49 protein-coding genes (1 of these 49 running past the window's edge) are annotated in these 57,671 nt (G+C 49.8%); 24 read left to right on the top strand and 25 right to left on the bottom strand.

What is annotated here, in order from left to right:
- The 5 genes from B5X72_RS18925 to B5X72_RS18905 all read left to right on the top strand — a co-directional run.
- Nucleotides 1-488, top strand: partial view of a GLPGLI family protein gene (locus tag B5X72_RS18925; RefSeq protein ID WP_079718498.1) — the 3' portion only. It extends 424 nt beyond the left edge of the window; only the last 488 of its 912 coding nucleotides appear in the window; the start codon falls outside the window, past its left edge; it ends in the stop codon at nucleotides 486-488.
- Between the two features lie 41 nt (nucleotides 489-529).
- The gene (locus tag B5X72_RS18920; RefSeq protein ID WP_079718497.1) at nucleotides 530-3,208 is read left to right on the top strand and encodes a carboxypeptidase-like regulatory domain-containing protein; all 2,679 of its coding nucleotides are present in this window, start codon (nucleotides 530-532) and stop codon (nucleotides 3,206-3,208) included.
- A 65-nt stretch (nucleotides 3,209-3,273) separates the two neighbouring features.
- Nucleotides 3,274-4,512 carry a beta-ketoacyl-ACP synthase II gene (fabF, locus tag B5X72_RS18915; RefSeq protein ID WP_079718496.1) on the top strand — a complete coding sequence of 413 codons (1,239 nt, stop codon included), beginning with the start codon at nucleotides 3,274-3,276 and terminating at the stop codon, nucleotides 4,510-4,512.
- Nucleotides 4,513-4,885: 373 nt separating this feature from the next.
- Entirely contained in the window at nucleotides 4,886-6,049 is a 1,164-nt protein-coding gene (locus B5X72_RS18910) for a pyridoxal phosphate-dependent aminotransferase (RefSeq protein WP_200122039.1), read from the top strand.
- Nucleotides 6,050-6,144: 95 nt separating this feature from the next.
- On the top strand, nucleotides 6,145-7,296 hold the full coding sequence (locus B5X72_RS18905; RefSeq protein ID WP_176146265.1) for an AEC family transporter: 1,152 nt from the start codon (nucleotides 6,145-6,147) through the stop codon (nucleotides 7,294-7,296).
- On the opposite strand, the gene rmuC is transcribed toward B5X72_RS18905, so the two are convergent.
- Together rmuC and B5X72_RS18895 are read right to left on the bottom strand one after the other, a co-directional pair.
- The gene (rmuC, locus tag B5X72_RS18900) at nucleotides 7,293-8,657 is read right to left on the bottom strand and encodes a DNA recombination protein RmuC (RefSeq protein WP_079718494.1); all 1,365 of its coding nucleotides are present in this window, start codon (nucleotides 8,655-8,657) and stop codon (nucleotides 7,293-7,295) included. The two genes, B5X72_RS18905 and rmuC, sit on opposite strands and share 4 nt — an antisense overlap.
- Before the next feature lie 55 nt (nucleotides 8,658-8,712).
- The gene (locus B5X72_RS18895; RefSeq protein ID WP_079718493.1) at nucleotides 8,713-9,894 is read right to left on the bottom strand and encodes a formimidoylglutamase; all 1,182 of its coding nucleotides are present in this window, start codon (nucleotides 9,892-9,894) and stop codon (nucleotides 8,713-8,715) included.
- 196 nt (nucleotides 9,895-10,090) lie between these two features.
- On the opposite strand from B5X72_RS18895, the gene B5X72_RS18890 reads away from it, so the two are divergent.
- Nucleotides 10,091-11,140: an NAD-dependent epimerase/dehydratase family protein gene (locus B5X72_RS18890; RefSeq protein WP_245827024.1), complete on the top strand. Its 1,050-nt coding sequence runs from the start codon at nucleotides 10,091-10,093 to the stop codon at nucleotides 11,138-11,140.
- Nucleotides 11,137-12,429: an HAD-IB family phosphatase gene (locus B5X72_RS18885; RefSeq protein ID WP_079718492.1), complete on the top strand. Its 1,293-nt coding sequence runs from the start codon at nucleotides 11,137-11,139 to the stop codon at nucleotides 12,427-12,429. Before B5X72_RS18890 ends, B5X72_RS18885 begins: the two co-directional genes overlap by 4 nt.
- Before the next feature lie 362 nt (nucleotides 12,430-12,791).
- Here B5X72_RS18885 and B5X72_RS18880 read toward each other — a convergent pair whose 3' ends face one another.
- From B5X72_RS18880 to B5X72_RS18850, 7 genes are all read right to left on the bottom strand, one after another.
- Nucleotides 12,792-13,376 carry a 5-formyltetrahydrofolate cyclo-ligase gene (locus tag B5X72_RS18880; protein WP_079718491.1) on the bottom strand — a complete coding sequence of 195 codons (585 nt, stop codon included), beginning with the start codon at nucleotides 13,374-13,376 and terminating at the stop codon, nucleotides 12,792-12,794.
- Nucleotides 13,377-13,479: 103 nt separating this feature from the next.
- A complete protein-coding gene (gene efp, locus B5X72_RS18875; protein ID WP_079718490.1) occupies nucleotides 13,480-14,040 on the bottom strand; it encodes an elongation factor P in 561 nt (186 codons plus the stop codon).
- Nucleotides 14,041-14,127: 87 nt separating this feature from the next.
- Complete coding sequence (locus B5X72_RS18870) at nucleotides 14,128-14,748, bottom strand: ABC transporter ATP-binding protein (protein WP_079718489.1); 621 nt, start codon at nucleotides 14,746-14,748, stop codon at nucleotides 14,128-14,130.
- A gap of 3 nt (nucleotides 14,749-14,751) precedes the next feature.
- Nucleotides 14,752-15,546: an acyl-ACP--UDP-N-acetylglucosamine O-acyltransferase gene (lpxA, locus tag B5X72_RS18865; protein ID WP_079718488.1), complete on the bottom strand. Its 795-nt coding sequence runs from the start codon at nucleotides 15,544-15,546 to the stop codon at nucleotides 14,752-14,754.
- Complete coding sequence (locus B5X72_RS18860) at nucleotides 15,543-16,952, bottom strand: bifunctional UDP-3-O-[3-hydroxymyristoyl] N-acetylglucosamine deacetylase/3-hydroxyacyl-ACP dehydratase (RefSeq protein WP_176146270.1); 1,410 nt, start codon at nucleotides 16,950-16,952, stop codon at nucleotides 15,543-15,545. The genes lpxA and B5X72_RS18860 overlap by 4 nt, the downstream gene beginning before the upstream one ends.
- 45 nt (nucleotides 16,953-16,997) lie before the next feature.
- Nucleotides 16,998-18,038 (bottom strand): UDP-3-O-(3-hydroxymyristoyl)glucosamine N-acyltransferase, encoded by a 1,041-nt coding sequence (gene lpxD / locus B5X72_RS18855; protein WP_079718486.1) that lies wholly within the window; start codon nucleotides 18,036-18,038, stop codon nucleotides 16,998-17,000.
- Nucleotides 18,039-18,087: 49 nt separating this feature from the next.
- Entirely contained in the window at nucleotides 18,088-19,335 is a 1,248-nt protein-coding gene (locus B5X72_RS18850) for an HD domain-containing protein (RefSeq protein ID WP_079718485.1), read from the bottom strand.
- A gap of 171 nt (nucleotides 19,336-19,506) precedes the next feature.
- On the opposite strand from B5X72_RS18850, the gene porX reads away from it, so the two are divergent.
- The 7 genes from porX (at nucleotide 19,507) to B5X72_RS18815 (ending at nucleotide 27,479) form a co-directional block, all read left to right on the top strand.
- Complete coding sequence (gene porX / locus B5X72_RS18845; protein ID WP_079718484.1) at nucleotides 19,507-21,060, top strand: T9SS response regulator signal transducer PorX; 1,554 nt, start codon at nucleotides 19,507-19,509, stop codon at nucleotides 21,058-21,060.
- Between the two features lie 22 nt (nucleotides 21,061-21,082).
- Nucleotides 21,083-21,502 carry a tRNA (adenosine(37)-N6)-threonylcarbamoyltransferase complex ATPase subunit type 1 TsaE gene (gene tsaE / locus B5X72_RS18840; RefSeq protein ID WP_079718483.1) on the top strand — a complete coding sequence of 140 codons (420 nt, stop codon included), beginning with the start codon at nucleotides 21,083-21,085 and terminating at the stop codon, nucleotides 21,500-21,502.
- Nucleotides 21,503-21,541: 39 nt separating this feature from the next.
- Nucleotides 21,542-22,180 (top strand): RNA polymerase sigma factor, encoded by a 639-nt coding sequence (locus B5X72_RS18835; protein ID WP_079718482.1) that lies wholly within the window; start codon nucleotides 21,542-21,544, stop codon nucleotides 22,178-22,180.
- The gene (locus tag B5X72_RS18830; protein WP_079718481.1) at nucleotides 22,167-23,003 is read left to right on the top strand and encodes a hypothetical protein; all 837 of its coding nucleotides are present in this window, start codon (nucleotides 22,167-22,169) and stop codon (nucleotides 23,001-23,003) included. The genes B5X72_RS18835 and B5X72_RS18830 overlap by 14 nt, the downstream gene beginning before the upstream one ends.
- A gap of 32 nt (nucleotides 23,004-23,035) precedes the next feature.
- Nucleotides 23,036-23,941, top strand: a complete 906-nt coding sequence (locus B5X72_RS18825) for an outer membrane beta-barrel protein (RefSeq protein ID WP_079718480.1) — start codon at nucleotides 23,036-23,038, stop codon at nucleotides 23,939-23,941.
- Nucleotides 23,942-24,140: 199 nt separating this feature from the next.
- The gene (locus B5X72_RS18820; RefSeq protein WP_079718479.1) at nucleotides 24,141-25,202 is read left to right on the top strand and encodes an ABC transporter ATP-binding protein; all 1,062 of its coding nucleotides are present in this window, start codon (nucleotides 24,141-24,143) and stop codon (nucleotides 25,200-25,202) included.
- Between the two features lie 93 nt (nucleotides 25,203-25,295).
- Complete coding sequence (locus B5X72_RS18815; protein ID WP_079718478.1) at nucleotides 25,296-27,479, top strand: S9 family peptidase; 2,184 nt, start codon at nucleotides 25,296-25,298, stop codon at nucleotides 27,477-27,479.
- On the opposite strand, the gene B5X72_RS18810 is transcribed toward B5X72_RS18815, so the two are convergent.
- The 11 genes from B5X72_RS18810 to B5X72_RS18760 all read right to left on the bottom strand — a co-directional run bounded on the left by B5X72_RS18810 (nucleotide 27,473) and on the right by B5X72_RS18760 (nucleotide 41,050).
- Entirely contained in the window at nucleotides 27,473-28,798 is a 1,326-nt protein-coding gene (locus tag B5X72_RS18810; RefSeq protein ID WP_079718477.1) for a TolC family protein, read from the bottom strand. The genes B5X72_RS18815 and B5X72_RS18810 overlap by 7 nt on opposite strands.
- A 142-nt stretch (nucleotides 28,799-28,940) precedes the next feature.
- Nucleotides 28,941-29,627, bottom strand: coding sequence for a LytR/AlgR family response regulator transcription factor (locus B5X72_RS18805; RefSeq protein ID WP_079718476.1), 687 nt, complete (start codon nucleotides 29,625-29,627; stop codon nucleotides 28,941-28,943).
- Complete coding sequence (locus tag B5X72_RS18800; RefSeq protein WP_079718475.1) at nucleotides 29,624-31,114, bottom strand: TlpA family protein disulfide reductase; 1,491 nt, start codon at nucleotides 31,112-31,114, stop codon at nucleotides 29,624-29,626. The genes B5X72_RS18805 and B5X72_RS18800 overlap by 4 nt, the downstream gene beginning before the upstream one ends.
- A gap of 6 nt (nucleotides 31,115-31,120) precedes the next feature.
- Nucleotides 31,121-32,530 (bottom strand): sensor histidine kinase, encoded by a 1,410-nt coding sequence (locus B5X72_RS18795; protein WP_079718474.1) that lies wholly within the window; start codon nucleotides 32,528-32,530, stop codon nucleotides 31,121-31,123.
- 94 nt (nucleotides 32,531-32,624) lie between these two features.
- Nucleotides 32,625-33,719 (bottom strand): DUF4407 domain-containing protein, encoded by a 1,095-nt coding sequence (locus B5X72_RS18790; protein ID WP_079718473.1) that lies wholly within the window; start codon nucleotides 33,717-33,719, stop codon nucleotides 32,625-32,627.
- A 258-nt stretch (nucleotides 33,720-33,977) separates the two neighbouring features.
- The gene (locus B5X72_RS18785) at nucleotides 33,978-34,793 is read right to left on the bottom strand and encodes a GLPGLI family protein (protein WP_079718472.1); all 816 of its coding nucleotides are present in this window, start codon (nucleotides 34,791-34,793) and stop codon (nucleotides 33,978-33,980) included.
- Between the two features lie 567 nt (nucleotides 34,794-35,360).
- Nucleotides 35,361-36,116 carry a LytR/AlgR family response regulator transcription factor gene (locus tag B5X72_RS18780; RefSeq protein WP_079718471.1) on the bottom strand — a complete coding sequence of 252 codons (756 nt, stop codon included), beginning with the start codon at nucleotides 36,114-36,116 and terminating at the stop codon, nucleotides 35,361-35,363.
- On the bottom strand, nucleotides 36,113-37,183 hold the full coding sequence (locus B5X72_RS18775; protein ID WP_079718470.1) for a sensor histidine kinase: 1,071 nt from the start codon (nucleotides 37,181-37,183) through the stop codon (nucleotides 36,113-36,115). Before B5X72_RS18775 ends, B5X72_RS18780 begins: the two co-directional genes overlap by 4 nt.
- Nucleotides 37,184-37,381: 198 nt before the next feature.
- Complete coding sequence (locus tag B5X72_RS18770; protein WP_079718469.1) at nucleotides 37,382-38,041, bottom strand: tetratricopeptide repeat protein; 660 nt, start codon at nucleotides 38,039-38,041, stop codon at nucleotides 37,382-37,384.
- Nucleotides 38,042-38,060: 19 nt separating this feature from the next.
- Nucleotides 38,061-40,187, bottom strand: a complete 2,127-nt coding sequence (locus B5X72_RS18765) for a TonB-dependent receptor (RefSeq protein WP_079718468.1) — start codon at nucleotides 40,185-40,187, stop codon at nucleotides 38,061-38,063.
- 86 nt (nucleotides 40,188-40,273) lie between these two features.
- Nucleotides 40,274-41,050: an NIPSNAP family protein gene (locus tag B5X72_RS18760; protein WP_079718467.1), complete on the bottom strand. Its 777-nt coding sequence runs from the start codon at nucleotides 41,048-41,050 to the stop codon at nucleotides 40,274-40,276.
- A 200-nt stretch (nucleotides 41,051-41,250) separates the two neighbouring features.
- Here B5X72_RS18760 and B5X72_RS18755 point away from each other — a divergent pair, with 200 nt between their 5' ends.
- Both B5X72_RS18755 and B5X72_RS18750 read left to right on the top strand, forming a co-directional pair.
- On the top strand, nucleotides 41,251-42,531 hold the full coding sequence (locus B5X72_RS18755) for a PQQ-dependent sugar dehydrogenase (RefSeq protein ID WP_079718466.1): 1,281 nt from the start codon (nucleotides 41,251-41,253) through the stop codon (nucleotides 42,529-42,531).
- Entirely contained in the window at nucleotides 42,482-43,018 is a 537-nt protein-coding gene (locus tag B5X72_RS18750; RefSeq protein ID WP_217698166.1) for a c-type cytochrome, read from the top strand. The genes B5X72_RS18755 and B5X72_RS18750 overlap by 50 nt, the downstream gene beginning before the upstream one ends.
- A gap of 5 nt (nucleotides 43,019-43,023) precedes the next feature.
- On the opposite strand, the gene B5X72_RS18745 is transcribed toward B5X72_RS18750, so the two are convergent.
- Entirely contained in the window at nucleotides 43,024-43,380 is a 357-nt protein-coding gene (locus tag B5X72_RS18745) for a winged helix-turn-helix transcriptional regulator (RefSeq protein WP_079718464.1), read from the bottom strand.
- A gap of 147 nt (nucleotides 43,381-43,527) precedes the next feature.
- On the opposite strand from B5X72_RS18745, the gene B5X72_RS18740 reads away from it, so the two are divergent.
- A complete protein-coding gene (locus B5X72_RS18740) occupies nucleotides 43,528-44,526 on the top strand; it encodes an aldo/keto reductase (protein ID WP_079718463.1) in 999 nt (332 codons plus the stop codon).
- A 260-nt stretch (nucleotides 44,527-44,786) separates the two neighbouring features.
- The gene (locus B5X72_RS18735; RefSeq protein WP_079718462.1) at nucleotides 44,787-46,898 is read left to right on the top strand and encodes a M3 family metallopeptidase; all 2,112 of its coding nucleotides are present in this window, start codon (nucleotides 44,787-44,789) and stop codon (nucleotides 46,896-46,898) included.
- 142 nt (nucleotides 46,899-47,040) lie between these two features.
- Here B5X72_RS18735 and B5X72_RS18730 read toward each other — a convergent pair whose 3' ends face one another.
- The 3 genes from B5X72_RS18730 to truA all read right to left on the bottom strand — a co-directional run bounded on the left by B5X72_RS18730 (nucleotide 47,041) and on the right by truA (nucleotide 50,889).
- On the bottom strand, nucleotides 47,041-48,804 hold the full coding sequence (locus B5X72_RS18730; protein WP_079718461.1) for an ABC transporter ATP-binding protein: 1,764 nt from the start codon (nucleotides 48,802-48,804) through the stop codon (nucleotides 47,041-47,043).
- A gap of 74 nt (nucleotides 48,805-48,878) precedes the next feature.
- Nucleotides 48,879-50,093, bottom strand: a complete 1,215-nt coding sequence (locus tag B5X72_RS18725; protein WP_139378783.1) for a thioredoxin domain-containing protein — start codon at nucleotides 50,091-50,093, stop codon at nucleotides 48,879-48,881.
- Between the two features lie 34 nt (nucleotides 50,094-50,127).
- Nucleotides 50,128-50,889, bottom strand: a complete 762-nt coding sequence (gene truA, locus B5X72_RS18715) for a tRNA pseudouridine(38-40) synthase TruA (protein WP_079718458.1) — start codon at nucleotides 50,887-50,889, stop codon at nucleotides 50,128-50,130.
- Nucleotides 50,890-51,029: 140 nt separating this feature from the next.
- On the opposite strand from truA, the gene B5X72_RS18710 reads away from it, so the two are divergent.
- Together B5X72_RS18710 and folE are read left to right on the top strand one after the other, a co-directional pair.
- Nucleotides 51,030-51,443: a 6-pyruvoyl trahydropterin synthase family protein gene (locus B5X72_RS18710; protein ID WP_079718457.1), complete on the top strand. Its 414-nt coding sequence runs from the start codon at nucleotides 51,030-51,032 to the stop codon at nucleotides 51,441-51,443.
- Nucleotides 51,444-51,473: 30 nt separating this feature from the next.
- The gene (gene folE / locus B5X72_RS18705) at nucleotides 51,474-52,106 is read left to right on the top strand and encodes a GTP cyclohydrolase I FolE (protein WP_079718523.1); all 633 of its coding nucleotides are present in this window, start codon (nucleotides 51,474-51,476) and stop codon (nucleotides 52,104-52,106) included.
- Nucleotides 52,107-52,119: 13 nt separating this feature from the next.
- Here folE and B5X72_RS18700 read toward each other — a convergent pair whose 3' ends face one another.
- Nucleotides 52,120-54,603, bottom strand: coding sequence for a DUF5686 and carboxypeptidase regulatory-like domain-containing protein (locus B5X72_RS18700; protein ID WP_079718456.1), 2,484 nt, complete (start codon nucleotides 54,601-54,603; stop codon nucleotides 52,120-52,122).
- Nucleotides 54,604-54,699: 96 nt separating this feature from the next.
- Here B5X72_RS18700 and B5X72_RS18695 point away from each other — a divergent pair, with 96 nt between their 5' ends.
- The 4 genes from B5X72_RS18695 to B5X72_RS18680 all read left to right on the top strand — a co-directional run.
- The gene (locus tag B5X72_RS18695) at nucleotides 54,700-55,335 is read left to right on the top strand and encodes an O-methyltransferase (RefSeq protein WP_079717488.1); all 636 of its coding nucleotides are present in this window, start codon (nucleotides 54,700-54,702) and stop codon (nucleotides 55,333-55,335) included.
- A 22-nt stretch (nucleotides 55,336-55,357) separates the two neighbouring features.
- Nucleotides 55,358-56,035 carry a glucosaminidase domain and LysM peptidoglycan-binding domain-containing protein gene (locus tag B5X72_RS18690; protein WP_079717487.1) on the top strand — a complete coding sequence of 226 codons (678 nt, stop codon included), beginning with the start codon at nucleotides 55,358-55,360 and terminating at the stop codon, nucleotides 56,033-56,035.
- The gene (locus tag B5X72_RS18685; protein ID WP_079717486.1) at nucleotides 56,036-56,893 is read left to right on the top strand and encodes a glucosaminidase domain-containing protein; all 858 of its coding nucleotides are present in this window, start codon (nucleotides 56,036-56,038) and stop codon (nucleotides 56,891-56,893) included.
- Between the two features lie 68 nt (nucleotides 56,894-56,961).
- On the top strand, nucleotides 56,962-57,671 hold a 710-nt coding region (locus B5X72_RS18680; RefSeq protein ID WP_079718522.1), incomplete at its 3' end, for a peptidase associated/transthyretin-like domain-containing protein.

The following is a 57,671-nucleotide window of genomic DNA, read 5'->3' as shown; positions in this document are numbered from 1 at the left end:
AGATTGGCGGCTATACGGCACAGAGAGCCACCGGCCGGTTCAAAGGCCGGGAATACACGGCATGGTTTACCACGGAAGTGCCCTTTCAGGCCGGTCCCTGGAAGCTGCAGGGACTTCCGGGCCTGATTCTCGAAGCCGTGGACAGCCGGGAAGACGTGGTTTTCCGCTACGCGGGTTTCGAGACCTTTGAGGAAAGCGAAGCCGCGGTATTGCTTCCCGACAACGCAATCCCGACCACGCAAAAAGCGCTGGATAAGCTGGTGGAAGCGTATAAAAGAAACCCCCAGGCAGCACATAACGCCCGCTCGCAAGGCACAGCAACGGCGGGGGGAGGCAGCGGACGTCCCGTGGTACGCGTGGGAGCAGGCGGAGGAAACGCGATGGCTTCTATCGACCCTTCCCGCATCAAAAGCGTCAATGTGAAAAAGGACAATACGCAGATATCTCCCGTGGACAATAACCCCCTTGAACTGGAAGATAACCGTTGATTGTACCCTTCGGACTGTCGGAAAAATAGCAGACTGTATATATGACAAGATGTTTGGTTACCTTATTCATCCTCTGCTTGGGTCCGGGTGTGCTCGCTCAACAGCAAACCATCCAGGGTTCGCTCAAAACTACTGACGGTAAACCGGTACCCCATGCCAGTGTGACCGTGCGCAATCCGCAGGACCGCATTGTGGTCTTTAAAACCAGTGATGCGAGCGGCAATTTCAGCATTGTCCTGCCTGCCGCAGTGCCCTTAGACAGCCTCCACCTGCTGGTCAATCACCTCGGCTACGCGGGTGTAAACCTGCCGATTTCGCGCGAACGCAGCTACTATGACATTACTCTCCAGGAAAAACCCATCGACCTCTCAGAGGTGAAGGTAAAAAGCCGCCCCCGCATCGATACGCGCGGCGACACACTCCGCTATGACGTAGGCTCCTTTGCCAAGGCAGAAGACCGCAGCATCGGGGATGTACTAAAACGTATGCCGGGCATGGAGGTGAGTGAAAGCGGACAGATCAAATACAACGGGCAGAACATCTCCAACTTTTACATCGACGGCGATGACCTGCTCGACGACAAATATGCCATCGGCACGAAAACCATCCCCCATGCCATGGTGCAGAAGCTGGAGGTGCTGCAGAACCACCAGCCGCTGAAAGTGCTCAAAAACAAAACCCTCAGCGACCGTGTGGCACTCAACCTCGTCATCAAAGATGAGGCACGTCTCAAACTCACCGGGCAAGTCAAAGCAGGCGCCGGCCTGCCCCACCAATATGACAGCGAGCTGAATTCCATCCTCTTCAACAAGAAGTACAAGATGCTCAACGTGGTCAAGGGCAACAACGTGGGCGAAGACCTTGCGTCCGACTTCACGGCATTCGGCCTGTCCGATATGCTGACAGGCGCCGGCAACTCCCGCCCGCAGGCGCTGCTCTCGTCGGGCACCGCGGGTAACCCGCCACTGCCCAAGCAGCGTTATTACTTCAATAACTCCGGGTCGCTCAACCTCAACAACCTCGTGAACCTGAAAAATGGGCTTCAGCTAAAGGCAAACATCAACGGCCTGCTGGATGGCAACGACATGGCTTACAACAGTTGGAGCGAACTCTACCTAGGCAATGATACCATTCGCTACAGCGAATGGCAGGACATTGGCCGCGATCCCTTTCTCACCGGTGTTAGCCTCACCGCCATGGCCAATGAAGAAGGGCATTATTTCAACAACGTATTCAAGCTGAGCTATTCAGGCGATATGGGTTCGTCTGCCTTACTGAGCAACGACATGGACATGCGCCAGGGCCTGCACAACCGCTTACGCGACTTTGCCAACACGCTGGAGTACACGCCGGCGCTGAAAAACGGCAACGTGATCAACCTGTATTGGTATGTCAATCACTTCAATCAGCCCCAGACGCTTATCATTACACCCGGCATCAACGAAGAAGTGCTGAACGCTGGCGTGCCGTTCGCCGGTATCCGCCAATTCGGTGAAATCCCTTCTTGGTTCAGCCGGGCATCGGCCGCCTACCGGCTCACCAAAGGGTTGATCCGCCAGCGCTACCGGACCGGCGTGATCAACGAATGGCAACGGCTGCATTCGGCCCTGCACCTCACCCAAACGGACGGCCGGGAGACACCTTATGCCGGCAGTGAGGACAATAACCTGCACTGGCAGCGGCATCAATTTTTTTTAGACGGCACATATGAATACAGGCAGGGACCGTGGGAAGCCACCGCAACGCTTCCGCTCGCCGTGCAGCGCATCGCCTATCACGACGATGCGTTTGCCCTAGACGAATCGAAAATCCGCCTGCTGTTCAATCCGTCGATGCGTTTGAAACGCATGATGACCAGGGAAGACTACCTTTCGCTTGACTATCGCTATACCAACCACATGGGCAATATCAACGGGGTATTCCGGGGTACGGTACTAACCAATTACCGGAGCATGGAGGCGAATGACGCCGGCTTGCAGGAGCGCGACAGCCATAATATAGGGCTGCGGTACCATTTCCAACGTGCGATCAGCATGCTTTTCATGAATGCGGGGGTCACCTATGCCAGGTCAACTGCCAATACCATCGCCGCGAGCGTCGTCACGGACAACATTGCCCGTACGGTGCTCCTGCCAATCGATAACGACGTGAGCAGCGTCAACCTCAACGCGGGCGTGAGCAAGTTTATCTTTGCCCTCGGGGCGACAGCCAGCCTGAGAGCATCCTGGGGCACCAGCCGCTTCAACCAGGTGCTCAACGGTGAAACGCTCCCCTTCAATAACCGCTCGCTGACGGTAAATCCGGCCTTTGAAGCCCGGCTTTTAAACAAAGTGAGCTTCAATTACAACGGCGTGGCTACCTGGACGACCAGCCGACTGATATCAGGAGAAGCCTCCACCCATATGCCCGACCGCCAAATTAGGCTATTCGACCAGACAGTCAGCGTTTCTTACTCACCTTTCAAAAGCACTTTCCTCCGGGTGAACGGCCGCCACCAATATACCAGTCAGGCGCAGCTCAATGACATCTCCTATTTCTTCGCCGACGCAAATATCCGCTATACCCTAGCCAAATGGCGTACCGATATCGAACTCAACCTAACTAACCTGGCTGATGTCACCGCTTACGAAACCTATTCGCTGTCGGCCAATCGACTGGGATACAGCCACTATCAGCTACGCGGCAGCATGGCTGTATTAAAAGTCATCTTCAGCTTGTAATACGTCGGAGAAATAGATTATACCGTTCGGTATATTTTTGTTACTTTTGCCGAAATTGTAAAATCATGACAAGAGTGGTCATTACCGGCATGGGGGCCGTCACTCCCCTTGGCAACGATGTCAATACGTTTTGGCAGAATATTCTCGGCGGTGTAAGTGGTGCCGGATCAATCACCCGGTTTGATGCCGAACGGTTTCGTACCCGTATTGCCTGTGAGGTAAAGGATTTTTCACCCGAAAAATACCTGGATCGGAATGAAATCAAGCGAAGTGACTTGTTTACTCAATATGCGCTATATGCAGCATCGCAGGCGCTGGAAGATGCAGGGTTGGATCTACCTGCAATGGATCCGTTTGATATTGGCGTGATCTGGGGTGTAGGCCAGGGGGGCATGGAAACTTTCGAACAGGAGGTGACAAACTATGTGACCGGAAGTTATGTGCCTCGGTTTAGCCCATTTTTCGTCCCTAGGCTTATTGTTAACCTTGCTTCAGGGATGATATCGATGAAATTCGGTTTACAGGGCATCAATTACACAGCGGTATCGGCATGTGCGACCTCCAATACGGCGCTCATGGACGCATTTAACTACATCAAAATGGGCAAGGCGAAAGTATTTGTTTCGGGCGGTTCGGAAGCGCCTATTACCCCGGCTTCCATCGGCGGATTTTCCGCAATGAAGGCCATGTCGGCCCGCAATGACGACCCATTGCATGCCTGCAGACCGTACGATCAAGATCGAGACGGTTTTGTCATGGGGGAAGGTGCTGGTGCGCTGGTGCTCGAGGAGTATGAGCATGCTAAAAAGCGGGGAGCCCACATTTATGCAGAGCTTGTTGGTGCGGCCATGACAGCTGATGCCTACCATATGACCGCGCCGCATCCAGAGGGAATCGGAGCATCAAAGGCTATGACACTGGCCTTGGAAGAGGCTAAAATTGCTCCGGAAGATCTGGATTACCTCAATCCGCACGCTACGTCGACGCCAATAGGTGACATCAGCGAACTAAAAGCCGTGGTCGCTGCTTTAGGTGACACCAGCAACCTGCATATAAGCGCGACCAAGTCAATGACCGGGCATTTATTGGGTGCAGCCGGGGCCATCGAGGCAATAATCGCGATAAAAGCCATCAATGACCAAGTAGTACCCCCTACCATCAATGTAGACAACCTGGATAATGCCATTCCCAAAGGCATCCACATCGTCACCAACGAACCGCTACCGCGAACGATCAATGCGGCTATGAGCAATGCATTTGGTTTTGGTGGACATAATGCCAGTGTTGTCTTTAAAAAAGTCTAACATTTATATTTCAGGGTCTTTCAGTTGATTAACAAATGCCTTGCCGGTAGTAAATAAATCGGTAAAGCATTTGTTAAGATGTTGTAATATCTTGTTTCACTTTGCTTGGAAGTATTGGTGGTGGTTTTTGGTGAACTGGGTGTTGCTTTTGTGTTTTTGTTTTATGTTTAGGTTATTATTCGGTTGTTTTGTTTGATTTTTATGTGGTATCGGTAAGGTTTTTAAAAAAAAATAACATATTTATTGGTATTTTGTCTGTATAAATCCGTAATATTGCATTAGCTATTCCATTTTGGGAGACCTTTATTAAGTTTTGGTGGTATTTTTTTGTTGGAAGACAATTGACGGTAATATTTAGGCCATGACCAAAACAATGACAAACAGAAGAACCTGGATTAAGTCCAGCTTGCTAGCCGCTGGTGGTTTAGCATTAGCGCCGTCCCTCTCATTGGGGAAGAACAAGGTGGCTGCAGCCACCGCATCGCCGCAAGGTATACTGCGAGACATCACGTTGCCGTGGGACGATACTGCGCCGGCAATGCAAGCTCGCTTATCTGCTAATGAGAACCCATATGGGCCATCGGAATCAGTTCGCAAGGCAGTGGCCGATGCCGTGGGGTTCGGTAATCGGTACGGGCATGAAGATGCGGCACGGCTGATTGATATGATTGCCGAAAAAGAAGGTGTGACGCGCGATTACATTATGCTGGGGCCGGGGTCTACGGATTTGTTGGAGAAAACTGCGATATCGCTTTTCCTGAAAGGCGGCAACATTGTTTCGGCCGATCCTTCGTACATGTCCATGATGAATACGACACGGGCTATCGGCGGAACTTGGAAACCGGTGCCCCTGACGGCTGATTACGCGCATGACCTGGACGCCATGGCCGCTGCTGTAGACAGCGAAACCAGGCTAATCTATGTCTGCAATCCCAATAATCCATTGGGGTCAATTACGTCGGCGGCCGCACTGAAGCAGTTTTGCTCAACGGTCTCAGCCAAAGTGCCGGTGTTTATTGATGAGGCTTATTTGGAATTTTTACCGGATCCAGCGGCAAATACGATGGTGGGACTTGTGGCGCAGGGCAAAGATGTCATCGTGGCACGAACGTTTTCAAAAATCCATTCGATGGCCGGGCTGCGTATCGGATACATTGTCGCTCAGCCAGAGCGAATCAAGTCGCTGAACTCGATTGTAAGGGGTACGATGGGTTTGTGTGTCACCTCATTGAGTGGGGCTATCGCCAGCATGCAAGACAAGGCTTTTCAAGAGAACAGCCGTAAACTCAATTTAGAATGCCGGGAATATTTGTGTAACGAACTGAAAACGCTGGGCTACCCGTATATTCCTTCACTCACCAATTTTGTTATTTTTCCCATAAAAAGCGATGCTCAAGCCTTTCAGGGAAAATTGCGCGAAGGCGGAGTAAGTGTACGCATGTTCGAAATCGACGAAAAACCATGGTGCAGGGTCAGCATGGGTACGATGCCCGAAATGGAATTGTTTACCAACGTGTTGAAGAAAATCACCGTGTAATTCCCGGTTTCAACATTCCCTGCGGTTTGTATGTTTACCCTGCTATGGCAGGCGGACATACAAGCCGAGTAAAGCCCTAAGACACACTATCTCGAATGAATCCGGCTATAGCTAAGACCATATCACTTTTACTGCTTATCGTTGTGGGGCTCTTGCTCCGCAAGGCTTTGCACAAGGCCGAACATCATCAGGCCCTTAAAATACTGATCCTGAACATTGCATTGCCTGCGATTATTTTTGTGGCATTGATGAATACGCAGATGAACGCCGACCTGATTTGGCTGCCGCTTTTGGCTGTCGCATTTAACTTTGCGATGCTCGGTGCCACCTGGCTGGTATTGCCACGATTGTATGGTATCCGAAGTAATGGAGCGGATATGCGTACGCTGTTGTTGCTTATCCCATCTTTGGCGCCGGGCATGTCATGTTTTCCCTTCTTGCTTGAATATGTGGGCAAAGAAGCCGTGGCGCTTGGGGGCATCGCCGATTTGGGCAACAAGGTATATGTGCTCATATTCTGTTACCTATTGGCTATGCACTGGTATTTTAAGCAGGCAACCGCTCCCAAAGTACGCGGGCGCCAGCGCCTGAAAGCCTTGTTGGCTACGCTGATGAAAGAGCCGGTAAATTTGGCGATTTTTGTGGCGCTTATTTTGTTGGGCTTTGGTTTGCATTTTCAAGATCTACCAGCGTTTATGAGCAATCCCATAACCATGCTGAGTGCTTTGATGACGCCCGTTATCTTACTGTTCATCGGCATCACGGTCAAATTTAAATGGACGCAATTTCGAGTAATTATCAGTTTACTCTTGTTCAGGGCCGGAATTACCTTTCTGTTGAGTGGCGTGTGCTTGCTGTGGATGCCGGGTCTCTCGGCTACCCTGGCAATCGTCGCTATTGTGTTTCCCCAAAGTGCTGTAAGCTTTTGGCCTTTGGCTCATATTTCCACCGTGTCAGCCATGGAAAAACACGGGCGAATTGGTTCATCGCCTACGTTTAACCCTCAATTGGCGCTCAACGTGCTGGCTTTGTCGCTGCCCTTCTCGGCGACGATCGCACTGGCGGTGTTCAGCACTAATGGTTTCTTTTTGGAAATTCCGAATCTCTTTACAACGGGAGGGCTCTTGCTGGTCATGGCCATCACGCCGGTTTTGCTCCACCGTATGCATATGGCAAAGTGGCGTCCGGCACGACGGAAAGAAACGCTTGATGCACCGCAGAGCCAAGAAGAGCGGGTGGCGCTTTAGTCGCCTTCGTCCAGCAGATTATTGTCAATCTGCTTGCTTGCCCTCGCACCCAGCTTTTTGAGGTTTTCTACTTTTCGAATGACATTTCCGGGGCCGGTACCAAGCTTCTTGGTGGCCTCTTCATGCGAACGTACAGCCCGGTTCAACTGCTCACCCACCCGGTCCATGTCCTGCAAAAAGCCCACAAATTTATCGTAGAGTGCCCCCGCCTCTTTCGCGATTTCAAGCACGTTGCGTGTCTGTCGCTCCTGTTTCCACATGCTGGCTATCGTGCGCAGCGTGGCTAGTAAGGTAGAAGGGCTTACAATGACCACTCTGCGGTCCCAAGCATCGCTAAACAAGTCGGCTTTGTATGTGATAGACATGCTGAACGCCGATTCTATGGGCATGAATAAAAGTACAAAATCAGGTGAATTAATGTGGTAAAGGTCGTGATAGTTCTTCGCGGAGAGGCTTTTGACATGGTTTTCTACCGATTGGATGTGCTGTTTGGCAAAAATCTCCCGTTCTTCATCGGTCTCCGCATTTACCCAGCGTTCATAAGCCAGCAGTGATACCTTGGAGTCAACCACCAGGTGCTTTTCATCGGGCAGGTCGATGATGGCGTCGGGCTGAAGTCGGCGGCCGTCCTCATCGGCCATGGATGCTTGTAGCCGGTATTCGCTATCTTTTACCAACCCAGAGCGCTCCAATACCCGCTCAAGAATGACTTCTCCCCAATTGCCCTGTTTTTTACTGTCGCCCCGGAGCGCCCTTGTCAGGTTGTTGGCCTCATCTTTAATGCGGAGGCTCTGCTCCATTAACTGTTCCACGACACCCTTGAGGGTATTGCGTTCAGCGGCCTCTGTCTGATACGTTTTTTCAACCTTCTCTTCGAAAGTCTTAATCTTTTCTTTGAGGGGATTGAGTATTTGATCGAGGGTCTTACTGTTTGTCTCGGTAAATTTCTGGGTTTTTTCTTCCAGAATACGGTTAGCAATCACCTGAAATTCGGTATTGAACTGCTGCTTGATCGTTTCAATTTCGGCTTTCTGCTCTTGTAGCCTCTCCTGTTGTGATTTGTAATAAGCACGGGCGCTTTCCAGCGATCGTTCAGCCTGGGCTAGTCGCTCACGTTCCTGCTGCAGTTCGCCCAACAGGCGTTGCTGTTCTTCGCGCAATATGCCGGTAATATGCTCCTTTTCGGCCGCCATACTTTGAATCTGCTGCTCCGCACGGGCCAGTTGGAGAGCCAAGTTTTCTTTTTCTTTCCTTAGCAGTTCCTGCTCAGGGTTATGTGTGGGTGATTGCGGGCGTTTGAAAAACAGCAAGGCCGCAATGACCAGGACAACAACGGCAATAACGATGAAGTACAATTCCATGATGAACAAAGATAACAAAAACCGGCCACCGGCTACTGATCACCGATTGCTGACACTATATCAGCTTCTGGTGTGTTTTCCACCACAAGTCGGGCATTTCTCCAGACACCGCTAGTTGATAGTCCTCATATCGGCAAGGGACGAGGTGGTAGCGCTCGTTTACCGATTTGGTGCCTGAATAAGGCACCTGCATCCACCAGCGGTCGGACTTCTTGCTTTTGACAAACACCAGCTCATAGGCATCGTTGTGCACCGATGTTCGGTAGGTGATATAGGCAGATTTCGGAACGAGCGGAGCATCGTGCTTCCGGTTGTAGAAGCCGTCAATAAAATACCAAATCATCTGCGCCAGCAGTATCGCTGTTTGTTCGCGGTTGTCAAACGAGGGATTATACTCATAAAAACCTATGGAAGTGAGTTTGTCGCTCATGCCTGCATATCGGCAGATGCGGCATGCTTCATCGCCGAACAAGCCGTTGGGCGTTGCATACGCATTGCCGGGAGCATCCGAAAACCGGATCGCATTTATATCAAAGCTCATCATGTCTGCCGCCCGGATGATGGGCTCAACATGTTCCACAGCGTTGGTAATGAGGCCTAATCGCATTGCATTGAAATAGAGTTTGTCATACATGGTGATGGACTCCCTGCTCACAAAATACGTCTGGTATGCGAGGTTGCTCAAATTAAAGAGATAGTCGGGCTGATGGAGAATGATGTGGTTGAGATAAGTAAGCGAATTGAGTGGAGCGTTTTCGGTGTTTTCTTGGTCGAGATCAAAGCGTGAATCCACTATCGCTACTTCAACCTTTTGTTCAAGCTTTTCGTAAGCAAGGTATTGTGCATAAGTAATGTCTTGGCCGCCGCCTACGATAATGGGCATAATGCCCGATTTGATAAGCTCGGTGCATACCGCCTTCACTGCGGCATAGGTATCCGTTACGGTTTCGCCGGGCTTGATGTTGCCCAAGTCAGCCAACCGCAGTTTGTACTCGCCCTGATTAAGCGCATAAAAATGCCTGCGCATGATGTTTGCCGCTTCAGCACAGCCTAAGTTGCCGATGGCCATCCGGTCATCCAGCACCCCGAACAATGCTAAATCCGGTTTATCCACTTCCAAATCAGGGAACTCCAGTTCGTGGACTTGTATTGATGCCCCCATCTGGGAGCCGAGAAAACCGGTTTCCGGTGTGAAATCCTGTGAAACAATGGAAGAAAAGAAAACAGATAGGGACATGTTGTCGTGCGTTGTCTGGCAAATTACTGTTGCAAACTTACACAAAATGCACATACTGCCCAAGCATAATCAGCAAAGGTCGTCTTGCCAACGCATCCTCAAAATTTCGAGTATTCCGCACGAGCTATCGTTCAGATAAGGCGCCACCAAGCATCGCCCATGCATGCCCGTTGCCGATAAAAAACAAGTTATTCGAATGAAAATTCCGTTTATTCCCTTACTTTTGGGCACATCATCAACTATTTCTAATACGGCGGTGGTTTTAGTAACAGGAGGTACAGGTTTTTTGGGTTCTACGCTGATTAAGCAGCTGCTGGCCGACGGTGAGCATATCCGTGCTACAAAACGGAAAACGTCCATCATTCCCCCTGAATTAGGCGGCTTGCCTGGCTTGCAGTGGGTCGACGCTGATATTAATGATTTTTTTGCCCTGCAAGACGCCTTTGGGGGAGTAACACAGGTATATCATTGTGCAGGTTTGATTTCGTACCATGCCGACGATCGGAAACAACTGACCGCCGTAAATGTCGGCGGTACTGCCAACGTGGTGACGCTGGCATTGGAACAGCGGGTCCGGCTGTTGCATGTCAGTTCCATTGCTGCGGTTGGCCGTGCTAAGACGAATAGGGAAATTACCGAAAGCGACCTCTGGGAATATGATTCCAGCCAGTCAGGTTATGCGATTGCTAAATACGAAGCCGAAATGGAGGTGTGGCGCGGTATTGCCGAGGGCCTGGATGCGGTTATTGTAAATCCCGCTCTCATCATCGGCCCAACGGCAAGAACAACCGATAATGGCGCAAGTGGGACTATTTTTGCCATGCTGCGCGATGGTCTGCAATTTTATACCGATGGATCGGTGGGATTGATCGATGTGGAAGACGTGGCCAAGGCGATGATATTACTGATGAAAAACCCGGCCATTACGGCGGAGCGATTTCTGCTGAGCAACGTTAATATGACACACAAAGAGCTATTGACAAAGTGTAGTGTGTACTTCAACCGGCCCGCGCCGAAATTCAGAGCCACACCGTGGATGTTGGGCGTCGCCTGGCGTGCCGCCGGGGTATTAGCGCTGCTTACAGGTAAACGACCCCTCCTCACGCAGGATACGGCCAAGTCGTCCGTTCAAAAAATGCAGTTTTCCAATAAAAAAATTGTAGAGACGACAGGAATCACATTCAAACCGATAGACAATTCCTTACGTGAAATATGCATAGAACTGTTAAAAGCGACACGACATTGACAAATTATTATATCATTGACTTTGATAGCACGTTCACGCAAGTGGAGGCACTGGATGAGCTGGCCCGCATCTCTTTAGCCAATCATCCCGCCAGGGAACTTATTTATGAAGAAATCGAACGGTTGACCAACCTATCCATGAACGGGCAGCTTTCGTTTAGGGAAAGCCTTTCCGGGCGGGTAAAACTGTTGGAAGCAAACCGCGAACACCTGAAGAAACTTATCACTATACTCAAAAAGCGGGTATCACCTTCCTTCTCCCGCAACCGAGAGTTTTTTAAGAAGCACAGCGACGGCGTGTTGATTGTCTCCGGCGGCTTCAAGGAGTTTATTGTGCCTGTGGTGAGTCCGTATCATATTAAGCAAGACAACGTTTACGCGAATACATTTATCTTTGACGAGCAGGGAAACATCACCGGATATGACGAAAACAATCCTTTGTCTGAAGAGGGGGGCAAGGTTAAACTTCTGCGGCAACTCCAATTGCCAGGCAAAATCTATGGTATTGGTGATGGGTATTCGGATTTTCAGTTGAAAGAGTCCGGCCTTATTGAACGGTTCTTCGCATTCACGGAAAATATCGAACGCAAAAGTGTGTCCGAGCGGGCCGATCACGTTACCCCCAGTTTTGACGAGTTCCTGTATGTAAATGATTTACCGCGTGCCATTTCCTATCCTAAAAATCGTATTCTTTGCCTTATTGTCGGCGATGTGCCTGAAATTGCAGCACACATACTCAAGCGTGACGGTTTTTCTATCCGCGTAAAGGAAACGGTTGAAGAAAAATACGTAAAGGATGTTGGCATGCTTCTGCTTGGCAAGGACATCCGGTTGGATGATGCGCAATTGGCACAGGCTGACAAACTGAAGACCATCGGCTATTTGGGAGACAGCAAACACCGTATCAACCGGAGTATCTGCAACGAAAAGGGGATTGTCCTTTTCGACGATAAAAAGGATAAAAAACGCAATAGCGAGTTTATCCCCCGCCGTATGGCGGATTTTATCAACAAGGGCGATACCTACATGAGCCGCAACTTTCCGAACCTGATTTTGCCTAAAATTGAAAAAGCGCACCGCCTGCTCCATATTCATCGTAATGTGCCGGGGGTAATGGCGCAAATAAATAATGTCTTTGCCGAAAACCAAATTAATATCGTTGCCCAGTTTTTAATGACCAAGGGCGACATTGGTTATGCGGTGACGGATGTAGACGCCCAGTACGATAAGCAGCTGCTTAAGCAATTGAGGCAGATAGCCAATACTGTAAAGTTCAGGGTGCTGTATTGACCGCCATTTGATAGAGGCCTGCCCAAAAAATAGAGAGGGAGTTGGGGATCCCTCTCCGGCGCGATAGAATTGTTTATAATACATGAAGGCCACACCGCGGACAATTCTGGGAAACCGGGCGTGTGTTTTTAATTTTGTTTTGCACTTTTGACTTCTAAAGCTGATGCCGGCGATATTTCAGGGCTAACTTCGTGTTTTTTTTATTAAAAACCGAAAAAATGGGTGGTTTTTTTGATTTTTTGTTGGGTATTCGTATCTATCCTTGATGATTCGTGTTTTTTGCTTTCTTCTAATCGTTGCTTGGGCTTATGGTGCGATGAATTGTCGGTTTGTTCAGTATATGTCGGTTGTATTTTGTCTGATCAGTGACCAAAGTTCCATATCACCCAAGGCGTAATACATTTATTGAGCCTTACGTCCCAGTTGTCGGCATCTTCAATGGAGTTGACCGGCTCAAACAGCGATAATCCGATTTTTACCGTGTCCGGTCGGCATGCCTGCAAGAAACGATCGTAAAACCCTTTGCCATACCCTACCCGGTGCCCCTGGCGGTCGAAGGCAAGCAGCGGCACAAAGACAATGTCGATTTCAGCGGAGGGCACTGTGGTGCCGCTATCGGGTTCGGGGATTCCCCAGTGATTAACGTTAAGTACGGTGCCTTCTTCCCAAACATAATGCTGCATCGATAGGGTGGTGCGATTGCTTTTGGATAACGCGAGGCGCACATGTGGAAAACGTTGTCTTAACCATGCAGCAATAGCATAGGTGTCCGGCTCATGGTTGCCCTTGATTGGAAGGAATATATGGATGGTTGAATGGGCCGGGAAGTCCACTTTCTTTACCTGAGTTAGCAGTTGATGGTTTAGCTGTTTGAACTCCTGGTCAGCGAGAAGCATCCGCTTCTCGCGGTAGATTTTGCGCAACTCAGATTTAGTCGTTGGGTGCATAGCGGCAATTACGTTTGTCGCAAAGGTACAATAAAAACATCGGCCTCGAGGCGGGGAGCCCCAAGACCGAATAATCAACCTAAACCTAAAAATTTGAATTCTTTTATTTCACACGCTCGATGTAGTCACCTGAGCGGGTATCAATTTTCACCTTATCTCCTTGGTTTACAAAGAGCGGCACCCGTATCTCCACGCCCGTCTCTACAGTGGCACTTTTTAGTGCGTTTGTGGAGGTGTCCCCTTTTACGGCTGGCTCTGTATAAGTCACTTCCAGCTCTACCGTAGTAGGTGCCTGCGCCATGATTGGCTCATCACTTTCCATCGCAACGAGCACCTGCATACCTTCTTTCAAAAAGCGTGCCGAACTGCCAAAAAGGGCCTTCGGTATATTAAACTGTTCAAAGGTTGTGTTATCCATCACGACGAATGCATCACCGTCTTCATATAGATATTGGTAGTCATTGGTTTCAACGCGGGCGATCTCGACTTCTTCATCCGTGCGAAAACGGTATTCGACGAGTTTCCCAGTTTTCACATTGCGCATTCTCGCTTGGTAAAACGCCCGCAGGTTGCCTGGCGTGCGATGGATGTACTCTTCAACAGACACCAACTCGCCGTTGAAACGCAGGATATTGCCAGTTTTTACTTCTGAAGCTTTGGCCATTGATTCTTGATTTAATACAGTTGCTTAAATGTCGTCAAAGATACGAAACACGTCCCCTATTTACAAGAAGGCCGGCAAAAAGGGGGGTCACGCTTTATAGTCCGTGATGTTGATTAAGTGCTCACAAAAGCCATACTCTTTCTCCTGATTGGAGCAAACCAGCACCAACCGATTGCCCTTTGTTTTGTCTACGAGGTCGAGATACCAATCTACACCTTGGTGGTCCAAATTGGTAGTAGGTTCATCTAAAAGGACCATCGGTGTGTCCGTATAGCACGCCAGGGCCAACTTGACACGTTGTTTCATGCCGGACGAAAAGAAGCGGATTTGTTTGTCTTTGGCATGCTGCAGACCAAGCCGTTCCATTAAGCGCTGTTCATTAACGCCGTGTAGGTAATGTTTATGCTTAAAATGAAACCTGATTTGCTCTGCAAGTGTAAATTCTTCAATGAGCTCCATGTACGGAGCCACTAGCGAGATGTACCGGTAAATCGCTTCCGGCTTAACGGAATGATCGCCGATGGTATAGCGAATTTGGCCCTTAGACGGGGTAAGGCTGGAAGCAATGACCTGAAGCAGGGTAGACTTGCCTGATCCGTTGGGTCCAAGGATTGCATAACAGCGCCCTGCTACAAATTGGTAAGTCACCCGCCGGAATACCCAATCCCGATTGAATCGTCTGCCAATATCTGCAAGGGTGATTTCCATGGCTTACAGTATGCCCTTACTTTGGCCAAAGCCTTTCATGACACCCCGGTTGGAATTTCGTACGAAGTCAAGTATTTCGTCGCGTATTTCCGTGGGTTTATACTCCGCTTCAATGATGTCTAACGCTTTCGTGAGGTTGTTGTTTTTGACAAACAGTACCCTGTAGATGTCTTGTATCTCATTGATTTGGTTGGATGAAAAACCTCTCCGTCGCAAGCCGACGGAATTGATGCCCACGTACGACAGGGGTTCGCGTGCAGCTTTCACAAAAGGTGGTACATCTTTACGGACCAACGAGCCCCCCGCAATGAAGGCGTGTGAGCCGATATGGCAAAACTGGTGTACAGCGACCATGCCCGCCAGCACGACATAGTCGCCCACCGTGATATGGCCAGCCAGTGTGCTGCTATTTGAAAAAATACAGTTATCTCCTACGACACAATCATGGGCGATATGGCTATAGGCTTGGATAAGGCAGTTTTTACCAATAACGGTTTTCCACTTATCCTTGGTGCCCCGGTTTACGGTGACGCACTCCCTGATGGTGGTGTTATCACCGATTTCGGCTGTCGTCTCTTCACCATCAAATTTCAGATCTTGCGGAATTCCCGAAATAACGGCGCCTGGAAATATACGGCAATTCTTGCCGATACGGGCGCCATCCATGATGGTCACATTCGAGCCAATCCACGTACCTTCTTCAATGACAACATCTTTGTGGATAGTTACAAACGGTTCGATAACCACATTGCCGGCAATCTTGGCTTGAGGGTGTATATATGCTAGCGGTTGTATCATGATACTTGGCTCTCTTTTACTTTTACAATCTGAGCCATCAACTCAGCTTCAACGACGATTTTTTCGCCAACCATCCCTATTCCTTTCATCTGGGCGATGCCCCTGCGGATAGGTTCCAGCAGGTCGCAGCGGAAGATGATGGTGTCTCCGGGGTTCACTTGAGCCTTAAACCGGGCGTTTTCTATTTTGAGGAACAAGGTGAGGTAGTTTTCCGGGTCGGATACAGTACTTAGTACGAGTATGCCTCCGGTCTGGGCCATGGCCTCTATTTGTAACACACCGGGAAATACGGGGGCGCCGGGGAAATGCCCCATGAATAGATCTTCATTCATGGTGACGTTTTTTAACCCCACCACATGTGTCTTGGTAAGCTCAAGAATTTTGTCCACCATGAGAAAAGGCTGTCTGTGAGGCAGGATTTTCATGATTTGCACCGTATCGTACAGGGGTGGCATGTTAGGGTCATATATCTTGATGTATTTCCGGCCCTTTTCTTTTTTGATTTGTGCTTTGATTTTTTTGGCAAAAGCCACGTTGGCAGCGTGCCCGGGTCGCGCAGCCATGATGTGGCCCTTTATGGGGCGGCCTACCAAAGCCAGGTCTCCAATCATGTCGAGTAGCTTATGTCTGGCGGGCTCATTTTGATGACGTAGTTCAATGTTATCCAGTATGCCTTCTTTTGCCACGTCAATGTCTTCCCGGTTGAATAATTTTGCCAGGTGCCGCAGTTCGTCCTTGCTGACCTCCTTATCCACCACGACAATGGCATTGTTGAGGTCTCCCCCTTTAATGAGGTTGTTTTGCAACAGCATTTCCAGCTCATGCAGGAAGCAGAAGGTGCGCGAGGAGGCAATATCCTTAGAAAACTCATCAATGCCACTGATAGACGCATGCTGGCTTCCCAATACGGGCGAATTAAAATCAATCATGCAGGTAAACCGATAGCCATCCAATGGCATCGCTACCATCTCTACTTTCCTGTCGGGCTCCGTGTGGTGTATGTTGTGCGGAATTTCGTAATAATCCCGGTCTGCACCTTGGTCTACATAGCCCGTTTGCTCAATTGCCCGTACAAACGGCGCGGAGCTGCCATCCATGATGGGCACCTCGGGCCCGTCAATATCGATAAGCACGTTGTCTATCTGCAGACCCACCAAAGCAGCCATCAAATGTTCGATGGTACTGACGCTGGCGCCATTTTGTGAGATGGTCGTACCCCGGGAAGTGTCTGAAACGTTATCGGCATCTACCAAAATTGTGGGTTGGCTTTCCAGATCGATGCGCCTGAATCTGTACCAATGGTGTTCTGGTGCAGGTTTTAAGGTCATGGTTACGGGTTTGCCGGTGTGAAGGCCTACTCCTGAAACGATAATTTCTGATTTGATTGTTCGTTGTTTTACGTTCATCGTTGTCATTTGGCTTGTCCTTTTGCAAGGAGGCTAAGCGCTTATTTATTTCGATAGTTCTTTGGTTAATAATAGCTGTTCCAACTCTTCAAGCCGACGCTCCAATTCCGGAAGGCGAGAGTAGACCACTTGAGAGCGCATTTGCGCATTATAAGGAGCCGCGGGGCTGCCGGACCATTTTTTGCCTTCCTCGGCAATGGTACGGTTTACACCGGATTGCGCCTGTATCTGACTGCCATTGGCAATATTGATATGGCCAACGATGCCAACCTGCCCGCCGATGACGGTATTTTCACCAACCTTGGTGCTTCCCGAGATGCCCGATTGAGCGGCAATGACGGTGTGTTTTCCAATTTCCACATTATGGGCTATCTGGATCAGGTTGTCCAGTTTGACACCTTCACGGATAATCGTCGATCCCATCGTTGCGCGGTCAATAACCGTGTTTGCCCCAATCTCCACTTTGTCCTCGATGACCACATTGCCGATTTGGCTGATTTTGTTATACGTGCCATCTTCCTGCGGAGCAAAGCCGAAGCCATCGCTGCCTATCACGGTGCCCGAATGGATAATGACATGCGATCCGATGACACAGTCAAAGTAGACGGACACCCCGGCAAACAGCGTGGTGTCATGGCCGATCTTGACATTGTCGCCAATGTACACATGCGGATAGATTTTAGCATTATCTCCGATGACTACATCTTTATCGATATACGCAAAGGCACCGATATAGACATTTTTCCCTATTTTGGCGCTGGGATGGATGAATACCGGCTCCTCAATGCCTGCTTTATCCAAACGCATTTTGTTGTACAGTTCCAGCAGTAGGGAAAATGCTGTGTAGGCATTTTTTACCCGGATGAGGGTGCTCGCTATCGGCCTGTCCAGCTTCAGATCTTCATTGATGATGATTACTGATGCCCGCGTTGTATAGAGATACTGTTCGTACTTAGGGTTGGACAAAAAAGACAAGCTGCCCGTGGATGCTTCTTCGATTTTGGCCAGTTGCTCTACCATCACATCGGGGTTTCCTTCCAGGGAACCATTTACGAGCGTAGCTATTTGATGTGCGGAAAATTGCATCTGCAAATGTATAAGTTTAAACGATATATATTCAAATTTTTACTGGCTGTCAGCTTATTGATGATGGAATAGTTAGCAATTCTTTTGGAAATGAAACAGCAAATTTCTGAACTTTTTTTGACAAGGTTCCTAAATTGGACAAATCTGATGCTTCCGCGATATCCTGTACGCTTCCGTCTTTCATTAATATTTTGATATTACTGTTGTTTTGTTCGTATGCACTATTCTCAATGGATTGTACCCATACATAATACGCTGTGTCAGCAATGTTTATACCGAAGTGTTTGACAGCTCGTTCTTGTAAATCGGCGATGATATGCGCTTGCGGAGCGGAGCTGTATAATTCTGTTCGATACAAGGACCGGGCAATAAGCCGAGAACACAGCATGCGCAAGATGTGGTCGTTATGATACGCCCAAGCCTTCACTGCCGACCAAATGTCTGTGTCATCGAGACGAGAAAAATGCTCCAAATGTGTCACATCTTCCGTAAAATTTTCCCGGGTAATCTTGTTACGCAAAAAATGTTCCAAGGATGGTGAGGCAAAGAGCGGGCTGCCCTGCCCGTATAGCTCTTTCGCACGCTGGAGAATCTTGAGTAACATTTGTTCGGCACTGAGAACTGTCTTATGGAGGTAAACCTGCCAATACATCAAACGGCGCGCGATGAGAAATTTCTCCACAGAATAGATACCTTTTTGTTCAACGACCAGCTCGTTATCAACGACATGGAGCATTTTGATGATGCGGTCAAAACTGATGACCCCTTCAGCCACCCCAGTAAAAAAGCTATCCCGGCTGAGGTAATCCATCCGGTCGATATCAAGCTGCCCGGAAACCAGCTGGTAAAGAAATTTTTTCGGATAGCGGTTATTGAAAATCGCGATGGCCATGTCCAATCGCCCGTTGAATGTCGCGTTGAGTTCATCCATCATGAGTGCCGAAAGCAGCTCATGCGAAACACCTTCGACCAAGGTATGCTCCAGCGAGTGAGAAAAGGGGCCATGGCCAATGTCATGCAGTAAAATGGCGGTCAGGACGGCTTCCTCCTCCTCCTCCGTGATGGCCGTATCCTTTCCGCGTAATGTTTCGATGGCCAGCGCCATGAGATGCATAGCGCCCAGCGCGTGCTGGAAACGGGTGTGCAAGGCTCCGGGATAGACGAGGTGCGTCATGCTTACCTGTTTAATGTAGCGCAAGCGTTGAAAATAGGGATGCTGTATCAGGTCAAATATAAAACCAGATGGGATGGAAATGAACCCATAAACAGGATCGTTGATTATTTTCTTTTTATTCAATGCCTAGCTCCATTAATGGGAAGTACCGTCACTCGCCATAGGATTTATGGCGCAAAGATACATTACGTGCCTGTTAATTTTTGTTAAAAAAGTCAGGTCAAGGCAAACTTTTCGTTATGTTCGCAATTATTAATAATAATACAACCAATCTTTTACGTTAGGAAATAAGGAATGCAAGAGACGAATATACTATGGGCAGATGATGAGATTGATTTGCTGAAGCCGCACATCATGCTGTTGAATGAGAAGGGATATGGCGTAAAAACGGTGACCAATGGCAACGATGCAGTAGAGGCCTTTAAAAAGGGCTTCTATGATTTGGTCTTCTTGGATGAAAATATGCCGGGACTTACGGGATTGGAGACCCTCTCTGAGTTGAAAAACATCAATCCGGTCGTCCCCATGGTGTTGGTGACAAAAAATGAGGAAGAACACTTGATGGAAGACGCCATTGGTTCTAAAATCGACGATTACCTGATAAAACCCGTCAATCCCAAGCAGATTCTGCTTACCATCAAGAAGCTGACGGAGAATAAGCGGCTCATCAGCGAAAAGACGTCCATGGCTTATCAGCAGGACTTCCGAAACCTCGGCATGATTCTCAATGACAACTTGGACTATGAGCAATGGGCAGACGTTTACAAAAAACTAATTTACTGGGAATTGTCGCTTGAAAAACTCGAAGATGCCGGAATGCATGAAGTGCTTACGTTGCAAAAGGCGGAGGCCAACATGCAGTTTTCCAAGTTTATGGAAAAAAATTATCTCCGTTGGGTGAAAGAACCCGAAAAAGGACCTATCATGTCGCACCAGTTGTTCCGCAAAAAGGTTTTTCCTACGTTACAAGACAATAGGCCTACATTCTTTTTCCTCATTGATAATTTAAGGTATGATCAGTGGCGGGTAATCAACGACGTTATCACCAACTATTTCCGGTTGGAAGAAGAAGATAGCTACTACAGCATATTGCCTACCGCTACGCAATATGCTCGTAACGCCATATTCAGTGGATTGATGCCTTTGGAAATGGAGCGGCTGCACCCCGGATTGTGGCAAAATGATGAAGATGAAGGAGGGAAAAATCTCCACGAAGATAAGTTTTTGGCTGACCAAATCAAGCGGATCTACCGTAAAGAATGCAAACACTCATATACCAAAGTGCTTACGCTCGAACAGGGGCGCGATGTTGCTGATAACCTGAGTAACCTGATGGGCAATGACCTAAACGTGTTGGTGTATAATTTCGTAGACATGCTTTCCCACGCGCGTACGGATATGGCCATGATCCGCGAGCTGGCCAATGATGAGGCCGCCTACCGCTCGCTCACCTTGTCATGGTTTGAACATTCGCCGCTTTTGGATGCGCTGAAATGGCTTTCGCAAAAATCGGTACGTGTCGTCATCACCACTGATCATGGTACCATCCGGGTGAAGCACGCCAGCAAAGTCATCGGCGACCGGAATACGAATACCAACTTGCGGTACAAGCAGGGCAAGAATCTCAATTTTATTGCTAAGGACGTGTTTCACATCAAGAATCCGCACGATGCCATGCTGCCAAAGCTTCATGTGAGTTCAAGCTTTATTTTTGCGAAAGAAGATACGTATTTCGTCTATCCCAACAATTACAATCATTTCGTCAATTATTTCAATGAAACATTCCAGCATGGAGGCATTTCCTTGGAAGAAATGATCATTCCGTTCGCAACGTACACAACCAAATAGCAAAAAATGTATTTTTGCCCTCATGGTCATTGAGGTAGCAAGTTTAACGGATTTACCCCGTGCGGCTGTTCAGATCCTCGCAGCAGCAGGCAAGTATCGGGTATTTCTTTTTTATGGCGAAATGGGGGCGGGCAAGACTACACTAATCAAAGCCATCTGCGGCCAACTTGGCGTCGGCGACGCCACATCGAGCCCTACGTTTGCTATTGTAAATGAGTACAGCGCCGCCGGCGAGCCTATCTATCACTTTGATTTTTACCGGATCCGGTCTGAGCAGGAGGCTTTTGACCTGGGTTATGAAGACTATTTCTATTCAGGAAACTACTGCTTTATCGAATGGCCGGAAAAAATCGCCGGTTTATTGCCTCCCGATGCCGTAGAGGTGGTTATCACCGGCTCCGGTAATGGCCATCGCCGCATTACTGTGCATCCGCAGCGGTGAGTAAAGTACGCTTTTGTTTGCAAGTCGCTGTGTAACAGCATGCAGTATTTTGCAAAAAAATCATCCCCCCAATGCAACCTTTTTATCCATATCGTCATCATTACAGTAAACACACGCAAGTTGGAGCAAACGGTTACAATAGATAGTTTGTATGAAGGCTGCAAGGCCGGCAATCGCCACGCGCAGCAACAGCTGTATCAGGCGATGGCGTCAAAAATGCTGGGGGTATGTATGCGTTATGCAAGAAGCACATTTGAAGCGGAAGATATGCTTCAAACGGGGTTTGTAAAGGTGTTTAAGAGTATTGGGCGTTTCCGTGGCGAGGGATCGTTTGAAGGGTGGATACGGCGGATTATGGTCAATACGGCAGTAGAAACATATCGGCGCAATATGCGCGGCGGTTATTCTGTGGACATCGAGGATGTGCAAGACGACATCCAACAGACCTTTTCGATGGACAGCTTGGAATGCGAAGACCTGCTGCGAATTATCCAGACGCTTCCAGATGGCTATCGCGTCGTGTTTAACATGTATGCCCTGGAGGGGTATTCACACAAAGAAATCGCTGAGACGCTCCATATCAGTGAAGGAGCGTCCAAGTCACAATTATCAAGGGCAAGGACTTGGCTTAAGGAACGGATAACACAATTGGAAGGAGGACGTTATGAATCCCAATAAAAGAAATGAATTTGACAAGCAGCTGCAAGAGAAGTTCGGTGATTTTCGGCCTGAGGTTCCGGTAGACCTTTGGGGAAAGATAGCTGCGCAGCTGGACGCTCAAGCACAGGGCGATGCGAAGGCGGCGCCCGCCAAACAACGGCGCCTGCCTGTTTGGTGGTTATCAGCTGCCGCTATGCTGCTGGCCGTATGCGGTGTGTTTTACTGGTACAACAGGCCTGTCGCTGTCACCTATCTGCAACGCCCTGTGGCGAAGGCAGACCCTGTCGAACCCGCAATTGGGACGATAACGCAATCGGACAAGGACACGGTGCCGGCCAGCGAGCCGTTGGATATCGAACGGCTTAAACAAGTATTTGCAAAAAAAGATCGGGGATCGATCCAGCATACGTCACCTACGCTCGACTCCGGCGTAAATAACGACAGACCGCCAGTGGAAAATCAAGGCCCCCAGCAACTCATGGCCAATCAGCCCATACAGTACGAGGTGGCCGGAGCATCCGAAGTAAAACGTCCTGCAACTGCTGTAGTGGAGCTTCCGGTTGAGCGTCCTGGAGAACAATCCGTAGCCATGGAGGAGGCACTAGCCAACGTGCCGGACATCCAACCGTTGGTCGCTTTGGAAGACGACGAGGAAACCATGCTGGCGTCAGCAGGAGAACGAAAGCAACCTTTCGGGATTAGTAATATCCTCAATTATGTAGTGGGCACCGTGGACCAACGTGAAGAAAAGCTTGTTACCTTTTCAAATGATAGCGAAGGTTCGCTGAAGCTTGACTTTAACTTTGGCTTGGCAAAAAACAAAAAGAAAAAAGTAAAATAATATAAGCATCAAACATTTAATATACAACTGATATGAGATACATTAGCCTTACAGTATTGTTTTATGCCCTTATTCTCACGGCTGCAGCACAAGAAAAAAAGCGGGCTGATAGCCTTCGCAGCTTGGGTAAAATATCTGCCGATACCGTCATCATGGAAGATGTCAATACCGGAGAAAAACGCAAAGTGCGTATCATCGTCCCCGGGAAGGACGAGGGCATGATTACTATCGAAAAATCAGAAAAAGCGTACCAGTACGATTCGGACGATAAGCAAGACGGCAAACGGGTGAGTGTAACGAAAGACCACCCCAGGAAGTCATATCCCATTTATGGGGTCACACTGTCACGGATTGATCTGGGGTTGGTCAAGCTGATGGACAATGGCAGCTTCTCGCTGTCTGACGACAACGATATATTCGATTACCGGCGCGGAAAGACGGTCAATTTCGGATTTGATGTATTGCAGGCAGGGTACCGCTTTAATGACCAGTTCCGGATATTCTTATCCGGAGGATTCGACTGGACTTACATACGGCTCAAGGGCAATTATATATTTGATCCGGACATTGTGCCGCTGACCGTTGTTGACGACCAGACGGATATCAGGAACAACAGGCTCACGTCTACTTACTTAAGGCTGCCGCTTACCTTTGAGTTCAGGAGCAAAAATTATTCCGGTATGGGCCGGATGCGGTTTGCGTTTGGCCCGGAAGGGGGCTTCCTGCTGAAAGGTACACAAAGGTACCGCGGTGCAGACGGCAAAGTCAAACAGCGTGGAGACTATGCATTTAATGAGTTCCGCTACGGCGCATTCGCCCGGTTTGGCGTGGGCGCCTTTGGTATTTACGCCAAGTATTACTTCAATGATATCTTCGAAAACAGTCCCCAGCACGCGGGATTGCAGAACTTTACCTTTGGGTTGATGCTCGGCTTCTGACAAGTGTGACAAGTTTTTGCTTATTCCGGTTGTTGGGGGGGGGCATAGGATCGCGAAACGGAGTGAGCGTTCCAGTCAAAAACCCAACAACCGGAATATCGTGAATTGTCAACCTGATTTGCCAGATTCCCTGCTTCTTAACTGTATCAATAATAATTTGTAGTTTTGTGCCGACCCGACATGCTCGGGACGGCTTTTTATGGTGTCAATCCCAACAACTCCCCCATCCTGCTCGGTACCCAATGATGTACACCGCGACGGACTTCCACTTATCCACGGCGAAAACCTGAGCCGTTCTTTTCAGGCCAAGGAGCCGGTCGTCGCGGTCAACGGGCTGACTTTCGGCATTGCCGAGGCGCAGGTCACCGCCATCATTGGAGAAAGCGGCAGTGGCAAAAGTACCATGCTCCGGCTCATCTACGGGTTGCTGGAACCCGATGAGGGCGAAGTACGCTATCGGGGGTGGCGAGTACCTAACCCAAGAGAGAAACTTATTCCCGGACACGATGCGATGCGTATGGTATCGCAGGGTTTTGACGATTTGAATACCTATGCCAATGTCTGGGACAACGTAGCGTCTCAACTACCAAACACCGATTTAGCGGTGAAGTTCAGCCGGACGGAAGCCACGCTACACCGCCTGCGTATTGCGCACTTAACTAAGCAACGTATTGCCGATCTAAGCGGTGGCGAAAAACAACGGGTAGCCATCGCCAGGGCCTTGGTAAGGGAGCCCGAAGTGCTTCTAATGGATGAACCTTTTAATCAGGTAGACGCGTCATTCCGGGAGACACTGCAACGGGATATTCGCCATATCGTGGACGAAACCGGGCTGACGGTGGTGTTGGTGTCACACGATCCGGCAGAAGTGCTTTCTATGGCGGATCAGCTGATTGTGTTGCGGCACGGACATTTGGTGGCAGCCGATGAGCCGGCGCTGCTGTACCGACAGCCACCGGATAGTTACACGGCGCGATTGCTAGCCAAGAGCAACATCCTTACCAACGCGGAGGCATCCGCATTGGGTATCATTACGGATGCAACGACTGTCATTGTCCATCCTGAATGGCTATCGCTGGAGGAAAGCCCACATGCAAGCTTTCACGTCGTGGATATTCAATTCAAGGGATTTTACCAGGTGGTTGCCGTTCAGGACACCAGCCTCTCCTTGCAGGTGATTGTGAGTTCAGTGACAGACCTGCGAAAAGGTATGCGAGTGAGCGTGCGCATCAAACGGTTCCATACCAACGATGCTTCATAAAGAATGGCCAATACCTGCTAAGTGTGGGTTAAAATATGGCTTAGCCGCTGCCATTTGAGTCCTTATATTTGGCGTTTTGTAACCTTTTGAAACATGCATAAGTCAACATGGATAGGGTATGCCCCTTTGGCAACACTCTTACTCAATGTGTCCGTCTTGGTGGCACAAACCCCCGAGGCGTTCACGCCATCACATGATGAAATCGTAGCACGTTATAAACACGCGGCAAGGATGGACAGTCTTACCAAAAATGCGGTGTTCAACGATCGGGTAGAAGCCCATTGGCGTCAAGATGAGCAGTCGTTTTGGTATGAAAATATCCTGCCGGACGGCTCATCGGCATACGTGCTTGTAGACGCGAAATCTGGCAAAAAGCAACTGTTTACCAACAAAGCGCAAGTGGTAGCCGAAGCACCGGGCGAGCAGGTGCAGCAGCCCAATCGACAGAGGCGTTGGGGGATGGCAGATTTCCGTGGCGAACGTGTCTCTCCCGATCAGCAATGGGAAGCATACATCGAAGAGGGCAATCTCTTTGCTAAGCGGTTGAGCGACGGAGAGATTATTCAATTTACTTCTGATGGCACCAAGGAAAACCCATATGGAGCCGTGGCTTGGAGTCCCGACAGTAAATACCTTGCTGGTTATCTCATCCATCCGGTACAGGATTCATTGGTGCATTTTGTCTTGTCGGCCGTTCCTGAAACCACGCGGGGTCAGCTGGTGTCTCGTCCATACAAACAACCTGGAGACCCTTTTACGACGTACGATTTGTTTGTTTTCCCGCTTGACAAGCGGACGGCCGTCAAGGTAGCCGCGGAGCCCATTGATTTTCCAAATGCAGCGCCATTGTTGCGGTGGCGGTATGGGGATGCCCGGTACTTTACTTATGAGAAGTTCGATCGAGGTCATCAGCGATTTCGTGTTATCGAGGTGGACAGTCACACGGGCACCACACGAAATGTCGTCGATGAACGAACCGGCACGTTTATCTACCACGACCGGCAGTATACCCACTATCCGGAAGAACGCAATATCCTTATCCGGTCGTCAGAGAAGGATGGTTGGCGCCATCTCTACTTGGTTGATTTGATCAGTGGTATAGAAAAGCCCATCACCGCTGGCGAATGGGTGGTGCGGGATGTGGTTGATGTGGATGCCAGAAACAGGCAGATCTGGTTTACCGCCGGCGGAATGAACGCGGGAGAAGATCCCTATCATATCCATTATTACCGCATTGGTTTCGACGGGAAGGGACTCGTTGACTTGACACCCGAGCCGGGCAACCATAGCGTGGTATTTTCGCCCAGCAAATCTTATTATATTGACACCTACTCAACCGTCAACCAGCTTCCGGTGACCAAGCTGCGCAACGGGAAGGATGGCAAGGAAATAGCCGTGCTGGAAGAAGCTGTGCTAAGTGAAGCCTATCAGCAAAGCGGCATCACGCCACCCGAAGTGTTCGTCGCTAAGGGCCGGGACGGCGTAACGGACATCTGGGGGATAGTCAGCAAGCCGTCAGATTACGATCCAGCAAAAAAATACCCCGTGCTTGAAAACATCTATGCGGGACCTCATGACTCGTTCGTGCCCAAGTCCTTTGTGCCGTACAGCGAGATGCAGAGTCTAGCCGAACTTGGATTTATCGTGGTGATGATCGATGGCATGGGAACCGCCAACCGCTCCAAAGCATTTCACGACATATGCTGGCAAAATATCGCGGACGCGGGCTTACCCGACCGCATATTGTGGATCAAGGCACTGGCAGAGAAGTATCCGTCCGTAGATACCACCCGCGTTGGCTTGTATGGCACTTCTGCTGGCGGGCAAAACACCGTCTCGGCTTTGTTGTTCCAATCGCACTTCTACAAAGCTGGTGTAGCCGCCTGTGGTTGTTATGACAACCGCGTGGATAAGCAGTGGTGGAATGAACAGTGGATGGGATATCCCGTAGGGCCGCACTATGAGGCCCAATCGTGTGCAACGGTTGCCAATGCGCGCAAGCTGAACGGCAAGTTGTTGCTGATTGTAGGCGAAGCCGATAGCAATGTGCCGCCGGAGTCTTCCTATCGCGTGGCCGACGCGTTGATAAGAGCAGGCAAAACCTTCGATTTTTTATCCATACCGGGCATGGGCCATAGTGATGGCGGCCCTTTCGGGCGAATGAAAAAGCGTGACTTTTTCGTCAAGCACCTGCTTCAGGTGGAGCCGCCTGATTGGAATGCCGGAGAGCTCCCTTACAATCCTGATACCGGCAGGGAGCGCTGGTCATTTCAATAATCCAATGGCATCTCGCCATTGTAATAATCCACAATGCGTTGGCGGAGGTGCCATTGGTAGCGAGCGATGACGAGGTTGGCATTGGCGTTGTCGAGCTTGTTTTTAGCTATCAGGTATTCCACGGAATTGATGGCGCCGGCATTGAAGCGTACTTCGGCAATGCGGAATGACTCGGCGTAGTTTGCGACCTGTTCGAGCAAGTTTTCGTACTGTGTTTTGGCAGCATCAAGGTTAAACAACGCTTGGCTTGTGGTTTGTTGCAGCTCATTCCGGCGCGTCCGTGAAATGTTTTCGGCATCGAACAGGTTAAGCTTGGCCCGCGCGACATTGTTGCGTACTTGAAATCGATTTAATATTGGTATTGAAAGCGTAAATCCCAGATTTTGTCCAACGCGATCACGTACCTGGTCGATGTAAATGCCGTTGCCGTGTATGTAGCTGCTCGTCAAACCTCCGCCCACGGAGAGCGAGGGGAAATAGGACGAACGAGCCGTTTTCAATCCGAACTGGGCTTCTTTTACCCAGTTATCGGCGGCTTTAATGACACTTAGCCGCTCAGCCGCGGTTTGGTAGAGTGCGTCATCCGTCAAGGTACCTCCGTTTGCCGGTAGTTCCTGGAGAGAAACGAGCTGGGTCTCGGCGTCAAAAGGGAGATTGATCAGCTGGAAAAGATTAACCAGTGCTTCATTGAAACGGGTCTTAGCGTCGTTCAAGTTGTTGAGGTCATTGGCGTATTGGCCTTTCAAATCATAATAGTCGGCAGGTGCTTCGGCACCCTGCTCAAAAAGCAATGTTCGCCGTTCTACCTGACGGCGGGTGACGGCAACCAGGCTGTCGGTCTGTGCAACCACATCTCGGGCGGCAAGGGTCTGAATGTAGGCGCTCGCCACGTTGAGCGCTATCTGTTCCTTGGCGTATCGTTCATCCAATTGGGTTGCGCGGTACGCATAAGCTTGTTGCGTGATGGCGCGGAACATCCGTAGTCCGTCAAACAAAACCACGGAGCTGCTGAGGCTTTGGTTTCCGTATCGATTGGTCACGTTGTTCAGGTATTGGTTGGTTTCCGGATCGATGGCCCGTCCTACCTCAAAAGAATGACCAAGACGTGCTGTCAAATCAGGTATTAAGTTTTGCCTGGCTTGCCTTAAATTGATGGCTTGGTTTTGGGTCCGAATTTCGCTTTGCTGGACGTCCAGATTGTTTTCAAGAGCCAATTCGATACAGCGTTCCAAAGTCAGGGTGTCTTGTGCAATGGCGGCATGGTTGCCCAATCCAAGAGCCACGCCTAAATAAATTATATAACGTATTCTGTCAAACATTTCGTTGCGCTATTTTTGGCATAGGGTACACATAGTCTGCGCCAAAGTCATAACTACAAGATTATAAATAGATTGTGAATAGCCTTTTTGGAAAGGCTTGTCCGATATCGGGCAGTGAGTGTTCGAAAACGAACAGTTTGCCCTATGGTTTGGTCGAAAGCTGCTTAATCGTGGCCATATAGGATGAACCCACTGGCAGTATGCTGTCGCCTACAGTCAGTTGATGTCGTTCGATTTTCTGTACTTTATCAATAGCGGCGATAAACGAGCGATGTATACGGATGAAGCGGTGCGCAGGTAATAACTCCTCGCACTCGGTGATGGTCATCCGGCTGAGGATATGGCGATCGCCCAGTACAAAATTGACATAGTTGCCGGTAGCTTCCAAGTAGTCGATGTCGGTAAATGCTATTTTCACCTGTTCATACCCCGTTTTGACAAAGAGGTATTCCGGCTTGCTGCTATTGGTACCCCGCAATTGAAGCCATTCCTGCGCCTTATTGCACGCCTTGAGAAACCGGGCGAGCGAAAATGGTTTGAGTAGGTAGTCCACCGCATCAAGCTCAAAACCGGCCACTGCATGTTCAGAATAAGCGGTGGTGAAAATGACCAGTGGCTTTTTGCTGAGGCTTCTGAAAAATTCGATACCTGAAATATCGGGCATCTTGATATCCAGAAAGAGGAGTTCAACGGGGTGTTGCCTCAAGTAGTCCATCGCCTCAAAGGCGTTGATAAACGTAGCCTTTAAATCCAAGAAAGGTACCTTGGCAGCATGGCTACGGATGACCTCTAAGGCGAGGGGTTCGTCGTCAATGGCAATGGTGGTCATTGGTTAAGATATTTGTCTAATTGAGCATACAACGCTTCTTTTTCACTGGGCCGTCTAACGGGCTCGGCTACTAAGTTACCGTTTTTATCGAATAAAAAGTAGCTGGGATAGTAGCCATGCCGACTTTGATCAGCAGGCAGCAACTCGCTCCAAATGGCTTGTATGTCGGCATTGTTTTTGCGCAGATGTACCCCTGTTAGCGCATTTATCCGGATGTATTCCCGCCATTCAGCATCTTTCTTATCGTCGTCCATATCAAGGTACAAAAATACGATGTCCTTGCCCTCGAAACGTTCTTTCAGCGGTTGTACATGCCTCATTTCCACCTTACAGGGCCCACACCATGTCCCCCAGACATCCAAATACACCAGTTTTCCTGCAAACTGCTTGACAAACGCGTTGATGCTTTGAAAACTCCGGTAGTCAGCGGGGATGACGATTTGGTCGTTCTGTACCACAGACCGTTCTATTAAGCTGTCCATGCTGCGTTCCAGGGTGGATAGGTAGCCGCTTTGGCCAAACGAAGTACGTAGTGCATCCAGCAGGTTTTTCCCTTCGGTAAGCTCGCCACCATGGAACTTGGTTTTAACTTGTTTGGCGAGATAGTGCTCGGCGGTTTTGGCATCGAACGTTTGCTTTACGGCCAGCCAGTTGATGTACGTTTCGCCATATTGCTCATAGATGGCATTCAAGCTGTCAAAGCTCTCTATGCCATAGGTGGCATGCAGCAACGTCTTGAACAAAGGCAGCTTATCCCTCGCCGAAAACGCACGCGTTTCCAGAAAACCGACGTACGTGTCAACGAAAGCATAGTACATCGGCCCCCGGAGTGCCGACTTGGGCTCCGGTGTCTCCTCGCTGATAACGTCTTGTATGAGTGTGCTCCAGGTGTCGGTCGGCCACTTAGCCGTACGCACATACAGGTCGAAGTAAACCACAAAATGATAATGCAACTCGGCCTTCAGAAATTCCTTCTCGCCTGCGTTCAGTGGACTGGCATCTATCAGATTGGTTTTTGTCGTTAGCTGCTCCATGTGGGGGCGGATGATGCTGTCTTTTACCGCCGCCGCGTTCGCCCGTCTATGGTCTATATAGAAAAGCGGAGCCTTCTGCAATTCCAATCGATGAAGGAGGAGGTTGGCATTGGCCATGGTACCACCGAAAACGATTTCGCCGCTGGCAGCATCCAATTCTACGGTCAAGTCTTCACCGGGCCTCATCCACAAAAAAACTTCATGGTTTCCCCATTGGAGATAGCCTATTTTTTCTTCATTCAACGGCAGTATGGTATTGAAGTACCCTGCTGCATCGGTAGCCAGTTGCTTATTGGCATCTTCAAAATACCCAAATGCCAACGGTACATTGACGACCACTGACCCCAGCTTTGGACCATCCGGCAGATTGGAGACATGCCCGCTCAGCTTAAGTTGCGCATAAGACCAGATATGCACGCCCATGGCTATACACAAGAGGAGCTTTTTTTTCATGGCGATTTAGCAAATTACAGTTAAGTGGATAAAAAACTCCTGCGTTGTTTCGCGAATGACCAGATCATGCCTGCCCGGGTATAGCATCGCCAACCGTTGTTTCACATTTTCCAAGCCGATGCCTGAGTGGCGCCGCTCGGGGTCGGAGTCCGGTTTGCGGTGGATGCTGTTGTGTACGTCGAAAAACAGCCGTCCGTCAGCTTCGTAAAGGCTGATTTTTATCCACGATTTTTCCTGCAAGCTAATGCCATGTTTGAAGGCGTTCTCTACGAAGGGGATAAGCAGCATTGGAGCGATGTACGTGTTGCTTAGCGCGTCGTGGATAGTATGCTCTACTGTGATACCCGGGGAGGTTGCTGTACGCAACAGTTGCAGGTCAATATAGTTGCGGAGATATTCCACCTCGCGGGAGAGTAAAATCTTGTCCTGGTTGTTTTCATGTAGCATGAAGCGCATCATGTCGCCAAGCTTTTGGATGCTCGAAGCGGTGCGATCGGCTTTTTCTTGCAACGCCGTGCCATACAGCGTATTGAGGATATTGAACAAGAAATGCGGGTTGATCTGTGAGCGGAGGAAGCTGAGATCTGCCGAAGTCTGCCCAAGTTCCAGTTGGAGATTAACCAGCTGAGCGATGCGCTCCTTTTGGCGGCGGTAGACCAAATTGGCCAGCGGTATTACGATGAGGATAATGCATATCCATTCGAAAAAAAACACCGCACCGGCCGCCCGCGAGACATTTAGAAAGAAGATACCGAAAGGAATGAAAATCACGAATGACAACCCGATTGCGATAGCGAGGTACAAAACCAACGAATGATGCCGTTTTTCCCGCAGAGGCAGTAACCAGTAGATGTTGAGCGCGTAAATGGTGTATGCGTAAGGGACAGCCGACAGCCATAAGGCCGCCAAGCTTTCCGCTAAGCTCAGCAAGAACAAAAAGATGGCTATGCCGCCGCCGAGTACAACCAGCGATTCTTGAATGATCCGTTTGGAAAGTCCCCTGCCACTGGTTCGTACTAAAACAATACTATGCCTGAGCCCTTCATAGGCAAACAGTGACAGGAAGAGCAACAACGATACAGCGAGGGATTCGCCTCGAGTAAGGTGAGGCCAAAAGGCCGTTGATTGATACACCGCATAATGTCTTATCCACACGCAGACGGAAAGACCTATCCAGGAAAAGAAAAAAAGCAACAGGGTCAATACCGCTCCCAGCTCGATTTTTCTTTTGCGGAAATAACAAGGCCATATCCATTGTGTAAATAAAGCGAAAACACCATAAATTACCGTGGCACACCCCATGTATGACGCAACATAACGCTCGCCCCAGTGATCGATGCTATTGCTGTAAATAAAAATGAGGCTGAATAGATAAATAGCCGTAGCGATGATAAATTCAATGCGATGCCAATTCATAATGAAAAAGATTTTCCGGCAAAGAATGTCAATTCAGAATCCCCGGACAATAAAAAGGGATAAAAAGCGCGAAATGCGTGATTAAGCATAAACCCTACAAGGTCTCATTCCCCCATAGCTGGGCTTTACGTTTTTCGGCGGTTTGCGTTACGTGCGTATCGTAGAGGCTATCAACGATGGCGATTTCAGCATCCCGGTTCTTGCCGGAGCGATAAATATCCGCTGTTTGTTGGTCACGCAGGGCGATATCATAGGCGTCTCGCACGCTCATCAGTTTCACAAATACCGGCAGGCACTCAAAAAAGATGAAGAGCAGCATAATAAACGTGATGGACCAATAGTTGGCCTCATTTACGGTGCCGTCTGGATGATACTTCAGGTCACCGAGCGCGGCGTTCCGGTCGGCAAAACCGGCCAGATTAACGGCGCTGTCAAGCTGCACGCCGGTGAGTAGCCGTTCATCAAGTAATCCTTCGAATTGTTTGCGTTGTTGGATAAAAGCTTCCTGCAATTGAATGCGGTTGCGGAGCGTATCCAGGTATTGCTCCTGTTTTTCGAGTTCGGCTTGGCGCTGTTTGGCATAGGGGCCATAGCCGACGATGCCGGACGTCTCCACCGTTTTTTCGCCGAATGTCTCCATTTTGAGCTTGATCCGATCGGTCTTAATCGTGGCTTCCAGGGAATCCCGCTCGGTTTTCAGTTCGGCAGTCTTTTCCAGTTCAATGGCGTATTTGCTTTCAAAGGCTTTATTGAGCGTATCGATAGCCGCCCGTTGCCTATCCAAATAGGTTACCCGCAGTTGTTCGCGTATTTCCTTGTCAAACACTTTGAGTTCCAGCGGGCGGGCAATGACGATGCCGATAAGTACGGCCAGCAGGATGCGTGGAGTAGCTTGCATCAACTGCTTGAAACCGGACGCATGTTTGTTGATGCTTAAGACGATATAGCGGTCCATATTGAAGATTGCCAAGCCCCACAATAGCCCAAATAACAGTGCAAACAATGCCGCGAACTCACCACCGCTGAATACGAAATACAGTGCATACCCGCCGGACAGGGCCGCAAATAGACCGGTGAAAAAAATGGTAGCGCCAATGCCGACGTATTTGTTATGTTCGGCTGGGTATTTTGCCAAAGTCGCTTGGTGCACGCCGCAGCACCACCAAAAAAATCGCATCAGTTTCTCCATCACGTTCGGATATCCATAGATAAGACGGGCTGTATCCCAATTTGTTACACCGCGCTCTTACTTCGTCCCTGGCAAAAGTAGGGCCTGCGTGATTAACGAGAGGATGATTGGGATGAAACTGCCGGAATGTGGGGTGAATATATGGCAAAGATAGGTTTGCTCATTCGATATCAACCGTTCCAATAGCCATCTCTCAATTGATGACCCGCGCCGCCTATTATGGGTGGCAACGTCAGATTATGTTGTTACAGTTGCCCGCTATGGGTATAGCTCGATCCAATTGTTGTTTTTTGCTGCTTCTATCTTGGCCTTCTCGTAAAGGCGTTGTCTCGTTCCTTCATCTGGAAATGAAATTTTACCAGCTGCTTCATTGATTTGCATCCTATTATCTTTGTAATGCAGTTTGCGTTCGTAAAATTCCAATTTATCCATCGCCTCGGCATCGTTCAGAAAAGCAAGGTCAAAAGTAAAGCTCGGCACCCGCTCGATCCCCTTCAGATCGAACACCCACGAACCGGTCTTGTCCCGCATGCGGATGATCAATCCCGGCAATCCTTGAAATTTATACGGTCCGTTGCTAAGCGGGATGTCCGGGCAGAACCAAGCCTCCCATGACCGGTTACCGTAATCCAGGAGCGCTTTCTGGCATGGCAAATTACTAATCGTCAAGGTATCTCTCATTAATATCCAATCCATGTCGTTCTGTAATTCAGTATACGTACAGATCGGACCTCCCAATAATTCAATCTGCTCATAATAGTAAACCATTTCGTCAGCGCGGTCTTTGATGATGCGGTATCTCGCATTAGTGTGGATGTATGGCCGTATCTCTAAATGCTTATGGAATTCATTGGTGTCCTTTTCGCCTTGTGCTACGGTCCGGAACAGTGATTTATCTCCGCTGATTAGTAGTTCGGTCAATTCAGAAGTAGTGGCTGAATTGGTACTGTCCTTCCGGAATGTCATCTCGTAATAAATTTTGTAACCCTCATCACCTTGCCGCGCCTCAACGCAAAAGAGTAGCAGTAAACTGTTAAGTGTTATAAGTGTTGCCTTATTTTTTCTACCGGGCATATCAGCTGGTTTATTGACTATAAAGTTAGCCAGCAAATCACCAGCCAGTCAGAAGGCTGGTGGCTCGAGATCGATGGTTCAGCCAGAGACTAGATATAACGATGCGTCCTAACCTAGTTATCTCCAGAGCATCCGAAACAGTTTTCGCCATAAACTTCGGTACATTCTTCTACGCATACACTTGAGCTGTCGTGAGAGCAATAGTAGCTATCACCGTCTACAAGATCACATTTTGGTTTAACATTTCCGCCTATAATAAGTCTCATTTGGTCCCTATCAAGGGGCTTTCCGAAATTAAAATTCATGATACTCATTTTCTGGAATTTTAGTTGGGTTCCAATGTTGATCGAACTACGGAACCAATACGATTTAAACCCCACTTTTTATTTTTGTTCGCGTGAAGATAAGATGCTGGTATTTGCTTAGCAAAAACTTTACGAAAACCTTGCGGTTTTTTACGAAAACTGACATTCATAAAATGTCATTTATCTGCTGTCTGAGCGTCGTCCACGCAAGCAAGGTCAAATGTGAAAGACGACACATGCCTTTTAGCCAAAGAACTCGGATTTACAAACTCAGCCGTACCTTTATCATTTCAGCATGCGATCGGCTCGACTTGAAGCGCGGGCTATCCGCAGCTTCCATCACAAAGGTATACGAGCCATTGAACCCTTTTCGGACTTCGACGATGCCATCCATGTTGATAAGCGTGCTTCGATGTATACGCAAGAAGTTAGCCGGCAATTGATTCTCCAAATCGGCGAGCGTGTAGTCCGTTAGGTGGCGTTTGCCACCTTTGGTGTGTAGCATGACGTATTTGTCTTCAGCCTCGGCTGCTACAATGTCAGCCGTCTTAATGAGCAGTATCCGATCCCCCAATTTGACAGTAAGGCTCAGCGTTTGTTTTGCCGGATACAAACCTTCCAATAACCGCTGCAGGTCGGATATCGCTGCGGCAGCCATGTTGGGTTGCGTGATTTTCTGGATGGTTTTCTTCAGCCGTCCGGCTTCCACCGGCTTCAAGAGGTAGTCGATGGAGTTTTCTTCAAAGGCCTTCAGCGCATATTGATCGTAGGCCGTCACAAAGACCACCCGCGGCTGTTGGCCCCTCAACTGCTTGAGCATATCGAACCCATCTGACACAGGCATTTCGATGTCCAAGAATAGTAGGTCCGGTTTAAGCGCTTCAATAAGTGACAGCCCTTCTACGCCGTTGCCAGCCTCGCCTACCACGTTGATAGCCGGGTATGGCCTGAGCAATTGGTGGAGCCGGTGCCGGGCGAGCGGCTCGTCGTCGATAATCAGGGTGTTGTAGGTCGTCATGCGTCAACGGGTATGTTAATGCTTAATTGCTTGTGCGGCGTGTTGCGCAAGCTTATCTGGTAGTCCTCGCCATAGAGCAGTTGCAGCTTATCATAGGTGCTCTGTAAGCCGTGGCCCGCTTTCAGCTCGTCGGGGAAAGGCTGCCCGTTGTCCGCCACGGTAATGACCACGCGTTCGCCTTGCCGTTTGATTTGTACTTCGAGCTGGCCGCCCTCGGTGACATCCTTCAGCCCATGCTTAAGCGCATTCTCCACCAACGGCTGGATAAGGAAACGGGGTACACGGACTGCTTCCAGCCCGTCTTCCGCCCTCGCCGCAAAGCGGATGCGCTCACCAAACCGTACCCGTTCAATGTCCATGTAGGTGTTGACAATATCCAGCTCACTGGCCACTGTACCCCAATACCCTTGTTCTTGGTTGATGCTCTGCCGGAACAAGCTGGACAGTTTCACGGTCATTTCTTCGGCCTTCACCGGATTGGAAGGAATAAGACTGGCGATGGAATTGAGCGCGTTGTACAGAAAATGTGGATTAATCTTGGATTGCAATGCCGCTAGCTCCGCCTCGGTTTTGAGTTTGCCCATCCGCATGATGTCCATTTCTTTTTGTTGCAATGCGGCCTGCTGCCGTTCTTTCATGCTGAAATAAATATAGACGATCGTGCAGATAATCAATACGATGATTGCGTTGAATTGCAGGTCTGCCCAATGGAAAAAATGGAAAGGAATATCAAACAGCCAGGAGGCTAATAAGTAGGTAAACTCCACGCCCACGACCATGGCCAGCAAGCTCACGCCGTAATAGACTACGAGAAACCACCCCCAGCTATTTGCGGTCTTCCGCTTGTTGAGTAACCCCATGATATGGATGCTGTTGGCGATGCAAAGGCTGATGATGATGCCGAACATCAAGCTGATGAGCATGCTTCTGGACGAGGGCCAATGGCCCTGCACCACTGCAACGCAAGTGGATATGATAAACGAGATTAATATGCCCAAGAGCAGGGAGGCCAGGTTGAGCCCCAGCCAGTAGTAGCGGCTCTTTGTGAAGTCTGTTGCGGTTTTCACTTTAACACAATTGGTTTTTCAAAAGGTCTCGTGGAACCTGTATCTACAGCCTTTTTTGTGAAGCGTTTTAAATTACAGGTTCGTAGACTGTTGCAAGATACGAATGATTGTGGATTATTTTACCTGCTTCCGCAAGCTGGGATCCGCTGCGCGTTGCTCGCGTCTCGGCAAGGCTTGCTCACAGCAGGTAAAAACAGCTTATTGTGTGTCGGTGTTAGCGGCCTGCTGTAATAAATATGCGCATTGTTCTTTTCCCCAGTTGGGCGCAAATTTTTCCGTTGGCTTAAAGGTGTCAAACTTCACCTTTGCTTGCTCCAGCAGCGGTTTGGCGGCTTTGGCGCCGCCGCCGAAAAATTCAGGCGTATAGAATGTGTTTTGCCCTTTGATGAAATAAGGTCGCGGGTTTGACGGATCCAATTGCATGGCTTTCCCTAATGCGGCCTCAGCCTCGCTAATCAGGTCGAGCCGGTTTTGCGGGTCTACGCTCATCTGCATGAATTGTGTGTATCCTTTGAGTGCATAGATTTCGCTGTTGTCTGCCTGACGCTTCTCAGCCGACTCAACCAGGTTAAGCGCCTTCTCAAAAAAGCGGTCTTTTTCATCAGCGTTTTGTTGGCTTATACCGGCCACCAATTGGCAGTAGGCAGCATAATAGAGCGGCGTCCATTGATCGGTAGCGGTATTGCCGATTTGCTCAAAGCGGTTGCCCAAGACTGTGAAGTCTGCAGGCTGCCGCGCTTCAGCCAGCGTCTGAAGGGCGGCAACCATGGCCGATTCGTAGTTGTCCTGTGCGCGGGCCGTCCAGTGCAGCACGCAGGTGAGTAGCATGATTGCCGAGGTTTTGATGATGGTGTTCATGACAGTATTGATTTTATAGTTAACGAATAAATGTATTGTCGCCAATGGTCAGCAAGATGCCGACGAAGAGATCACGACGGGCACCAGGGCGGATAGCCCGCCGGTGTATGCCGTCTTTACTATAGCGGTAGCCATAGATGTTGTCGATGCCCAACAGGTTGCCCGCCGAAAAATAAAGCACCGTAAACTGCCGCAGGATATGCGTGAGGTAACTCACGTTGACGCTGAGGTTATGGAAGTCTTTGGTCCGGTCAGCCAGATAAACCGGATTGTTGGGATTGACATAGGTGCGGCCGGAGGCGTAGGTATACGTTGCGCCGACTTGCGAATTGATAGCCGTAATGAAGTGCTTGTATACCGCGTTAAGCGAATGTGCAGCGGCAAAGGGCGGAGTAGCAGCAGCGGGATAGTCTGCGAAATCGCGTTTGGTGTCGAGGTACGAGTACGAGATCCAGTAGTCGCCATCGCGGATGCTCTTGCGGTCGCGCCAGAAAATATCGATCCCTTTGGCGTAGCCATAGCCATTGTTGTTGAAGCCCTCGGCCGTTTTTTTCACCAGCTGGCCATAGTCTTTATAATAAGCCTCTATCCGGAAGGTGTAGTGGTTGTTGAGGTATTCGATGTTTGCCAGATAATGGGCCGCCTGTTCAAAACCGATGTCCTGCTGTGCCACCCAGTAGCGGTCTTCCGGATTCTGGTAAAACCGGCCGTAGGCCAGTGATGCCTGTAGCGTACGGCTGATTTTGTGGCTCAGTGCCAGTCGCGGCGCCACGTTGAACTGCCGGATGTAGTCTGAATACTCGGTGCGGATGCCCGTGCGCAATACCCATCTTCGGCCGAAGAACCAGTCGGCCTCGGCAAACAATGCACCCAAAAGGTGCGCATACTGCCGGCGCAGGTCGTTCCACGATTCGCCGAACCGCCCGTGAGCCACTTCGCCGCCGACGACAAACCTTGAGTACGTGCCGAAAAAATGGGTAGCACTGCCCCGCCACTGGAGATAACTGTCCGTACGGGCGTAACCATCGGTATTTTGCTGCCCATCATCGCCGGTGATATTCAGGGAAGCACCCGTATGAATTTTCCAGCGGTCATTCAGGTAATCCTGATAGCTGGTGTTGATGAGGGTGTTTCGGTTGTGGTTGCTGAAAAAGAACGGTTGCCCCGGGTTGTCCATGTCTGCATCAAGGAGCGCCATACGTGAGCGGCTGTGGTCGCTGTACCATTTGAATAGGCCGCGCTCGCCCACCTGCGCTTTGTACTGCAGCCGGCCTTCGTATTGTTCCGGTTCGCGCTGCCAATTTACCTGTTGATTGATCAATGAAAATGCAGGGGCAAGGTTGTAGTAGAAACCATCAATCTGCAGTGCGCTCGTTTTAAACCGATGGGTATGGCCCAATCCAATGCCTACCGACATCAATGATACAGCGGAAGTGGTTTTAGCAGGCAAGTCCTTGCTTTCGAGCACCAAGGCCGAGCTGAGTGCCTGCCCGTACTGTGCGGAGTACCCACCTGACGAAAACGCCGTTTGCTTAAACATAAACGGGTCGAGCCGGCTGCGGCCGGCCAGGTTAGGGGCCTGTGCATTCAGGGGATTTTTAATAATGAGCCCGTCAAAAAAAGACTTCGTCTCAGCCGCCGACCCGCCGCGTACAAACAAGCCGCCCTCGGCAAAAGCCGTTTGTGAACCAGGCAGCGTTTGGTAGGCTGCGAAGATATCGGCGGAGGCTCCGGCGGTGGTGGCCACATCAAGTGCACTGAGCGAGATACCTTTAGTATTGACGCCCGATTGGAAGGTACCTACGGTGATGGTCACGACGTCCAGCTCAGCGGTCTGAGCAGTTAACCGGAGTTCCAATATCATTGAATCGCCGGCCAGCATGATGGCCGTACTGTCACTGCCGTGGCCCAGTGCGGAGAAACGCAGCCACTGCTCGCCCGTGAGTGCCGTCTCAAACGCGAAATAACCGCTGCTATCGGATGAGGTGCCGTCAAAGCTCCCTTTGATCCATATGCTGGCCATGCCGATTGGCAGCCCGCGCGTATCCGTGACGGTACCCGTTATGCGGCATTGTGCCCAGCAAGGGTGTCCGGCACTCACCAGCAGCGCAAGCAAGAAGTAAAGGACGGTGTTCACGCTTTTCATGCCGCAAAGATGAACACCGCAGATAACTCGTTAAAGGAATCTCCGACGAGTGGTAGGATTGGTGGGATGAATGGTTACAGCCTCACTTAAAAGTCGGAATAGTCTGTCGGGTATAAAAAGATTTGTTGGTTGCGGGATACGTTGTGCTGGTATTCCGGTTTCGCGGATAGTTCTTTCCAGTATGCATCCTTGCTAAACGCTTCCCAATGTTCATCCCGCGACTGTTTATTTTCAAACGTGGTGAGGTACATCAAATTGGGCATTCGGCTTCCCGCAATGACTTCACCATAGAAAACGGCATTGAATCCCAAACGTTTGAATAGTCCGATTTCATCGCCTTTGTTAAACATATCCACCTTATTGCGGTAATACGCCTCGGTAGCGCTCTCATAACTTCTTAGTTCATACACACGTTCGGCCCTGGGTGAAGTTAGGTTGGGGACCTCAAAGCGAGGACTACCCTCAAAGGCGTCCATAAGGATCGTCTCGATTCGGTCGTAGGGCAGATTGTTGTATGGTGCATGCAAGTAGTCCTTTCCGGCTTCCTGATATGCCGGATCATTTTGTAACGTGGCTTCCAGTGATGCAAACTGATCGTATGACGTGAAAGGAATAAATACATAAGTCAACCATTCATTTGCGGCCGCTGCATCAGCGATGGGCTTGAATACACCCACGTTGGTTATGCCTGCCCGATGCAGCGCAGGAAGGTAAGCCGTTTCAAGGAAGTTATCCAACTGCGCCACCTGTTGCGACGTTTTCAGGTGGTAGATTTTTAATTGATAGAAATCGCGGTCCGCTGCTGCAGCGGTGTAGGAAAATAAGGCCAATGCGGCAATGATGAATCGTGTTTTTATGCTCATGGTTCGAATTTATAGCAAATAATTGATTATACTAAATACGTGCATTTGCGGCTGATATTACGTAACAATCCTGCAATGTTTAGTTACTTTTGCTACTCATTATTTAAGGAGTCGTTGAAAATGCTATGCAAAAGAGTCATTTTTGCATACAATAAACCCATGTATCCGAGGTCTTTACATGAAATTAACTGAATTAAGATATGGCAAATCAATTAAAAAGCAACTGGTTTCTCGCTTGTATCACGGCATGTGTTTTCGTCTCGTGCAGTGAGGGCGGTCACCGGATTTCGGCTGATGCAGACAACGTCGGCCTGGCACTTCCTGAAGGCTTTGGCGCTTTGAAAGTCGCAGACAGCGTCGGCGCAGCGCGGCACATTGCGGTCAATTCGAAAGGTGATGTCTTCGTCAAGCTGCAACGTGCGGTAGACGGGAAAGGGATTATCGTGCTAACGGACACAGACGGTGATGGCCGGGCCGATGAGCAAACCGGATTTGGTGATTATGGCGGAACGGGTATTTTCATCAAAGACAATTTTCTCTATGCTTCATCCAACAGCGAAGTGTTCCGCTATGCGTTGGACGAAAATCAACGTGTAACTAACCCCGAAGCGCCGGACACTATCATTACCGGCTTGATCGACCGCCGCCAGCACAATTCCAAGTCCATAGCCTTGGATGGAGCTGGAAATATCTATGTCAATATCGGCGCGTATTCCAACGTATGTCAGGAAAAGGATCGCACGCCGGGCTCGCCGGGCATGCAGCCATGCCCCATCCTGGATTCGGCCGGCGGCATCTGGCGGTTCAAGACCGATGGCATCCGGCAGACCTACGGTGATGGCCAACGTTATGCCACGGGGCTGCGCAACGTCGTGGGGCTTGACTGGAACCAAGAGGCCGGTGCGCTATTTGTCATGCAGCATGGCCGTGACAACCTGCATGATTTCTACCCCGAACTCTACGCAGAAGGTGTGGGAATTGACTTGCCTTCCGAAGCCATGTACCGATTAAGTGAAGGGGCGGATGCAGGTTGGCCGTATATTTATTATGACCATCACCAAAAGAAAAAGATCGTCAACCCCGAGTACGGCGGCGATGGCAAGCAGGAAGGCGGGGCGGACGCCCTGGATCCTGTGGTGGCGTTTCCCGGTCACATTGCGCCCAACGCATTGTTGTTCTATACCGGAGATATGTTTCCGGCCAGGTATAAAAACGGGGCGTTCGTGGCCTTCCACGGCTCCTGGAACCGTGCACCCGATCAACAAGGGTTTATGGTTGCGTTCGTACCTTTTGAAAATGGCCAGCCCAGCGGCGATTGGGAGGTGTTTGCCGATGGGTTTGCCGGCATAGATACGATAGCCGCTCCGGGTGATGCCCGGCACAGGCCCTGCGGACTGGCACAGGGACCAGATGGCTCATTATATGTATCCGATGACGTGGGCGGTACCATCTACCGGATTGTCTATGCAGGAGCGAAATAGTCGGAAATACAGTCAAATCGGCGTTGCGATCCTGTTTTTGTTACTGGTGGCCTGTGGCGGCCATCAAACGGAGGGACAAACGCAGCCGGAAACAGCTAATGGACAGGAGGCGGCCCTCCAAGGAAAAAGCGCAAGTGCCCTTTCGGAACGGACGGCAGGCATGCGAGCAGGGCAAGTAGTGTACGACCAGTATTGTGCCACCTGCCACCAGACCAATGGCGATGGTGTGCCAAACCTCAATCCACCATTGGCTAAAACCGATTACGTGACGGGTGATAAAGAGCGGCTTATCCGGATTGTGCTCAACGGATCTAACGAAGGGCTCGAAGTGAACGGCATGGTCTATAGCAATGCCATGCCGGCACACAGCTTCTTAAGCGATGAAGATGTGGCCAATGTCCTTTCTTATATCCGCAATAGCTTTGGCAACCATGCTGATACTGTTTCGGTTGATGAAGTGAGGCAGGTGAGGGCTACGTTGGAATGAGGTGATTAATCCGGGAAAACCATGCGATTTTCCGCAAATTTGCATAAGTGATCCAACAGTTCGCTAAGCTGGTCGCCCGTGTCGGTAAGCGCATATTCCACCCGTACGGGCACACTATCCGTATCCTCGTGGCGCTTGATAAGACCGTAGTGCTCCAGCAGTTTGAGCCGGTCGGCTAAGATATTGTCGCTGATATATTTCAAATCTTCTTTTACGCTCGAAAACCGGGTGTTTCCTTCTTCGATGCTAAACAGCACATCGGTAAGCCAACGCTTACTAAGCAGGTGGATGAGTTCATTCAACGTGCACTTGTCTTCGAGATAAAGCTGATTGTAGTAGTTCGTGGATGTCAATTTTCGCATGGTATAGTTGTTTGTCGGTGCATTTATCAATAACTCATTATTTCAGAAGTTATTGCCATTGCTTAAGCATATGCGTTATTTTGCAAATGCCGAAAGGCTGCTTATGATGCGCTAAGATACAAGTTTTACAGTTAAAAATTAATCGTTATGCAATACAGAAAATTAGCCGGAACAGAATTAGACCTGTCTGTAATCACCTTCGGTGCTTGGGCTGCCGGAGGGTGGATGTGGGGAGGATCCGAACGGAAGGATGCCGTAGAAGCTATCAGGGCGTCGTACGATTGGGGGGTGAATACGATTGATACCGCGCCCATTTACGGCCAAGGTACCAGCGAAGAGATTGTGGGAGAAGCCATCAAAGGCATCGCCCGGGACAAGGTATACATCCTTACCAAATACGGGATGCGTTGGGATTTGGCCAAAGGTGATTTCGGTTTTCATAGCAAGGATAATACAGGTAAGGAGATAGACATCTACAAATACGCCGGTAAGGAGAGCATCATCAAGGAATGCGAAGATAGCCTGCGCCGTTTGGGCACCGATTACATCGACCTTTATCAAATTCATTGGCCTGATAGTACCACTCCCATTCAGGAATCTATGGAAGCGGTTGCCCAGCTTATTCAGCAGGGTAAGGTGCGGTATGCCGGGGTATGCAATTACAGCGCGGCCCAGTTGGAAGAAGCCAACAGGTACGTAGACGTAGTATCCAACCAGGTACCCTATAGCATGGTCAAACGCGGTATCGAAGCTGAAGTGGTACCTTACTGCCTGGAGCATGGAAAATCCATCTTGGCCTATAGCCCCATGGAACGTGGGCTGCTTACCGGAAAGCTACAGCCCGGGCATGCCTTCGGTGAGGGCGATCACCGTGCTGGACTCTATTTCTTTACCGATGAGAATATCCGGCGGACAAACGCTTTTCTGGGTCGCATCAAACCCATAGCCGATAGCAAGGGCATCTCTTTGGGCCAGTTGGTTTTGCTGTGGACGTTGGAGCAGCCCGGCATTACCATTGCGCTGGTGGGGGCGCGGAATACCGAACAGGCCATCCAAAATGCCAAGACGACAGCCACCAGCTTGAGCGCAGAAGAAGTGGCTACCATCACGGCCGAGCTGGCGCAGTTGGAGCTGGTAAAGCCATAACAGCTCCGGTTCTGGATCATACTTGCTTCGTGCCATCGTCGCAATTGGGGTATGTTTTATAAACATAAAACCAAAAGTTGGCAGGGATTGACAAAGGTGAGGCCTTTGTCAATCCCCTGTCGATAGCGATATTGGTATCGAACTATCGCGACGACGGGACTAACAAGCAGCCTACCTGTAACGTTCCGGTTGTTATTTTTGCTTTTGTGCCCCGTTTTCAAAAACATCCGTACCTTTGGCCAAAAATAGATTAAGCAAGCATGAATAGCAAGCAAATTATACCATTACTGATGATTTCAACCGCATTTATCGTATCGTGTGGAGAAACCAAGACAACTACTGAAAACCCTTTTCTAACCGCTTATGATACGCCGTTCGGTGTGCCGCCGTTTGATAAGATCAAAAACGAACATTTCAAGCCGGCACTTGAAGCTGGAATGGAGCAGCACGAGGCCGAAATCGACGCGATTGTCAACAATGCAGAAGATCCCACTTTTGAAAATACCATCCTTGCGCTTGAAGACGCCGGTCAGTTGCTAAGCAACGTGAATACCGTACTGGGCAACCTGAATTCGGCCAATACCAATGATTCCATCCAAGCTATTGTGAAAGAGATGGCTCCGGTGCTTTCCGCGCATCAGGATAATATCCGGTTGAATGAGCGGCTGTTTGCCCGGGTCAAAACCCTTTGGGACAACAGGGCAGACTTGGACCTGAATCCCGAGCAGCTCCGGTTGCTGGAAGACAATTACAAAAGTTTCGTCCGCGGTGGTGCCAATTTGCAGGGCGAAGACAAGGACAAGCTCCGTAAAATCAATGAAGAGCTTGCGGTGCTGACCGTCCAATTCAATCAAAATTTACTGGCCGAGACCAATGCTTACGAACTGGTCATCGAAAATGAACGCGACCTGGCCGGGCTTCCGGAAGGACTGATTGCTGCGGCTGCCGAAACGGCAAAGGAACGTGGCAAGGACGGCAAATGGGTCTTTACGCTTTCCAACCCCAGTGTGATGCCATTTTTGCAATATGCCGATAATCGCGACCTGCGCAAGCACATTTGGGAGGCTTACAAAAGCCGGGGTGATAATGGCAATGCGCACGACAATAAGGAAATTCTGGTTAAAATCGCCAATCTTCGCTTACAACGGGCTAACCTTTTGGGATATCCAACCCACGCCCATTACGTGTTGGAAGAGGCTATGGCCGAAAATCCTGACAATGTATACAAATTGCTCAATGATCTTTGGCGTCCGGCGCTAGCCAAGGCCAAGGTCGAGGCGGCAGACATCAAGCAGGAAATCGCTGCGACGGGGCAATCCTTTGCCCCAGCGCCTTATGACTGGCGCTATTACACCGAAAAAATCCGCCAGAAGCGCTACGCGCTGAATGAAGATGAAATCAAACCGTATTTCAGTCTGAAGCATGTCCGCGAAGGCGCTTTCGACGTAGCTAACCGCTTGTACGGGCTTACATTCAAAGCGCTGGATGATGTGCCGGTGTACCACCCCGAGGTGGAGGTTTATGAAGTGTTTGACGCCGACGGTAGTCACTTAGGTGTTCTCTATGCAGATTTTTTCCCGCGTCAATCCAAACGCGTAGGCGCATGGATGACTTCCTACCGTAGGCAAAAGATGGAGGATGGCAAGCGTGTAGCGCCGATCATCTCCATCGTATGTAACTTTACCAAGCCGGTTGGCGACAAGCCGGCCCTATTGACGTTTGACGAGGCTAGTACCTTGTTTCATGAGTTTGGGCACGCCCTGCATGGTCTCTTGTCAAATGTGACTTATGAACGCCTGTCAGGTACGTCGGTGTCGCGCGACTTTGTGGAGCTGCCGTCTCAGATTATGGAAAACTGGGCGGCGGATCCCGCGGTATTGAAGCTGTATGCGCATCATTTTGAAACCGGAGAGCCGATCCCCGACGAACTGATTGCCAAGTTGGAACGGGCAGGCACGTTTGACCAAGGCTTTGCCACGGTGGAGTATTTGGCAGCATCATTGCTCGATATGGATTATCATACGCAGACGGCGGAGATAACGGACGACGCGACCACCTTCGAAAACGCTTCAATGACCAAGTATGGCCTTATTGACGAGATTATCCCCCGGTACCGGAGCACGTACTTCCAGCACATCTTCAGTGGCGGTTATTCGGCCGGCTATTACAGCTATATCTGGGCGGAGGTGCTGGATGCAGATGCCTTTGCGGCGTTCAAAGAAAAGAGTCTTTTTGATAAGGAGACCGCCGATGCTTTCCGCCAAAACGTCCTTGAACGCGGAGGTACGGAAAAGCCTGCGGTGCTATACCGTAATTTCCGCGGGTCGGATCCCAATCCGGTACACTTGATGAAAAAACGAGGGCTGGATTAAGCGACCGGCTGTAAACGCGTAAAGGGCTGGCCATTGGCCAGCCCTTTACGCGTTTAGCGACAATGCTTCAATGCAGGCGCGCGGTCAACGGCCGGCGTTACGGTTTCACACGAGACCGTTTGCAAGCGATGACCAAGTGCTATTAAATACCTGCCGAATGAAACTGCAAATCATACAACCGCTTGTAGTACCCATCGATCCGCAACAACTCCTGGTGGGAACCTATTTCTTTCATCTCGCCTTTGTCCAGCACGATGATTTTATCAGCCTTCTGTATGGTAGAAAGCCTATGGGCAATGATGATGGACGTGCGGCCCTTCATCAGCGTGTCAATAGCCCGTTGAATCAGCCCTTCGGTTTCGGTATCTACCGATGAGGTAGCTTCGTCCAATACCAATATTTTCGGATCGTGTACCAGCGCGCGGATGAACGAGATAAGCTGGGCCTGCCCGGAGGACAGTGTAGCCCCACGTTCCTGTACTTTATAGTCGTACCCGTCCGGCAACCGCATGATGAAGTCATGTGCGCCCACCTGCTTGGCGGCTTCAACAATTTGCTCACGGGTGATGGCCGGGTCATTGAGGCTGATGTTGCTGGCCACGGAGTCCGAAAATAAGAAAACATCCTGCAGTACGGTAGCGATAGTACGGCGCAGGTAGTTAAGCTCGTACTCACGGATGTCTGTACCATCCAGCCGTATAGCGCCTTTGTTTACTTCATAGAAGCGACTGAGGATATTGATGGTAGAAGATTTCCCAGCGCCTGTAGCGCCCACCAACGCCAGCGTTTCGCCGGGGTTGACTTTGAAGCTGATGTCCTTAAGTACCCACTTTTCTTCGTCGTACGCAAACCATACGTTATCAAAGACAATTTCCCCCCGGATGGTGGTGGGCTGTTTGGTGCCCGTATTGGGGGTTTGCTCGTTGGTATCCAGTACGGAAAAAATCCGCTCAGCGCTCACCATGCCCATTTGGAGCGTGTTGAACCTGTCCACCAATTCACGTATCGGGCGGAAAATCATGTTGATGTACATGATAAATGAGACAATGACACCGGGCGACAGTTCGTCTGCCAGTACCTGTTTGGAGCCGTACCATACCAGCAATCCCAATGCGATGGCCATGATGATTTCGATGACCGGGAAAAAAATTGAAAAATACCAGTTGGCCCGGATATGCGCATTGCGATGTTCTGCATTGGCCGTCTTGAATTTGCGTATTTCCTGGTCTTCGCGGGCAAAATATTGGATAATGCTGATACCCGAAATGTGTTCTTGTAAAAACGTATTCAGGTTGGATACCCATTTTCTTACATCTTGAAATGCCGACTTCATTGCTTCCTTGAAAATGTAAGTTGCAGCAATCATCAAAGGCATCGGAATCAATACGACGAGCGTGAGTCTCCAATCCGTGTAAAACATTACGCCCAGGATAACGACCAATTGCAGGATATCGCCGATGATTTGGATAAGCCCCTCGGAAAAGATGTTGGCAATGGTTTCCAGATCCGATATGGTGCGGGTGATGAGCCGGCCAATAGGCGTATGATCGAAATATTTAAGGCGCAGCCGCGTAATGTGATTGAATACCGCAATGCGCAAATCACGGATAACCGATTGGCCCAAGGTGCTCGTCATCAGGGTATGGTAATAGCGGATGACTGTTTGAAACACTAGTAGGCCAAGCATGAGCATCAGCATAAGCCGGAGGCCGTTGGCATCATGCTGGAGGATGAATCGGTCGAGGGTATATTCGACCAGCATCGGTAGCGCCGGGGCAATACCTGCCATGAGGATAGTAAGCAACACGGATATGATAAAAATGCCCTGATAGGGCCTTACATAGCGCATCATCCTGCGTAGCAGTTGCGCATCATACGTTTTGCCAGTTATTTGGGGTTCGCTCATGGGTTAGGTACAAAAGTACGATTTTGTGGCGTATCTTCGTTCATGATTTGTCAAACGGCGCGCCGTGCCGGTGCTTATTCCGTTGAGGTAAGTAGCCTGTTGAGCGCGTCCAATGAGACATCGGCATCAACGACCTCCCCACTGGGGCGGATGAGTACGTAACGTGGCAGTTCTGTAAGGTATAAGGAGTCTATCAGGGGTTGCTGAATCTCTTTTCGCAATTTATAATTGTGTTGCAGGCCTAAGGGCGGGCTCCATTTTTTCCATTGGCTGAATCGGCTGTCGACCGACAAATGGATGAGGGCTATTTCTTGTTGCTTAAGTGCGGAAGCCTGTTCATCAATCCGTTTGATAGCGGCATGTCCAGCCTTATCCGCGCTGTTCCAGAAACAAAGAAGGAGGTATTTATACGTATCAAAATCCGGCCATGTTAATTGTTTCAGTCCCTCGTCGACCGCGATCACCTGTGTTGCCGGATTTAATTGCTGAATGGGATTCATGATACGGGTTAAACGTTGGATGAGGTCAATGCCATATTTGGTTCGCCGAGCACTGTCGGGCATCGCCTGATACAATTCGTTATAAGCGATTGCATACGTCCGGTGTGCATTAGTTGTATAGGCCAGAAATAAGGATGCTACTAAAGGCTTTTTTTGTTGGATAAAACGTTGCGTGATCGTTGATTCCTGGTCGGCCGTCTCACCGGCTGTGTCTTGCTTCTGGGCGGCCATGCCACTGCCGAACGTATAATGTAGGGCTTTTCCCTCGGCCTCGGCTTGCTGTTCATCCAGCGCTTCCTGCCAATCGTTTAATAACGCCTGTTCGTTGCTGCCTCCTTGGATCGAAAATTTGGCTTTGCTAATGGAACCCGGATGATCAAAAAAACGATGGTCGAGCATTAACTTGGCATCGCTTTTTTCTAAATATACGGGGATGTACGCTGTCCAATCCAAACCATCAGTACCCCTGCGGGTGGATTTGCCGTGGATTTCCAAGAAATAAACCTCATGCATGGGCAATTGGTTAACGACGAGTGTAAATTTGCCGTTTCGGGGGGCAACTGCAGCTAATGAGTCTTTTTTCTTGTCATTAAGCAATTTTACGCTGGTTATTTCGGGGTTTTCTACGTCACTCAATATTCGCAGCGTACCCATTGCAGGCTCATACGTGGTATACGCGGCACTTGTGTCTTTTTTGTTTGACCCGGACCGGCAACCCAAAAAAAAGGCAAATAACGCAATGCTGAAGGGCAGTAGCGTAGGTAATACACTCAGGGTTAATGATTTCATCCTCAAATTTAGCAAAAAAAATGAGTAGGAGATCCTAAAGGAAGGGATACATCACTTCAGTAAGATACAGACCGCACGCCGGGACAGAGGTGCCCGCCACCGAGCGGCTTTTGCTACGGATGACGGTGTGCATGTATTCCGGAGGGTGTTCGCCCCGTCCGACGTCCATCAGGGTCCCCACGATAGCCCTTACCATATTGCGAAGAAACCGGTTCGCGGAGATATGAAAGACCAACCGTTGTTCATCAACCCATTGCCATTCTGCCCGCGTTACGCGGCATATATTGGTGTGCACCTGTGTATTGGACTTACTGAAGCACGAGAAATCTTCATACTGCTGCAAAATTGCTGCAGCTTCGTTCATTGCGCCGACGTCAGGTACACTGCGCAACTGCCACGAACGGCCACGTAGAAAAGGATCCTTTTTAAAATGAGTATGGTATTCATAAGACCGTTGCACCGCATCAAACCGTGCATGGGCATCCGGAGCAACGGCGATAAGTCTTTTTGCAGCGATATCATGCGGGAGCAATGCATTGATACGGTAAAGCAATGCATCCGCATCGCCGATGGTAGCCTCATGCGCCACATCGAAATGTGCAAAAAGCTGTGTCGCATGTACGCCGGTATCCGTACGGCCACATCCTACTGTGCCGATGGGTTCGCGTAGCAGCGTGGTCAATGCCTTATCCAGCAGTTCCTGCACGGTCAACGCGTTGGGTTGGATTTGCCAACCATGATAAGCCCCGCCGTCAAAGGCGATTTCGATGAAATAACGTCTGCGCGTGGTTTCCACGAGGCAAAGGTATGAAATTAGCTTTATGCCGTAAGTCTCAAGTGGCAGGCAGTAAGCGATAAGTCTAAAACGAACAGTAATCCAGCAAAAAAAGAAACAGCAAATTTACGAATCACCAAATTAACGTATCTTTGCAGCCTATGATATATCTGACACGGCGCGAACGGTTTAACGCGGCGCACAAATTATACCGCGATGAATGGACGTTGGAACAAAACGAGGCGGTGTTTGGCAAATGTTCCAACCCGAATTGGCATGGCCACAACTATGAGCTTTTTGTAACGGTTAAGGGCGAAGTCAACCCCGAGACCGGGTTTGTCATTGATTTGAAGGAGCTGAAAAACATCATCATGTTTTATGTGATCGACAAGCTGGATCACAGAAACATCAATATGGATGTGGACTTCATGCAAGGTAAAATGGCGTCTACGGAAGTGTTGGCCATTGAAATATTCAATCAATTGAAGCCGCATGTAGAGGCGCATGACGTTATTTTACACTCGGTGCGGTTGGTTGAAACGGAAAACAACTCCGTTGAATACTTTGGGGAATAACGCTCCGTTGACGAACTAATGCATACGAATATGGAAAACAATTTTCCACTCAACGAGGAAGAAATTGACGGATACGTCAAAATCGATCGCTATAATCCCGAAAAGGTAGCCCGTATTGCAGCGCATTACGCGGAGATTCTCGAATTATTGGGGGAAGATCCCTCCCGTTCTGGACTGGTGAAAACGCCCGAGCGGGTTGCAAAGGCACTTCAGTTCCTTACCCATGGCTATGACCTGGACGCAGCAACCGTATTGCGCAGTGCCATGTTTGAGGAGGAATATAGCCAAATGGTGGTCGTCAAAGATATTGAAGTCTATTCCATGTGCGAACACCACATGTTGCCCTTCTTCGGTAAAGCCCATGTAGCATACATCCCCAATGGCCATATTGTTGGCTTAAGCAAAATCCCACGGGTGGTGGATATCTTTGCGCGCCGTCTACAGGTTCAGGAGCGCCTTACCAATGAGATTCGTGATTGTATACACAAGACCTTGCAGCCGGCGGGGGTGGCCGTGGTTGTCGAATGCAAGCACCTGTGTATGTGCATGCGCGGCGTGCAGAAGCAGAATTCCGTGACGACGACGTCTGCCTTCACGGGTGAGTTTGTGCATGAGCGTACCCGTAACGAATTTCTCCGGCTGATTACCGCGTCGTTAGGCTGACGATGCAGCGGGCTTAAAACAGCCGAAGCCCAATCCGTATCGCGTCTTTCCCGCGCATTTCCGGTCGGGCACCGAAAGAACGGGCATAGATAATCCGCAGGTTTTGCCACTGCAATCCGACGTGCGCTTCGCCATAATGGGACACCTCTTTGGTGTTAAGGTAATGCAGCCCGATGATTTCCTGTAGCTTGAGTTTGCGGAGCAGGGGCACCTTGCTGGTCAACAACGTAGACAGATTGTACTCACCATGTGCCTCCGCGAAATTTTCCGTTGTGCTATGCTGGTAATAATCCAGCAGCAGGAACGTACTCAGTTGCTGGTCGCTGATGAGCGTACGCGTACCGTTGAAATGGCGGTAATCCGTGTAGTACAGTTGTTTGCTGCTCAAAAACGTGCCGGCGATAAGGTCGACGGACAGCTGGCCGTACAACCCCATAGCAATTTGTGTTTTGTACAACCGGGCTATCAGCAAGTCATAAGCTGCGTCGGCCCCGAAAACCCCTGGTATGGCCTTGGTGTAATTTAGCGATAGCGTGGGCCATTTGGATGGCAAGTATACCCGCCTGTTCGGATAGGTTTCGTACCGCGTGCCAAAGTCGTAGCTGACACCCAACGAGACCTTAAACGCCTGGTTTTCGTCAAATAGTGGTATGTCTTCAGCGGGGACAAACGGATTGTTTGAGGTTAGGTACTGTTTATTGCGCTCCCAGAAGGTGTAGTCGGTGCTGTTGGGCAACCAAACGCGGTTTTCCCATATCGCCGAAGCGGACAACTTCACATTCGCAGGCAGCGTATATTGCCAAGAGGCCCCGCCGAAGGCGCGCTCATACACTTTCATGTAGTTGCGGCCGAAGAAGGTGGTGCTGATGGTGTTAAATAGTGGCGGCAGCGAGCCGCGGTTGTTCAGGTCCTGCACGGTGCTGCCCCCATAGAGCCCAAAGGTGCTTTTCCCCCACGGAAACGACGTGCCCAGATAGCCGTTGAAGCGCTGGTTGGCAAAGCCGTAGCGGACATTGCCGTATAGGGTGAAGCTGCGGTTGCGGACGGTGTCTACCTGCTTGACATATTGAGCACCATAATGGAGTGCCAACCCTTCCACACTGTTGAAGAGCAGCGACGTGGCAAGGCCATCGAACGAAAGGCGCCAGCGTTCTGCACGATTACGGTAAGTATACCCCCCCGCGAGAAAGCCCATAGGTTTAAACCGGTTGGCCCGTCTATCCACCGAGTCGAGGTATTCCTTTGATTCACGCCGCCGTTGTATGCTGTCTTTGCGGACATAATCCAACTCTTCCTCCTCCGTAAGCAGTAAGGGGCGGTGTGCTGCCCAATAGTCAGCGTCCCGCTTATTGACACCCTCCGTAATGCGCAACGCTTCGTTGAAAAGGCGCTTTTTGATGGTGGGCTGCAGGTTGTAATCGCTGTATACCGCGGCGAAGTAGCCGCCTACGCGAAAGCCCAGCAACCCACCCACGAAATCGAAGCGGATACTTGAGGGTTGCCATTGCTGGTTTTCGAGCGGGATAAATTCCTGCCTGATGCTGAGTGTATCGAGGATATTGACGCTCGATTCCTTCGTGAGCTGGAGGTTGACCCCATAGATGCGCCAAGAGCCATCTATGATGTAAATGTCGCCCGCATAGAGCGGTTCCGCCTTGCGACGGGGGATGACCTGTATTTTGTTGATCGTAAGTCCGTTTTCTTCCGTGGTCCCTGACAGGCGATAGCGGTAGTAATTCAGTGCGTTGTCAGCGATGGGCGATACAAATGGCCGTGCGCTCAGCCCTTCAATAATGGGCTGATGATTTTCGTAAAAGTTCAGCTTTAAGTCGGCTGCCCGGTTGAAGCTGAACGCTTGGTTGTTGCCCGAAAATTTGGAGCTGATCATCTCCTCATGGAATTTATCCGGCGGCTGCACGGTGATGCGGGATTCGGATTCTGAGAGGTATACAATGCCGGTCCGGTTGGAGTCAAGCCCCATCTCCCGCGCCACCTGATCGACATCAAACCCCAAGAATTTCTTCGGCGCCTGCAATAGGCGCTGCACGCCTTTGATATACACCTTGGCAGTGTAAGGTGAGGCCTCATTCAAGTGCTTCTTGCGGTTGCGGATAGCCTGCCGGATAATGGCATAAGCCGGATCTTCTCCATGGCCGATGACCACCTCGTCCAGCAGGTAAGCCTCGGTGTGCAAGGCAACAGTGAGGTGTGTGTCGCGGGGTACCGTCACCTGTTGGGCGGCCTGCCGGTAACCAACGGCCCGAATGAGCAATGTGTGCTCACCGGACGGCAGCTGAAGCTTGAACACTCCTTCGCTGTTAGCCGATGTACCGGTGGTGGTGTTCGCTTTATAAATGCTGGCAAAGGGTACCGGCTGGCCGTGTTCATCCCTGACCTGCCCGCTCAATGGATACGTTTGGGTATGGGCGGGTAAAATAAAGCAATAGGTGAAGATGGTGGTGACGGCGATGATTTTCAGCATGATACGGCAATCCATATAGGTGATCGGTTATGATTCTGACGTCCAAACTTACGAAACGTTACATCGTTATCGTTGTTAAATTGTGTTAAGTTTGCTTACTTTGCGGTTACGATGGATATGTTCGATGACATATTGACGAGCTATCTGGAGCGGACGTGTGATGCTGAGCCTGCTTTATTGCAGCGCATCAACCGGGAGACCTACCTCAAGGAAACGAGGCCTCACATGCTGTCGGGCCATTATCAAGGGAGGTTCCTCGCGCTGCTGAGTAAGCTGGTCGCACCCCGTTATGTGCTGGAGGTGGGCACGTTCACCGGCTATGCGACGTTGTGTCTTGCGGAAGGCCTTGCGCCGGGGGGCGAAATCCACACCATCGACCATAACGCAGAGCTGGAAGCCCGTGTCCGTGGGTATTTTGAGCAATCCCAATGGCACGATGCTATTCATTACCACATTGGCGATGCCGCCGCCGTTATCCCCGAGTTGTCAGGCCTTTTTGATTTCGTTTTTATCGATGCCGATAAGAAAAACAATCACCTGTATTATGAGCTTGCACTCGAAAAAAGCCGTAAGGGCGGCTTGATTTTGATTGACAACGTACTTTGGAAGGGGAAAGTGGTGATGGATGCCGGCGATCCCCAAACCCAGCAATTTGTTTCACTGAACGAACGGCTTGCAGCCGATGAACGTGTAGATAAACTGATTCTTCCCATTCGCGACGGGTTGTTTCTGTTGCGTAAGCGGTAAAGGGAAGCTAAAACCATACGATATGAAAGGAATAAACAAGACGACCATTGCCTTATGCCTTGCCATGTGGTTGACCGCAACGTCAGCTATACACACGATAGCCCAAGAATCACCCCAAGCTTATATCGAACAATACAAAGATGCAGCCATCCAGCATATGGAAGAACACGGATGCCCGGCGAGCATCATCTTAGCTATAGCGATGCATGAGAGCGCACACGGTACCAGTCGCGTCGCCCGCCACCTCAACAACCACTTCGGTATTAAGGGGCCGAACGACAGTAAGGAAATCCGTTCGGCCTACAAGGGGTATTCGTCGGTAGAAGAATCCTATCAGGATTTTATCGATTTTCTGAAGCGCCGCAAGCGTACCGTGGAGCTGTTCGACTTGTATGAGCCTCATGAATACCAAAAGTGGGTGCAGGGCATAGCCCGTTCCGGGTATGCGCACAGTACCTCTTGGTCATCCAAGGTCATCAACATCATCCGGAAATACAACCTGCATGAGTTGGATAAAAAACCAGAAGGAATGGTACTTGCTGCAGCTGAAATGCCGGAGGAAGCAGCGTGGTACACGGTAAAACGAGGAGACACCTTATATGACATCGCCCGGAAGTATGGCACAACGGTACAGACCATTCAGCGCAACAATGGGCTGACCGACTCGCGGTTGCGCATCGGACAACAATTGCTCCTCTAAATGAAAGGATACCTATACGCCATTCTCGCTGCCGTCTTCTTTACTTCGTGCCTATCCAAGCATGAAGTGCTTCAGAACCCGCGCGTGAGCAGCCGGCCGGTACCGGCGCGGCCAGCTCAGCCGGCACGCAACGCTCCTACCAAACCTGCACAGCCGGCCGCTTCCTACACCAGCACATCCGGTTACGAATACATTGAGCGATATAAAGATATCGCCATTGCTGAAATGGAGCGGTATGGTATTCCGGCAAGCATTAAGCTGGCGCAAGCTTTACTCGAATCCGGAAACGGCAACAGTACACTGGCCCGCGAAGCAAATAATCACTTCGGCATCAAGTGCACTCCGGAATGGATAGGGGGGAAAACCTACAAGGACGATGATCGGCATAACGATTGCTTCAGGGTATACGAACACGCGGAAGAGTCGTTCAAAGACCATTCGCAGTTTTTGCTGCGGAAACGCTACGCGGCGCTCTTTGAACTCGATAAGGACGATTACAAGGGATGGGCGAAAGGCCTTAAATCCGCTGGTTACGCGACGAACCCGCGATATGCTGATCTGCTGATCGACCTCATCGAACGTTACGAACTGCATCAGTACGACCGGCCCGAAAGCCGCACCGCCAAAATCGAACGTGAAAAAGTAGTCCAGACTGAAATCGTCGAAAATAAACCAGAAGAGCTCCAAGTCGCGCAGGCCAAGGCGCCGGTACGTATCGATATCCATGAGGTCAAGCAAGGCGATACGCTGGCTGCTATTGCCCGTAAATATGGCATGTCCACGACAGATCTGATGGATCTAAATGGGCTGAAAACCGAATCGCTGTTTGTCGGCCAGCTTATCTTAGTGTCACAATAAGCTATCACCATCTGCAAAATGGTGTTAAATTTTTCGCCAACTGCAAACTTAACTGTAGTTTTACGACAGTGAAATGTTTGGTTCGTTTTCTATCCGGATTATTCTTGGGCGTATGGAGTCCCGGCTTCACGATGGCGCAAAACGCCGTAGAGGGTATTGTATTTGATAAGCATACGAAACAGCGCATATCTCAGGTATACGTTTACAATACCGCCAACGACGAAGGAGGGTACAACAACACGCGTGGTGAATTTTCCATCCAGGCCTCACCCGGCGACATTCTGATCGCTGCGGCCAAGGGCTATCATCCCGATACGTTGATGGTAAAAGATAAAAAGATCGTGCTGTTTAATATGGAGCGTTCCACAATATGGCTTGATGAAGTATCGGTCATTGCGCGGCGTAGTCCCGAGGAGCGGCTGGAGGAGAATAAGCGGGAGTATAGCACGGCCTATAGCCGGGGAGATGCGGGGTCGATTTTTTCGGTGGGCCCCACGGGAGCAGGATTGAGCATCGATGCATTATACAAGCTCATCAGCCGGGAGGGTAAAAACTCACGCAGGCTTCAGGAGATTATCGAGCAAGATTACCGGGAAACGGTCATTGACTACCGGTTTACCCCTGAATTGGTAAGTAGCATTACCGGCCTTAAAGGCGAGACCTTGGCTGATTTCATGCGCCAGTACCGGCCTTCTTACTATTTTGTGCTCAGCGCCAATGATTATAACCTCGCGTTTTATATCCGCTCGTCGCTGGTTCAGTACCGGCAAAACCCTGC

Origin of the sequence: Parapedobacter luteus (assembly GCF_900168055.1) — a bacterium.
Taxonomy (GTDB): domain Bacteria; phylum Bacteroidota; class Bacteroidia; order Sphingobacteriales; family Sphingobacteriaceae; genus Parapedobacter; species Parapedobacter luteus.
This window is presented reverse-complemented; position numbering and strand designations above follow the sequence as displayed.

What these genes read in the sequence shown, in the direction of transcription:
- B5X72_RS18920 (WP_079718497.1), top strand. Translation starts at nt 530, where the DNA reads ATGACAAGATGTTTGGTTACCTTATTCATCCTCTGCTTGGGTCCGGGT.
- fabF (WP_079718496.1), top strand. Translation starts at nt 3,274, where the DNA reads ATGACAAGAGTGGTCATTACCGGCATGGGGGCCGTCACTCCCCTTGGC.
- B5X72_RS18910 (WP_200122039.1), top strand. Translation starts at nt 4,886, where the DNA reads ATGACAAACAGAAGAACCTGGATTAAGTCCAGCTTGCTAGCCGCTGGT.
- B5X72_RS18905 (WP_176146265.1), top strand. Translation starts at nt 6,145, where the DNA reads ATGAATCCGGCTATAGCTAAGACCATATCACTTTTACTGCTTATCGTT.
- rmuC (WP_079718494.1), bottom strand. Translation starts at nt 8,657, where the DNA reads ATGGAATTGTACTTCATCGTTATTGCCGTTGTTGTCCTGGTCATTGCG.
- B5X72_RS18895 (WP_079718493.1), bottom strand. Translation starts at nt 9,894, where the DNA reads ATGTCCCTATCTGTTTTCTTTTCTTCCATTGTTTCACAGGATTTCACA.
- B5X72_RS18890 (WP_245827024.1), top strand. Translation starts at nt 10,091, where the DNA reads ATGAAAATTCCGTTTATTCCCTTACTTTTGGGCACATCATCAACTATT.
- B5X72_RS18880 (WP_079718491.1), bottom strand. Translation starts at nt 13,376, where the DNA reads ATGCACCCAACGACTAAATCTGAGTTGCGCAAAATCTACCGCGAGAAG.
- efp (WP_079718490.1), bottom strand. Translation starts at nt 14,040, where the DNA reads ATGGCCAAAGCTTCAGAAGTAAAAACTGGCAATATCCTGCGTTTCAAC.
- B5X72_RS18870 (WP_079718489.1), bottom strand. Translation starts at nt 14,748, where the DNA reads ATGGAAATCACCCTTGCAGATATTGGCAGACGATTCAATCGGGATTGG.
- lpxA (WP_079718488.1), bottom strand. Translation starts at nt 15,546, where the DNA reads ATGATACAACCGCTAGCATATATACACCCTCAAGCCAAGATTGCCGGC.
- B5X72_RS18860 (WP_176146270.1), bottom strand. Translation starts at nt 16,952, where the DNA reads ATGAACGTAAAACAACGAACAATCAAATCAGAAATTATCGTTTCAGGA.
- lpxD (WP_079718486.1), bottom strand. Translation starts at nt 18,038, where the DNA reads ATGCAATTTTCCGCACATCAAATAGCTACGCTCGTAAATGGTTCCCTG.
- porX (WP_079718484.1), top strand. Translation starts at nt 19,507, where the DNA reads ATGCAAGAGACGAATATACTATGGGCAGATGATGAGATTGATTTGCTG.
- tsaE (WP_079718483.1), top strand. Translation starts at nt 21,083, where the DNA reads ATGGTCATTGAGGTAGCAAGTTTAACGGATTTACCCCGTGCGGCTGTT.
- B5X72_RS18835 (WP_079718482.1), top strand. Translation starts at nt 21,542, where the DNA reads ATGCAGTATTTTGCAAAAAAATCATCCCCCCAATGCAACCTTTTTATC.
- B5X72_RS18830 (WP_079718481.1), top strand. Translation starts at nt 22,167, where the DNA reads ATGAATCCCAATAAAAGAAATGAATTTGACAAGCAGCTGCAAGAGAAG.
- B5X72_RS18825 (WP_079718480.1), top strand. Translation starts at nt 23,036, where the DNA reads ATGAGATACATTAGCCTTACAGTATTGTTTTATGCCCTTATTCTCACG.
- B5X72_RS18820 (WP_079718479.1), top strand. Translation starts at nt 24,141, where the DNA reads ATGGTGTCAATCCCAACAACTCCCCCATCCTGCTCGGTACCCAATGAT.
- B5X72_RS18815 (WP_079718478.1), top strand. Translation starts at nt 25,296, where the DNA reads ATGCATAAGTCAACATGGATAGGGTATGCCCCTTTGGCAACACTCTTA.
- B5X72_RS18810 (WP_079718477.1), bottom strand. Translation starts at nt 28,798, where the DNA reads ATGTTTGACAGAATACGTTATATAATTTATTTAGGCGTGGCTCTTGGA.
- B5X72_RS18805 (WP_079718476.1), bottom strand. Translation starts at nt 29,627, where the DNA reads ATGACCACCATTGCCATTGACGACGAACCCCTCGCCTTAGAGGTCATC.
- B5X72_RS18800 (WP_079718475.1), bottom strand. Translation starts at nt 31,114, where the DNA reads ATGAAAAAAAAGCTCCTCTTGTGTATAGCCATGGGCGTGCATATCTGG.
- B5X72_RS18795 (WP_079718474.1), bottom strand. Translation starts at nt 32,530, where the DNA reads ATGAATTGGCATCGCATTGAATTTATCATCGCTACGGCTATTTATCTA.
- B5X72_RS18790 (WP_079718473.1), bottom strand. Translation starts at nt 33,719, where the DNA reads ATGGAGAAACTGATGCGATTTTTTTGGTGGTGCTGCGGCGTGCACCAA.
- B5X72_RS18785 (WP_079718472.1), bottom strand. Translation starts at nt 34,793, where the DNA reads ATGCCCGGTAGAAAAAATAAGGCAACACTTATAACACTTAACAGTTTA.
- B5X72_RS18780 (WP_079718471.1), bottom strand. Translation starts at nt 36,116, where the DNA reads ATGACGACCTACAACACCCTGATTATCGACGACGAGCCGCTCGCCCGG.
- B5X72_RS18770 (WP_079718469.1), bottom strand. Translation starts at nt 38,041, where the DNA reads ATGAACACCATCATCAAAACCTCGGCAATCATGCTACTCACCTGCGTG.
- B5X72_RS18765 (WP_079718468.1), bottom strand. Translation starts at nt 40,187, where the DNA reads ATGAAAAGCGTGAACACCGTCCTTTACTTCTTGCTTGCGCTGCTGGTG.
- B5X72_RS18760 (WP_079718467.1), bottom strand. Translation starts at nt 41,050, where the DNA reads ATGAGCATAAAAACACGATTCATCATTGCCGCATTGGCCTTATTTTCC.
- B5X72_RS18755 (WP_079718466.1), top strand. Translation starts at nt 41,251, where the DNA reads ATGGCAAATCAATTAAAAAGCAACTGGTTTCTCGCTTGTATCACGGCA.
- B5X72_RS18750 (WP_217698166.1), top strand. Translation starts at nt 42,482, where the DNA reads ATGACGTGGGCGGTACCATCTACCGGATTGTCTATGCAGGAGCGAAAT.
- B5X72_RS18745 (WP_079718464.1), bottom strand. Translation starts at nt 43,380, where the DNA reads ATGCGAAAATTGACATCCACGAACTACTACAATCAGCTTTATCTCGAA.
- B5X72_RS18740 (WP_079718463.1), top strand. Translation starts at nt 43,528, where the DNA reads ATGCAATACAGAAAATTAGCCGGAACAGAATTAGACCTGTCTGTAATC.
- B5X72_RS18735 (WP_079718462.1), top strand. Translation starts at nt 44,787, where the DNA reads ATGAATAGCAAGCAAATTATACCATTACTGATGATTTCAACCGCATTT.
- B5X72_RS18730 (WP_079718461.1), bottom strand. Translation starts at nt 48,804, where the DNA reads ATGAGCGAACCCCAAATAACTGGCAAAACGTATGATGCGCAACTGCTA.
- B5X72_RS18725 (WP_139378783.1), bottom strand. Translation starts at nt 50,093, where the DNA reads ATGAAATCATTAACCCTGAGTGTATTACCTACGCTACTGCCCTTCAGC.
- B5X72_RS18710 (WP_079718457.1), top strand. Translation starts at nt 51,030, where the DNA reads ATGATATATCTGACACGGCGCGAACGGTTTAACGCGGCGCACAAATTA.
- folE (WP_079718523.1), top strand. Translation starts at nt 51,474, where the DNA reads ATGGAAAACAATTTTCCACTCAACGAGGAAGAAATTGACGGATACGTC.
- B5X72_RS18700 (WP_079718456.1), bottom strand. Translation starts at nt 54,603, where the DNA reads ATGGATTGCCGTATCATGCTGAAAATCATCGCCGTCACCACCATCTTC.
- B5X72_RS18695 (WP_079717488.1), top strand. Translation starts at nt 54,700, where the DNA reads ATGGATATGTTCGATGACATATTGACGAGCTATCTGGAGCGGACGTGT.
- B5X72_RS18690 (WP_079717487.1), top strand. Translation starts at nt 55,358, where the DNA reads ATGAAAGGAATAAACAAGACGACCATTGCCTTATGCCTTGCCATGTGG.
- B5X72_RS18685 (WP_079717486.1), top strand. Translation starts at nt 56,036, where the DNA reads ATGAAAGGATACCTATACGCCATTCTCGCTGCCGTCTTCTTTACTTCG.